We start from the raw sequence: 55,747 nt of genomic DNA on the forward strand, positions 1-55,747 counted from the left end.
GCCGCGCCCCCCCCCCCCCCCAGCCCCCCCTCTCAGACCACCCCCCCGCGCCCCCCCGGCCCCCCCCCCCCCCCCCCCCGCCCCCCCCCCCCCCCCCGCCGAGCCTGGCGGAACTGACCTGAGGGGGAACCCTCAGGCGGTATTTCGTGGAGTTCCCTTACGGGAACTGCCTACTTGGCCTTCTCGAGGATCTCGACGATGCGCCAGCGCTTCGAGGAGGACAGCGGCCGGGTCTCCATGAGGAGGACACGGTCGCCGACACCCGCGGCGTTCTGCTCGTCGTGCGCCTTGAGCTTGTTGGTACGGCGGATGACCTTGCCGTACAGCGCGTGCTTGACGCGGTCCTCGACAGCGACGACGACGGTCTTGTCCATCTTGTCGCTGACGACGAGACCCTCACGGGTCTTGCGGAAGCCGCGGTCGTTCGTCTCAGTCACATTCTTCTCGCTCATCAGGCGCTCTCCACCGTCTCGATGCCCAGCTCACGCTCACGCATCAGGGTGTAGATCCGGGCGATGTCCTTACGGACGGACTTGAGCCGACCGTGGTTCTCAAGCTGTCCGGTCGCCGCCTGGAAGCGGAGGTTGAACAGCTCCTCCTTGGCCTCACGAAGCTTGGCAACGAGGTCCTCGCTGTTCAGCTCGCGCAGCTCGGTCGCCTTGATACCGGCCGCCATCACGACTCACCTGCCTCGCGCCGCACAATGCGGCACTTCATCGGAAGCTTGTGGGCGGCGCGGGTCAGCGCCTCCTTGGCAACCTTTTCGTTCGGGAAGGACAGCTCGAACATCACCCGACCGGGCTTGACGTTCGCGACCCACCACTCCGGAGAACCCTTACCGGAACCCATGCGGGTCTCGGCCGGCTTCTTCGTAAGCGGGCGGTCCGGGTAAATGTTGATCCAGACCTTGCCGCCACGCTTGATGTGACGGGTCATGGCGATACGAGCCGACTCGATCTGACGGTTCGTCACGTACGCCGGGGTGACGGCCTGGATGCCGTACTCACCGAAGGCCAGCTCGGTGCCACCCTTGGCCATGCCACTGCGCTTCGGGTGGTGCTGCTTACGGTGCTTGACCCTGCGAGGGATCAGCATGTCGGTCAGGCCTCCTGTCCGGTGCTCTCAGCCGGAGCAGCGGCTGCGGCCTCGGCCTTGGGGGCCTCGGCAGCGGCGCTCTGCTGCTGCGGCTTGCGGCCGCGGCCGCCACGCTCGCCACCGCGGCGCGGGCGGTCGTTGCCGCCACCACGCGCCGGGCGGTTACCCGCACGGGCGGCAGCGTTGTCCGCACGAACCTCGGCGATGTTCTTGACGTCGCCCTTGTAGATCCAGACCTTCACGCCGATGCGGCCGAAGGTGGTCTTGGCCTCGAAGAAGCCGTAGTCGACGTTGGCCCGGAGGGTGTGCAGGGGCACACGGCCCTCGCGGTAGAACTCCGAGCGGGACATCTCGGCGCCGCCGAGACGGCCACCACACTGGATCTTGATGCCCTTGGCGCCGGCCTTCATCGTCGACTGCATGCTCTTACGCATGGCGCGACGGAAGGAGACGCGGGAGGACAGCTGCTCGGCGACGGCCTGGGCCACGAGCTGAGCATCGGTCTCGGGGTTCTTGACCTCGAGGATGTTCAGCTGGACCTGCTTGCCGGTCAGCTTCTCCAGTTCGCCGCGGATGCGGTCGGCCTCGGCGCCACGGCGGCCGATGACGATGCCCGGACGAGCGGTGTGGATGTCAACGCGGACGCGCTCACGGGTGCGCTCGATCTCCACCTTGGAGATACCGGCGCGCTCCATGCCCTTCGTCATCATGCGACGAATGGCGACGTCTTCCTTGACGTAGTCCTTGTACAGCTTGTCGGCGTACCAACGCGACTTGAAGTCGGTGGTGATGCCGAGCCGGAACCCGTGCGGGTTTACCTTCTGGCCCATTACCGGGTTCCTTCCTTGCTGCTGACGACCACGGTGATGTGGCTGGTCCGCTTGCGGATCCGGTAGGCGCGGCCCTGGGCACGCGGACGGAACCGCTTCAGGGTCGGGCCCTCGTCGACGTACGCCTCAGTGATGACGAGGCTGCCGGCGTCGGTGTGGTCGTAGTTGTGCGCGGCGTTGGCAATGGCGCTGTCCAGCACCTTGCCCACGGGCACGCTCGCGGCCTGCGGGGCGAAACGCAGGACCGCCTGAGCCTCCGTGGCATCCATGCCACGGATAAGGTCCACCACGCGGCGGGCCTTCATGGGCGTGACGCGGATGTACCGCGCCTGGGCCCTGGCTTCCATGGTTGTCCCTTCGGTGTCAGTCATAGTCTTCGCACTCCGCCGATCAACGACGCCGCGACTTGCGGTCGTCCTTCTCGTGGCCGCGGAAGGTGCGGGTCGGCGCAAACTCGCCGAGCTTGTGGCCAACCATCGACTCGGTGACGAACACCGGGATGTGCTTGCGGCCGTCGTGCACCGCGATCGTGTGGCCGAGCATGGCCGGGACGATCATGGAGCGGCGGGACCAGGTCTTGATGACGTTCTTGGTGCCGGCTTCGTTCTGGACATCCACCTTCTTGGAAAGGTGGTCGTCGACGAAGGGCCCCTTCTTGAGACTGCGCGGCATCTAAACCCGCTCCTAGCGCTTCTTGTTCGTCTTGCGGCGGCGGACGATGTACTTGTTCGAAGCCTTCTTCGGCGAACGCGTACGACCCTCCTTCTGACCCCACGGCGAGACCGGGTGGCGACCACCGGAGGTCTTGCCCTCACCACCACCGTGCGGGTGGTCGACGGGGTTCATCACGACACCACGCACGGTCGGGCGGACGCCCTTCCAGCGCATACGGCCGGCCTTGCCCCAGTTGATGTTCGACTGCTCGGCGTTGCCGACCTCGCCAACAGTGGCGCGGCAGCGGACGTCGACCAGGCGGATCTCACCGGACGGCATACGCAGGTGGGCCATGGAGCCCTCCCGCGCCAGCAGCTGCACGGAGGCACCGGCCGAGCGGGCGAACTTCGCACCGCCGCCCGGACGCAGCTCGATCGCGTGGATCGTCGTACCCACGGGGATGTGGCGCAGCGGCAGGTTGTTACCGGGCTTGATGTCGGCGCCGGGGCCGTTCTCAATCCGGTCACCCTGCGACAGGCCACGGGGCGCGATGATGTAGCGCTTCTCGCCGTCTGCGTAGTGCAGCAGCGCGATGCGCGCGGTGCGGTTGGGGTCGTACTCGATGTGCGCGACCTTGGCCGGCACGCCGTCCTTGTCGTGACGACGGAAGTCGATCACTCGGTAGGCGCGCTTGTGGCCACCGCCCTGGTGGCGAACGGTCACACGACCGGCGTTGTTACGGCCGCCCTTGCTGTGCAGCGGGCGGACCAGCGACTTCTCCGGCGTGGACCGCGTGATCTCGACAAAGTCGGCGACGCTGGAGCCACGACGGCCCGGGGTCGTCGGCTTGTACTTGCGGATACCCATTTCTCAGTCCTCGTCCGATTCCGGACGATCCAGACCGCCCTTAGGCGGTCGGACCGCCGAAGATGTCGATACGGTCGCCCTCGGAGAGGGTCACGATGGCGCGCTTGGTGTCAGCGCGCTTGCCGAAACCGGTCTTGGTGCGCTTGCGCTTACCCTGCCGGTTGATCGTGTTGACCCCAGTGACCTTGACCGAGAAGACCGCCTCGACGGCCTGCTTGATCTGGGTCTTGTTGGCGCGCGGGTCGACGATGAACGTGTACTTGTTCTCGTCCAGCAGCGCATAGCTCTTCTCGGAGACGACCGGCTTGACGAGAATGTCACGCGGGTCCGAGAAGGTCTTGCTGGTAACGGCGGCCAGCCCTGCAGTCGCAGTCATCAGGCGTCGCTCCCTTCGGTCTCAGCGTTCCGGCCGGACACGAAGGACTCCAGAGCGGCCGTGGTGAAGACCACGTCGTCGGAGACGAGCACGTCGTACGTGTTCAGCTGGCCCGGCTCCAGGATGTGCACCTGGGGCAGGTTGCGGGCGGACAGCCACGCGGCCTCGTCGGAGCGCTCGACGATCAGGAGCAGGTTCTTCCGCTCGCTGACCTTGCCGAGGAGCCCCTTGGCGGCCTTGGTGGAGATCGCGCCGTCGACCACGCCGGAGACGACGTGGATACGGCTGTTGCGCGCCCGGTCGGAGAGGGCACCGCGCAGGGCGGCGGCCTTCATCTTCTTGGGCGTCCGCTGCGAGTAGTCACGCGGCTGCGGGCCGTGGACGACGCCACCGCCGGCGAACTGCGGCGCACGGGTCGAACCCTGGCGCGCGCGGCCGGTGCCCTTCTGGCGGTACGGCTTCTTGCCACCGCCGCGGACCTCGCCACGGGTCTTGGTCTTGTGCGTGCCCTGACGGGCAGCGGCCAGCTGTGCGACAACGACCTGGTGGATCAGCGGAATGCTGACCTTCGCGTCGAAGATCTCCGCGGGGAGCTCGACGGTCCCGGCCTTGTCACCTGCCGGCGAAAGGATGTCAATGGTGCTCATCGGTTACCTCAGGCCCCCTTGGCCGCGGTACGGACCAGGACGAGGCCGCCGTTCGGACCAGGAACTGCGCCCTTGATGAGCAGCAGACCCTTCTCCGCGTCAACGGCATGGACGGTCAGGTTCTGGGTGGTGACCCGCTCGTTGCCCATACGACCGGCCATCCGCATGCCCTTGAACACGCGGCCCGGGGTGGCGCAGCCACCGATGGAGCCCGGCTTACGGTGCACGCGGTGGGCACCGTGGGAAGCCTTGCCGCCGTGGAAGCCGTGACGCTTCATGACGCCGGCGAAGCCCTTGCCCTTGCTCTTGCCGGTCACGTCCACCCTGACGCCGGACTCGAAGGTCTCAGCGGTCAGCTCCTGGCCGAGGGTGTACTCACCGGCGTCGGTGGTACGGACCTCGACGAGGTGGCGGCGGGGGGTGACGTCGGCCTTCGCGAAGTGGCCCTTGAGGGGCTTGTTCACCTTGCGCGGGTCGATCTCGCCGAAGGCGATCTGGACGGAGTCGTAGCCGTCCTGGTCATTGGTGCGCACCTGGGTAACGACACAGGGGCCGGCCTTCACCACGGTCACCGGAACGACACGGTTGTTGTCGTCCCAGACCTGGGTCATGCCGAGCTTCTCGCCCAGGATGCCCTTGATCTGCTTAGCCATCTCTTCCGCGCCTCTCAGAGCTTGATCTCGATGTCAACGCCGGCCGGAAGGTCCAGGCGCATCAGCGAGTCAACGGTCTTGGGCGTCGGGTCGAGGATGTCGATCAGGCGCTTGTGCGTGCGCATCTCGAAGTGCTCGCGCGAGTCCTTGTACTTGTGCGGCGACTTGATGACGCAGTACACGTTCTTCTCAGTGGGCAGCGGCACCGGGCCCGCGACCGACGCACCAGTGCGGGTCACCGTCTCGACGATCTTCTTCGCCGAGCTGTCGATGACCTCGTGGTCGTAGGCCTTGAGCCGGATGCGGATCTTCTGTCCCGCCATGGCTACTTCGTAGTCCTGTCTCTCGTAACGCTCTGGGACTCGGTGCGTACGCGTCCCGCCTCCGACCCACGCGGTCGGGCGTGTCGCACTCCTACCGGAGAAATTTCCGTACGGAAATCCTTCGAGAAGGAGACGTGGGGGCGGAACACCCACCGAGCGCCTGGCTGAGGCACCCCGCTGACGCTTCCCGGAAGATTCCCGTACTTCCGCCCCTGATAAGAGGCGACGAATACCTAGGACTCGCTTCCGGTCCCCCCGGCGGGAGGCGCGCAACATCGGCACTCAACCGAGCAACCTGGACAGTGTGCCACACGGCTCAGGGCCGAGGCCAATCGAGCCTTAGAGGCTATCCCACCCGACGATCACTTACACCTGCCACCGCGCCGCCGGGCACGCCATCCAGCCCCGGTGGCACCTCCGGAACACGCCGTCCGGCCCGATTCCGGGCAGCGGAAAACGCCCGCACGGCCGAAGCCGTACGGGCGCTTCCGTGAGCCGAGGCTCGAATGCTCGCAGGGAGCTACCGGGTTACCCCGATCAACACTTACTTGTTGATCTTGGTGACCTGGCCGGCGCCGACGGTCCGGCCACCCTCACGGATGGCGAACTTCAGGCCCTCCTCCATGGCGACGGGCTGGATGAGCTCGACGCTCATCTCGGTGTTGTCGCCCGGCATGACCATCTCGGTGCCCTCGGGGAGGGTCACGACGCCGGTCACGTCCGTGGTACGGAAGTAGAACTGCGGGCGGTAGTTGTTGAAGAACGGGGTGTGGCGGCCACCCTCGTCCTTCGACAGGATGTACGCCTGCGCCTCGAAGGAGGTGTGCGGCGTGACCGAGCCCGGCTTGATGATGACCTGGCCGCGCTCGACGTCCTCGCGCTTGATGCCACGGAGGAGCAGACCGACGTTCTCACCGGCCTGGCCCTCGTCGAGGAGCTTCCGGAACATCTCGATGCCGGTGACCGTGGTGGTGGTCTTGTCCTGCTTGATGCCGATGATGTCGACGGTCTCGTTGACCTTGAGGACACCACGCTCGATACGACCGGTGACAACGGTGCCACGGCCGGTGATCGTGAAGACGTCCTCGATCGGCATCAGGAACGGCTTGTCGACGTCGCGCTCGGGCTGCGGGATCGCCTCGTCGACGGCCTTCATCAGGTCCACGACGGACTTGGCCCACTCGGGGTCGCCCTCGAGCGCCTTCAGCGCCGAGACCTTGACGACCGGGACGTCGTCGCCCGGGAACTCGTACTCGGAGAGGAGCTCACGGACCTCGAGCTCGACGAGCTCCAGGATCTCCTCGTCGTCCACCATGTCGGCCTTGTTCAGGGCGACAACGATGTAGGGAACGCCGACCTGGCGGGCCAGGAGCACGTGCTCCTTGGTCTGCGGCATCGGACCATCGGTCGCGGCGACCACGAGGATCGCGCCGTCCATCTGGGCGGCACCGGTGATCATGTTCTTGATGTAGTCCGCGTGACCGGGGCAGTCAACGTGGGCGTAGTGACGGTTCTCCGTCTGGTACTCGACGTGCGCGATGGAGATCGTGATACCGCGCTGACGCTCCTCGGGAGCCTTGTCGATCTGGTCGAAGGCCGAAGCCTCGTTCAGGTCGGGGTACTCGTCGTGCAGCACCTTGGTAATGGCGGCCGTGAGGGTCGTCTTACCGTGGTCAATGTGACCGATGGTGCCGATGTTGACGTGCGGCTTAGTCCGCTCGAACTTCGCCTTCGCCACTGGGTCCTCCTGAAGTGGTTCTGTACGCCTTACTCATCGGCGCCAGGTGATCTTTGCTGGGATGCCGGCCACCGGGGCAATCCTCACGGATTGCGGGGTTTGCCCCGGCGGACGGTGTCAAGCCTAAAGCGTGTTCCGGCTGGCGGAGCTACTCGCCCTTGGCCTTCGCGATGATCTCCTCGGCGACGTTCCGGGGAACCTCGGCGTAGGAGTCGAACTGCATCGAGTAGCTTGCGCGACCCGAGGTCTTGCTGCGGAGGTCGCCGACGTAGCCGAACATCTCCGACAGCGGAACCAGGCCCGTGACGAGCTTGGCGCCGTGGCGGTCCTCCATGGACTGGATCTGACCGCGACGGGAGTTGATGTCGCCGATGACGTCACCCATGTAGTCCTCGGGCGTCGTCACCTCGACCTTCATCATCGGCTCCAGCAGGGCCGGGCTGGCCTTGCGGGCGGCCTCCTTGAAGGCCATCGAACCGGCGATCTTGAAGGCCATCTCGGAGGAGTCGACCTCGTGGTAGGCACCGTCGAGAAGGGTGACCTTGACGCCGGTCAGCGGGTAGCCGGCGAGCACGCCGAACTCCATGGCCTCCTGGCAGCCCGCGTCCACGGACGGGATGTACTCCCGCGGGATACGGCCACCGGTGACCTTGTTCTCGAACTCGTACCCGTCGCCCTCAAGCGGCGCGATGGCGATCTGGACCTTCGCGAACTGACCGGAACCACCGGTCTGCTTCTTGTGCGTGTAGTCCAGACGCTCCACCGGCTTGCGCAGCGTCTCGCGGTACGCGACCTGCGGCTTACCGACGTTGGCCTCGACGCGGAACTCACGCTTCATACGGTCGACCAGCACGTCGAGGTGCAGCTCGCCCATACCCGCGATGATGGTCTGGCCGGTCTCCTCGTCGGTGTGCACCTGGAACGAGGGGTCTTCCTCCGCGAGACGCTGGATGGCGACACCCAGCTTCTCCTGGTCGCCCTTGGACTTGGGCTCAATGGCGACCTGGATGACCGGGGCCGGGAACTCCATCGACTCCAGGATCACGGGGTTGCCCGCGTCGCAGAGGGTCTCACCGGTGGTGGTCTGCTTCAGACCCATGACGGCGACGATGTCACCGGCACCCACCGACTCGATCTCCTCACGCTTGTTCGCGTGCATCCGGTAGATCTTGCCGATGCGTTCCTTCTTGCCCTTCACCGAGTTCTGCACCTGCGAGCCGGCCTCAAGGCGGCCCGAGTACACACGGATGAAGGTGAGCTTGCCCAGGTGCGGGTCGCTGGCGATCTTGAACGCCAGCGCCGCGAGCGGCTCGTCCTCGGAGGGCTTGCGGATGACGACCTGCTCGGGGTCGTTGACCGCGTGGCCCTCGATGGCCTCGACGTCGAGCGGCGACGGCAGGTAACGGACCACGGCGTCGAGCAGGGGCTGCACGCCCTTGTTCTTGAACGCGGTACCGCAGAACACCGGGGTGACGGTGGTGCTCTCGGCCTTGCCGGCGGCGATCGTGATACGACGGACCGCGGCGTACAGCTGCTCCTCGGTGGGCTCCTCGCCCTCCAGGTACAGCTCCATGATCTCTTCGTCGTTCTCGGCGACGGCCTCGATCAGCTTGCCGCGGTACTCCTCGGCGAGCTCGACCTTGTCGGCCGGGATGTCGAGGACGTCGTACATCTCGCCCTTGGCCGCCTCGGCGGAGTAGACCAGGGCCTTCATGCGGACCAGGTCGATGACGCCCTCGAAGTCCGCCTCGGCACCGATCGGCAGCTGCATCACGATCGGCACCGCGCCCAGGCGGTCCACGATCATGTCGACGCAGCGCAGGAAGTCGGCGCCGGTGCGGTCGAGCTTGTTGACGAAGCAGATACGCGGAACGCCGTAGCGGTCCGCCTGACGCCAGACAGTCTCGGACTGGGGCTCGACACCGGCAACGCCGTCGAACACGGTCACGGCACCGTCGAGCACGCGCAGGGAGCGCTCCACCTCAACGGTGAAGTCGACGTGCCCCGGGGTGTCGATGATGTTGATCGTGTGGTCGACGTCCTCCAGCGGCCAGTGGCAGGTCGTCGCGGCGGACGTGATGGTGATGCCGCGCTCCTGCTCCTGCTCCATCCAGTCCATCGTGGCAGCGCCGTCGTGGACTTCACCGATCTTGTACGAGACACCGGTGTAGAACAGGATCCGCTCGGTGGTGGTCGTCTTGCCCGCGTCGATGTGGGCCATGATCCCGATGTTGCGGACCTTGGCCAGGTCAAGCGAAGTGGTAGCCATATCGGCTCAATCTTCTCTCGGTCTCGATGGGGGTTGCGACTACCAGCGGTAGTGCGCGAAGGCCTTGTTGGACTCGGCCATCTTGTGCGTGTCCTCACGCTTCTTGACCGAAGCGCCGAGGCCGTTGGAGGCGTCGAGCAGTTCGTTCATGAGGCGCTCGGTCATGGTCTTCTCGCGACGGGCGCGGGAGTAGCCCACGAGCCAGCGGAGCGAGAGGGTGGCGGCGCGGCCGGGCTTGACCTCGACCGGGACCTGGTAGGTCGCGCCACCGACACGGCGGGACTTGACCTCAAGGGTCGGCTTGATGTTCTCGAGCGCGCGCTTGAGCGTGATGACCGGGTCGTTACCGGTCTTCTCGCGCAGACCCTCCATGGCACCGTAAACGATGCGCTCAGCGGTGGAGCGCTTGCCGTTCAGCAGAACCTTGTTGATGAGGGAGGTCACCAGAGGAGAGCCGTAGACCGGGTCGATGATGACCGGGCGCTTCGGGGCGGGGCCCTTACGAGGCATTCTTACTTCTCCTTCTTGGCGCCGTAGCGGCTGCGAGCCTGCTTGCGGTTCTTGACGCCCTGCGTGTCGAGGGAGCCGCGGATGATCTTGTACCGAACACCCGGCAGGTCCTTCACACGGCCGCCACGCACGAGCACGATCGAGTGCTCCTGCAGGTTGTGGCCCTCACCCGGAATGTAAGCGGTGACCTCGATCCCGCTGGTCAGACGCACACGCGCGACCTTACGCAGGGCCGAGTTCGGCTTCTTCGGGGTGGTCGTGAACACACGCGTGCAGACGCCACGGCGCTGGGGCGAACCCTCAAGTGCGGGCGTCTTGTTCTTCTCGACCTTGTCCTGCCGGCCCTTACGGACCAGCTGCTGGATCGTAGGCACTACTTCTCCGGTTTCTGTGTGCCGATCACGGTAAAGCTAACCTGGAACACACACCGACCCACGAGGTCGGGTGTGTCGAACACTGCAACACTCTCCGCGAGGCGGAAAACGGGCGCAGATTGCGGCGCGGCCGGTAGTGGCTCCCCATACGGTTGAAGACACGCATGGCAGCCAGGGCACACCCCAGGCACAAGGTCTGAGCGTACCTACCTCACCGACTCCGGTCAAAACAAATGCCCCGCGGCCGACACGCCGGGCGCAACCGGACGGAGTGCTCACGGACCGTCACCCGGACGGCCGAACGCATGTCACCCGCCCGTCACCTGGACGGCCCGCCCGGCGCGCACCGCCAGATCAGCCGCGGCTGACCAACGCGACCATCATGAGGAGGATGAACAGCGCCCAGCCGCCGATACCGAGCCAGCCCAGAACAACCCCGGTCAGCGCCTGGCCCTCACCGCGCTCACCGGTGCGGCGCATCTCCGCGCGCGCCTTGTGGCCGAGGATCACCGCGGGGATCGCGGTCATCCCCCACGTCACCGGTGTCAGGAGGCCGCAGACCAGCGCGGCGGTGGCGGAGCTGTTGGTGTGCTGCGGCGCGGGCATCGGCGCGACCGGCATGAACGTCGCCGGGACCGGACGCGGTTCGAACTGCGACTGCGGCACCGGGCCCGACGGCAGATCCGCCACCAGCATCTGCAGCTCCGCATGCGTCTGCGCCTGATAGGCCCGGCCGATCCGCTGCTCGTACTCCCTCTGCTCGAGCCGCCCCTCGGCGAACCCTGCCTTCAGCACGTCGACCGTACGCTCACGGTCGGCGTGCGAGGCACGCATCGCCGGTGCCTGATGCGGCTGAGCGGGTTGCCCACCCTGCCAGGGCTGGAATGCCATGCGCGATCCTCCCCCGCTCGACAGTTGATCCCCATCTTCTCATCACAGACGCAGCAATGGGAGCGCAAGTTCCCCGACCGGCGGCGCCTGCGTCAACAACGCCGCAGGGCGGCCACCCCTTACGGGATGACCGCCCTGTCGACGTCGTACGAACCGGACCCTTACTGGTTGTACGGACCGTAGTCGTAGTCCTCCAGCGGGACCGCCTGGCCGGAGCCGGTGCCGAACGGCGAGTAGTCGATGTCGTCGTAACCGACGGCCGAGTACATCGCGGCCTTGGCCTCCTCGGTGGGCTCCACCCGGATGTTGCGGTAGCGGGACAGACCCGTACCGGCCGGGATGAGCTTACCGATGATGACGTTCTCCTTGAGGCCGATGAGGCTGTCGGACTTGGCGTTGATCGCCGCGTCCGTCAGCACCCGGGTCGTCTCCTGGAAGGAGGCGGCCGACAGCCAGGACTCCGTCGCCAGCGAAGCCTTGGTGATACCCATCAGCTGCGGACGGCCGGAGGCCGGGTGGCCACCCTCCGCCACGACGCGACGGTTCTCGCCCTCGAACTTCGAGCGCTCCACCAGCTCGCCCGGCAGCAGCTCCGCGTCGCCGGACTCGATGATCGTCACGCGGCGCAGCATCTGCCGGATGATGATCTCGATGTGCTTGTCGTGGATCGCCACGCCCTGGCTGTTGTAGACCTTCTGGACCTCGCCGACGAGGTGGACCTGGACGGCACGCTGACCGAGGATCCGCAGCACGTCGTGCGGGTTGATGGCACCCAGGGTGAGCGCCTGGCCGACCTCGACGTGGTCACCCTCGCCCACCAGCAGACGGGCGCGCTTGGAGACGCCGTACGCCGTCTCTTCGCTGCCGTCGTCGGGAGTGACGACAACCTTCTTGGTCTTCTCGGTCTCCTCGATCCGGACACGGCCGGCCGCCTCCGAGATCGGGGCGACACCCTTGGGCGTACGGGCCTCGAAGAGCTCGACGACACGCGGCAGACCCAGGGTGATGTCGTCACCGGCCACACCACCGGTGTGGAAGGTACGCATCGTCAGCTGGGTGCCGGGCTCACCGATGGACTGGGCGGCGATGATGCCGACCGCCTCACCGATGTCGACCAGCTTGCCGGTGGCCAGCGAACGGCCGTAGCAGAAGGCACAGGTGCCGACCGCGGACTCGCAGGTCAGGACCGAGCGGGTCTTGACCTCCTCGACGCCCGCGTTGACCAGGGCGTCGATGAGCACGTCACCGAGGTCGACGTTGGCCGGGGCGACGACCTTGCCGTCGACGACGACGTCCTCGGCCAGCATCCGGGCGTAGACGCTCGACTCGACGTCGTCCGTCTTGCGCAGGCTGCCGTCGGCGCCGCGGGTCGCGATCTTCAGCTTGAGGCCGCGCTCGGTGCCGCAGTCCTCCTCGCGGATGATCACGTCCTGCGAGACGTCCACCAGACGACGGGTCAGGTAACCCGAGTCGGCGGTACGCAGGGCGGTGTCCGCCAGCCCCTTACGGGCACCGTGCGTGGAGATGAAGTACTCCAGCACGGACAGACCCTCGCGGAACGACGCCTTGATCGGACGCGGGATGGTCTCGTTCTTCGCGTTCGACACCAGACCACGCATACCGGCGATCTGCCGCATCTGCATCATGTTTCCTCGGGCACCCGAGTCAACCATCATGAAGATGGGGTTCGTCTTGGGGAAGTTCTCGTTCATCGCCTCGGCGACCTCGTTGGTCGCCTTGGTCCAGATGTTGATCAGTTCCTGAGTGCGCTCGTCCTTGGTGATCAGACCGCGCTCGTACTGCTTCTGGACCTTCTCGTCCTGGGCCTCGTAGCCCGCGACGATGGCCTTCTTGGCCTCCGGGACGACGATGTCCGAGACGGCGACGGTGACGCCGGAACGGGTCGCCCAGTGGAAACCGGCCGCCTTCAGGTTGTCGAGCGTCGCCGCCACGATGACCTTGGGGTAGCGCTCGGCGAGGTCGTTGACGATCGCGGAGAGCTGCTTCTTGCCCACCGAGTAGTCGACGAACGGGTAGTCCTCGGGCAGCAGCTCGTTGAAGAGCGCGCGGCCCAGGGTCGTCCGCAGACGGAACGAGTCACCCTGCTGCCACTCCGGCTCACCCTCCTCGGGCGCCGGCGGGGTCCAGCCGCGGGGCGGAACCGTGCCGATCGGGAAGCGGATGTCGACCTTCGCCTGGAGCGACAGCCCCTTGGCGTCGAACGCCATGATCGCCTCGGCGACCGAACCGAACGCACGGCCCTCGCCGATGACCTTGCGCTCCTCCTCGTCGGTGGTGAGGAAGAACAGGCCCAGCACCATGTCCTGGGTCGGCATGGTGACCGGACGGCCGTCGGCCGGCTTGAGGATGTTGTTCGAGGACAGCATCAGGATGCGGGCCTCGGCCTGCGCCTCCGCGGAGAGCGGCAGGTGGACGGCCATCTGGTCACCGTCGAAGTCCGCGTTGAACGCGGTGCAGACGAGCGGGTGAATCTGAATGGCCTTGCCCTCGACCAGCTGCGGCTCGAATGCCTGGATGCCGAGGCGGTGCAGGGTGGGCGCACGGTTCAGCAGCACCGGGTGCTCGGCGATGACCTCTTCGAGGACGTCGTACACGACCGTGCGGCCGCGCTCGACCATCCGCTTCGCCGACTTGATGTTCTGCGCGTGGTTCAGGTCGACCAGGCGCTTCATCACGAACGGCTTGAAGAGCTCCAGCGCCATGGCCTTCGGCAGACCGCACTGGTGCAGCTTGAGCTGCGGGCCGACGACGATGACGGAACGCGCCGAGTAGTCGACCCGCTTACCGAGCAGGTTCTGACGGAAGCGGCCCTGCTTGCCCTTGAGCATGTCGGACAGCGACTTCAGCGGACGGTTGCCGGGGCCCGTCACCGGGCGGCCACGACGGCCGTTGTCGAAGAGCGCGTCGACGGCCTCCTGGAGCATGCGCTTCTCGTTGTTCACGATGATCTCGGGCGCGCCGAGGTCGAGAAGCCGCTTCAGGCGGTTGTTGCGGTTGATCACGCGGCGGTACAGGTCGTTGAGGTCGGAGGTCGCGAAGCGGCCACCGTCCAGCTGCACCATCGGACGCAGGTCCGGCGGGATGACCGGGATGCAGTCCAGCACCATGCCCTTGGGGCTGTTACGGGTCTGCAGGAACGCGGAGACGACCTTGAGGCGCTTGAGCGCACGGGTCTTCTTCTGGCCCTTGCCGGTACGGATGATCTCGCGGAGGCGCTCGGCCTCCTCATCGAGGTCGAAGGTCTCCAGGCGCTTCTGCAGCGAGGCGGCGCCCATGGAACCGTCGAAGTACGTGCCGAAGCGGTCACGCAGCTCGCGGTAGAGCAGCTCGTCGCCCTCCAGGTCCTGGACCTTGAGGTTCTTGAAGCGGTTCCAGACCTCGTCGAGACGGTCGATCTCGCGCTGCGCGCGGTCGCGCAGCTGCTTCATCTCACGCTCGGCGCCCTCGCGCACCTTGCGGCGCACATCGGCCTTGGCGCCCTCGGCCTCCAGCTCGGCCAGGTCGGTCTCGAGCTTCTTGGCGCGGGCCTCCAGGTCGGAGTCGCGGCGCTGCTCGATCTGCTGACGCTCGACGGAGACGTGCGCCTCCAGCGAGGGCAGGTCGCGCGTACGGCGCTCCTCGTCCACCCAGGTGATCATGTAGGCGGCGAAGTAGATGACCTTCTCAAGGTCCTTCGGCGCGAGGTCCAGCAGGTAGCCCAGCCGGCTCGGAACGCCCTTGAAGTACCAGATGTGGGTCACGGGAGCGGCCAGTTCGATGTGGCCCATCCGCTCACGACGCACCTTGGCGCGAGTGACCTCGACGCCGCAGCGCTCGCAGATGATGCCCTTGAAACGGACGCGCTTGTACTTACCGCAGTAGCACTCCCAGTCCCGCGTCGGACCGAAGATCTTCTCGCAGAAGAGTCCGTCCTTTTCGGGCTTGAGGGTGCGGTAGTTGATGGTCTCCGGCTTCTTGACCTCACCGTGCGACCACTGACGGATGTCGTCAGCGGTGGCGAGGCCGATCCGCAGCTCGTCGAAGAAGTTGACGTCGAGCACTGTCGTCAATCCCACCTTCGGGGGTTGCCCCGACAATTGTTGCTGTCAGGGACGAGTCTCAATCTTGGTCTGACGGGGTCCGGGGTTGGCCGGGGCCTCACTAAAAGGCCCCGGCCAGACCCGTCAGACCTCTTCGACGCTGCTCGGCTCGCGCCGGGACAGGTCGATACCGAGCTCTTCCGCCGCGCGGAAGACGTCCTCGTCGGTGTCGCGCATCTCGATGGACATGCCGTCCGAGGACAGCACCTCCACGTTGAGGCAGAGCGACTGCATTTCCTTGATGAGCACCTTGAAGGACTCGGGAATGCCGGGCTCGGGGATGTTTTCGCCCTTGACGATGGCCTCGTAGACCTTCACGCGGCCGGTGACGTCGTCGGACTTGATGGTGAGCAGCTCCTGGAGGGCGTAAGCGGCGCCGTACGCCTCCAGCGCCCACACCTCCATCTCGCCGAAGCGCTGGCCACCGAACTGGGCCTTACCACCCAGCGGCTGCTGGGTGATCATCGAGTACGGACCGGTCGAGCGGGCGTGCAGCTTGTCGTCGACCAGGTGGTGCAGCTTGAGGATGTACATGTACCCGACCGAGATCGGGTCCGGGAACGGCTCGCCGGAGCGGCCGTCGAACATCTGGGCCTTGCCGGAGCCCTTCACCATGCGCTCGCCGTCGCGGTTCGGGATCGTCGACTCGAAGAGGCCGGAGATCTCGTCCTCGCGCGCACCGTCGAACACCGGGGTGGCGACGTTGGAGCCGGGGGCGACCTCGTCGGCGGAGATCGCGTGCAGACGCTTCTTCCACTCCTCCTCGGCGCCCTCGACCTTCCAGCCCTGGCTGGCGAGCCAGCCGAGGTGGATCTCCAGGACCTGTCCCGGGTTCATTCGGGACGGGACACCCAGCGGGTTGAGGATGATGTCGACCGGGGTGCCGTCCTCCATGAACGGCATGTCCTCGACCGGCAGGATCTTCGAGATGACGCCCTTGTTGCCGTGACGGCCGGCGAGCTTGTCACCGTCGGTGATCTTGCGCTTCTGCGCGACGTAGACGCGGACCAGCTGGTTCACGCCCGGGGGCAGCTCGTCGCCCTCCTCGCGGTCGAAGACGCGGACGCCGATGACCTTGCCGATCTCACCGTGCGGCACCTTCAGCGAGGTGTCACGGACCTCGCGCGCCTTCTCACCGAAGATCGCGCGGAGCAGGCGCTCCTCGGGGGTCAGCTCGGTCTCACCCTTGGGCGTGACCTTGCCGACGAGGATGTCGCCGGCGACGACCTCAGCACCGATGCGGATGATGCCGCGCTCGTCGAGGTCGGAGAGGACCTCTTCGGAGACGTTCGGGATGTCCCGGGTGATCTCCTCCGGGCCGAGCTTGGTGTCACGGGCGTCGACCTCGTGCTCCTCGATGTGGATCGAGGAGAGGACGTCGTCCTGCACGAGGCGCTGCGACAGGATGATCGCGTCCTCGTAGTTGTGGCCCTCCCACGGCATGAACGCCACGAGCAGGTTCTTGCCGAGCGCCATCTCGCCTTCGTCCGTGGACGGACCGTCGGCGAGGACCTGGCCCTCGATGACCCGCGCGCCCTCGTCCACGACGACCTTCTGGTTGAAGGAGGTGCCCTGGTTGGAGCGGGTGAACTTGGCGACGCGGTACGTGTTGTACGTGCCGTCGTCGTTGGCGACGGTGATGTAGTCCGCGGAGACCTCCTGGACCACACCGTCCTTCTCCGCCTTGATGACGTCACCGGCGTCGACCGCGCAGCGGTACTCCATACCGGTGCCGACCAGGGGCGACTCCGCCTTGATCAGCGGAACGGCCTGGCGCATCATGTTCGATCCCATGAGCGCGCGGTTGGCGTCGTCGTGCTCAAGGAACGGGATCATGGCGGTCGCGGCCGACACCATCTGGCGCGGCGAGACGTCCATGAAGTCCACCTCGTCGGCGGGGACGAGGTCGACCTCGCCGCCACGGCGGCGGACCAGCACACGCTGCTCGGCGAAGCGCATGTCGTCGGTCAGCTTGGCGTTGGCCTGCGCGATCAGGAAGCGGTCCTCCTCATCCGCGGTGAGGTAGTCCACCTCCTCCGTGACCTGGCCGTCGACGACCTTGCGGTACGGCGTCTCGATGAAGCCGAAGACGTTGACCCGGCCGTACGACGCGAGCGAACCGATCAGACCGATGTTCGGGCCTTCGGGCGTCTCGATCGGGCACATGCGGCCGTAGTGCGAGGGGTGCACGTCACGGACGTCCAGACCGGCCCGCTCACGGGAGAGACCGCCGGGGCCCAGCGCGGACAGACGGCGCTTGTGAGTCAGGCCCGACAGCGGGTTCGTCTGGTCCATGAACTGCGACAGCTGGCTGGTGCCGAAGAACTCCTTGATGGAGGCGACGACCGGCCGGATGTTGATCAGGGTCTGCGGCGTGATCGCCTCGACGTCCTGGGTGGTCATGCGCTCACGCACGACGCGCTCCATACGGGCGAGACCCGTACGGACCTGGTTCTGGATCAGCTCGCCGACGTTGCGCAGGCGGCGGTTGCCGAAGTGGTCGATGTCGTCGGTCTCGACGACGATCGTCCGGCCCGACTCGCCGAGCGTCTCGGTCTCCCCGGCGTGCAGCTTGACCAGGTACTTGATCGTGGCGATGACGTCGTCGGTGGTCAGCACACCGGCGTCGAGCGGCTCGTCGCCGCCGAGCTTCTTGTTGACCTTGTAGCGGCCGACCTTCGCGAGGTCGTAGCGCTTCGGGTTGAAGTAGAGGTTCTCCAGCAGCGTCTGCGCGGCCTCGCGGGTCGGCGGCTCGCCCGGACGCAGCTTGCGGTAGATGTCGAGCAGCGCGTCGTCCTGGCCCTGGGTGTGGTCCTTCTCCAGGGTGGCGCGCATGGACTCGTACTCGCCGAACTCCTCAAGGATCTGCTCGGTCGTCCAACCGAGCGCCTTGAGCAGGACGGTCACGGACTGCTTGCGCTTACGGTCGATACGCACACCGACCATGTCGCGCTTGTCGATCTCCAGCTCCAGCCAGGCACCGCGGGACGGGATGACCTTGGCGGAGAAGATGTCCTTGTCGGACGTCTTGTCGATGGAGCTGTCGAAGTAGACGCCCGGCGAGCGGACCAGCTGCGAAACGACGACACGCTCGGTGCCGTTGATGCAGAAGGTGCCCTTGTTGGTCATGAGCGGGAAGTCGCCCATGAAGACCGTCTGGGACTTGATCTCGCCGGTCTCGTTGTTGGTGAACTCGGCGGTGACGAAGAGCGGAGCCGCGTACGTGAAGTCGCGCTCCTTGCACTCGTCGATGCTGTTCTTCGGGGGCTCGAAGCGGTGGTCGCGGAACGTCAGCGACATCGACCCGGAGAAGTCCTCGATCGGGGAGATCTCTTCGAAGATCTCTTCCAGACCGGACTTGGTGGGAACTTCCTGCCCACTCTCCAGCGCAGCCTCGACGCGACCCTTCCATGCGGCATTGCCGAGCAGCCAGTCGAAGCTTTCGGTCTGCAGCGCAAGGAGGTTCGGAACCCCAAGGGGCTCCTTGATCTTCGCAAAGGAGATGCGCAGCGGGGCGGTGCTGTCGCCGTTGTTCGTATTGGCAGTCGAGGCGTTGCGCGAGGCGGCCAAGAGGGGGTCCTTCCGAGGGCTCGGACTCACTACGCGCGTACCGGCCCCGAGAGGAACAGACTGAGGGAAAGCCCAGGTCAGGGCCGCTCAATCAGTGATGTTCGACTTCGGGTATGCCCCTGGTGACGGGCAGGGAGCAGCTAACAGGCAGCGCAAAGGGTCAGTGTAGCCACTTGGCCCACTGATGTCCAGAGCGAGTTTCCGGAAGACCGGTTCAACGCCGTGATACCGCTCTTCTCCCTCCGGGAGGTGGTACCTCCGCAGCGGAGGAACCCCTCGTTGTTCTGCTGTGCTTCCAAAGCCCTGCGCCTGCCGAAAGCCCCGCGCCTGAGGCGCACATCGATGCTTCCCTCTTCGTTCGCGATCCATGCCTCGGAGCCCGGATCGCTTCCGCATCGCGTCCAGAGAATTGCGCGCCGCGTGCGGTTCGTCAAGGCCCCCTGCCCCGGCGGTAACGTCACACGGCCGACGTCCGGACGACGAAGATCACCATACTCGCACGTCGGGCGGGGCGCCGCAGCCGTGACGAGCACGCCGAAGGGCGACCACCCGCTTGGGTGATCGCCCTTCGCTGGTCCAGCTACGCCACGAGGGCGCTCAGGACGTGAGTCGGAGACTCAGTGAGGTCACTTGACCTCGACGGAGGCGCCGGCGCCCTTGAGGGCCTCGGCGGCCTTCTCGGCGGCAGCCTTGTCGACCTTCTCCAGGACGGGCTTCGGGGTGCCGTCCACGAGGTCCTTGGCCTCCTTCAGACCCAGGGAGGTCAGCTCACGCACGACCTTGATGACCTGGATCTTCTTGTCGCCGGCACCGGTGAGGACGACGTCGAACTCGTCCTGCTCCTCGACGGCCTCGGCGGCGGCGCCACCAGCGGCACCGGCGACGACGACCGGCGCGGCAGCGGCGGCGGTGACGTCGAACTTCTCCTCGAACGCCTTCACGAACTCGGAGAGCTCGATGAGGGTCATCCCCTCGAACTGCGCGAGCAGGTCTTCCTGGCTGAGCTTCGCCATGGTGGCGGTCCTTCCACTAATTCGGCTGGTGCCGGATGTACATGTGAGGCGGGCGTACGTCGGGCCCGCTGTGGCCACTCCGCCTAGGCACGCCTAGACGGAAGCCGCCAATGTGCGAGCCGAATTACTCGGCACCGCCCTGCTCGGCCTGCTGGGCACGGAGCGCGTCCACGGTGCGGACGAGCTTCGACGGCAGCGCCTGGAAGACGGAGGCAGCCTGCGACTGCTTCGCCTTGAAGGCACCGGCCAGCTTGCTGAGCAGAACCTCGCGGGACTCGAGGTCCGCAAGCTTCTTGATGTCATCGGCGGACAGTGCCTTCCCTTCGAAGACACCACCCTTGATGACGAGGTTCTGGTTCTCCTTGGCGAAGTCACGAAGACCCTTCGCCGCCTCGACCGGGTCACCGGTGACGAAGGCGACGGCCGTCGAGCCCTGAAGGTGCTCGTCCAGCACGGAGATCCCGGCCTCCTGGGCCGCGATCTTGGTCAGCGTGTTCTTCACCACACGGTACTGAGCGTTATCACCGAGCGAACGACGCAGATCCTTGATCTGCGCGACGGTAAGTCCGGTGTACGCGGTGACGACAGCAGCGTTGGAGTTGCGGAACTTGTCCGTGATCTCCTCGACAGCTGCGACCTTGTCGGGACTTGCCATGAGCCTCGGCCTCCTTCCGGGTGATGAGGACCGCGCAGAAGGGGCTGGGCAAAACAAACGCCCCGGCGCAGGTGCACGGGGCGTGACTCGACCGTACGACGGAGCGTCCGGGAGTTCATCCACACATACCTGCGCAGGCCGTCCGCAGCTAGCGGATCCTTCGGCCACCACGCGCCCGGGAAAGGACGCGCAGAGACAACCAGCGGTCTTTGGCTTCCTCGGTACGGTACGCGAACGGCCCACGCTCAGGCAAATCCGCCGCGAGGGGCGCCGCAACGCCCCTCGCCTGCGGTTCCACGCCTCGGTCAGGCGGCGGGAGCGGTCATCGTCTGGCTCGCCGGCGGCGCCTCGACGGAGACCTTGGTGCCGTAGTCGGAGTAGAACGCCGTGGCGTCGGTGGGCATCTTGCCGGCGACGTGCTCCTCCTTCTTCACCAGGAGGTTGTCGCCGTCGATCCAGAGGTCGAGCTTCTCGCTCTTCGCGCCGCCCTGCTCCAGCTGCTTCTGGACGGCGTCGCGGATCTCCTTGCCGAGGTTCTTGCTCAGGTCGGCCATGCTGACGGTGCCGGTGTAGTGCGTCGCCTCGACGCCGTTCACCTTCTCCTTGCCGACGACCTTGGCGGTGCCGGAGGCGATCAGCACATCGATCGGCTGGCTCGGGTTGGCGTTGTCGAGGACGTCCTTGACCGCCGTGCCGGACGCGCCCATCTGCTTCGACAGCGCCTCGTAGGAGTACTTGACCCACGGCTTGCCGCCCGCGCCGGGCATGGCCGAGCCCGCGTTCATGTAGACCGCGTCCTGGGTGTAGAGCGCCTTGATGGGCTTGCCGCCCGTGGGGCTCTTGTCGCCGGTCAGGGTGTTCTCGACGTTCATCTGCATGCCCTGCGACCAGTCGAGACCGCCCTTGGTGGTCTGCTTGAAGCGGCCGCTGGAGGTGGTGGTCTCCGTCGTGCCGTCGAACTTCGCGGAGTTCTTGGCCGCGGTGGCCGCCTTGGCCGCCTTCAGGGCGTCGGCAGGGCCCTGGGCCGCCTTGTCGCCGCCCGCCGCGTCGCTGCCCCCGCCGCCGCTGCCGGACGCCTTGGCACCGTCGTTACAGGCGCTGAGACCGCCCACCAGCAGAACTACCCCCGCCACCGCGGCGGTGATTCGCGTGCTATGCATCTGAGGCTCCCCCTTGAATCGCTGTGCGGAATGCGGTGGTGACTCTAATGCAGCCCACCGACACCGCACGCGACAGACCCCGCCATCCGGAACCGGACGGCGGGGCCTGCGTCATGCTGTGCGCACTAGGGCACGTCGATCACTGGGATCAGACGGCCTCTTCCTCGACGAGGAGGTTGCGGGTGCGGTTGGCGTCCAGCGGGATGCCGGGGCCCATCGTGGTGGTGATGGTCGCCTTCTTGATGTAGCGGCCCTTCGCGGCGGACGGCTTGAGACGGTTGATCTCCTCAAGCGCCGCGGCGTAGTTCTCCACCAGCTTGGTCTCGTCGAAGGAGACCTTGCCGATGATGAAGTGGAGGTTCGCGTGCTTGTCCACGCGGAACTCGATCTTGCCGCCCTTGATCTCGGTGACGGCCTTGGCGACATCCGGGGTGACGGTGCCGGTCTTCGGGTTCGGCATCAGACCACGGGGACCGAGCACGCGGCCGAGGCGGCCGACCTTGCCCATGAGGTCCGGGGTGGCGACGACGGCGTCGAAGTCCAGACGGCCCTTGGAGACCTCGTCGATCAGTTCGTCGGAGCCGACGATGTCGGCGCCCGCGGCTTCCGCGGCCGCAGCACGGTCGCCGGTCGCGAAGACCAGGACCCGGGCGGTCTTACCGGTGCCGTGCGGGAGGTTCACGGTGCCACGGACCATCTGGTCGGCCTTGCGCGGGTCGACACCCAGACGCATGGCGACCTCAACGGTCGAGTCGAACTTGGAGGACGAGGTGTCCTTGGCGAGACGGACGGCCTCGAGCGGGGCGTACAGACGCTCCCGGTCGATCTTCGCGTCCGCGTTGCGAAGAGTCTTGCTGCGCTTCACTGCTGCTCCTGAACAGATGCGACCGTGCGGCTTTCACCGCGCGGAGGATGGAGTCGTGGTGCGGGCCAGCGCCTGGCCCTGCCACGGGTGGCGAGTGCGCCGGTACGAGCGGGTCAGCCCTCGACCGTGACGCCCATGGACCGGGCGGTGCCCGCGATGATCTTCGCGGCGGCGTCCAGGTCGTTGGCGTTGAGGTCGGGCATCTTGGTCGTGGCGATCTCGCGCACCTGGGCGTCGGTGATCTTCGCGACCTTCTTGGTGTGGGGCTCGCCGGAGCCCTTGTCCACACCGGCGGCCTTGAGGATCAGCTTCGCGGCCGGCGGGGTCTTGGTCACGAAGGTGAAAGAACGGTCCTCGTAGACCGTGATCTCCACCGGCACGACCATGCCGCGCTGCGACTCGGTCGCGGCGTTGTAGGCCTTGCAGAACTCCATGATGTTCACGCCGTGCTGGCCCAGCGCGGGGCCGACCGGCGGAGCCGGGTTCGCGGCGCCGGCGCTGATCTGGAGCTTGATGAGCCCCGTGACCTTCTTCTTCTTGGGAGGCATGCTCTCTCCGGGTCCTAGTGAGAGGTTTTTCGCCATGCCATCCGGTCATCCGGATGGAGGCATACCGCACCACGATAACGGGTAGGGTCGTGCGGCCAAAAACCGAGCAGGTCAGACCGGCTGCGACAGCCGGTCTGACCTGTTCGGAAGCGGGGGTCCGGAAGAGCGTCAGTTCTTCTGGATCTGGTCGAAGCTCAGCTCGACCGGGGTCTCGCGGCCGAAGATCTCGACGAGGCCCTTGACCTTCTTCGAGTCGGCGTTGATCTCGTTGATCGTCGCCTGCAGCGTCGCGAACGGACCGTCGGTGACGGTGACGGAGTCGCCCACCTCGAAGTCCAGCACCTGGACCTCGATCTTGCGCTGCGGCGCGGGCTTGCCCTCGGCCGCGGCGGCTTCCTTGGCGGCCTTCTCCTCGGCCTCCGGGGCGAGCATCTTGACGATCTCGTCCAGCGTCAGCGGGTACGGGTCGTAGGCGTTGCCGACGAAGCCGGTGACACCGGGGGTGTTGCGGACGACGCCCCAGGACTCGTTCGTCAGGTCCATGCGCACGAGCACGTAGCCCGGGAGCTTGTTCTGGCGGACGTTCTTGCGCTCGCCGTTCTTGATCTGGACGATCTCTTCCTCGGGGACCTCGGCCTGGTAGATGAAGTCCTCGACGTTGAGCGAGACGGCGCGCTGCTCCAGGTTGGCCTTCACGCGCTTCTCGTAGCCCGCGTAGGTGTGGATGACGTACCACTCACCGGGCAGACCGCGCAGCTCGTCGCGGAGGGCGGTGACCGGGTCGACCGGCTCCTCCTCGACCTCGGCGACGTCCTCGTCCTCGGCGCCGTCCTCGTCCTCGTCCTCGACGTGGACGGCGGCGGATTCGGCGGGCTCACCGGCCTCGGTGTCCTCGGCGTCGATCTCGTCGGCGCCGTCGGCGTTCTCGACGATGTCGACGGCGCCCTCGCCATCGGAGACGGCGGCAGCGTCGCCCTCGACCTCGGCCGGGACGGCCGCGTCGGCCTCCGCGGCCGTGACGGGCTCGGCGGCGTCGTTCAGGTTCGGGTCAGACACGTGGCTGCTTCTTCCTGGCTTCAAGGGGTTGAACATGCGAAAGGGCACCCCGCTGAGGTGCCCTCCGCGGGATCAGCCGAAGACGTACCCGACGACTCGGTTAATTCCCAAGTCAATCACGGTTACGAGACCGATGATGACGACGACGAAGACGATCACCACTGTGGTGTACGTCGACAGCTGGCTGCGGGAAGGCCAGACGACCTTGCGGAGCTCCGCGACGATCTGGCGGTAGAAGAGCGCCATACGTGCGAGCGGGCCCTTCTTGCCGCGCTTACCGCCGCGGCGGGGCTTCCTCGTGGATTCCGCTGTGTCGTCCTCGGAACGGCCACGCTCAGGCATGTCGATGGAGCCTAGGGCGTCCGTCACTCGTCCTCACCTGAATCCGGGTCGTGGCCGTACAGCGTCCGGCCCGGCCGCACGGCGGTGCATTTCAGTACGTACGCGTGCACGCACAGCGGTGAAGAAGTGCGTGTAGCAGGGCCGGAGGGACTTGAACCCCCAACCGCTGGTTTTGGAGACCAGTGCTCTACCAATTGAGCTACGACCCTTTGTGCGTCCCCCAACCTACCTCATGTGTCCGGCGCACCAAGTGCGTGGAACGCGCTGCCCGGTTGGGAGCCAACGGTCAGCGAGTGTACGTGTTCCGAGGCCGGGCGTCGAACAGAAACGTCCCGGGCGGCGCCGGTGGAGCCCCACGCCGGGGCGATCGGAGGTCTGCGACGATGCCGCCATGAGCGCTGTATCCCCCTCAGAACCGACCGGCGCCGCGGGCGGGATCCGCCGCGTGTCCGCCCGTGTCGGGGCCATCTCCGAGTCCGCCACGCTCGCCGTCGACGCCAAGGCCAAGGCCCTGCGGGCCGCCGGCCGCCCAGTGATCGGGTTCGGCGCCGGGGAGCCCGATTTCCCCACGCCCGACTACATCGTGGAGGCGGCCGTCGCCGCCTGCCGCACGCCGAAGTACCACCGCTACAGCCCGGCCGGCGGGCTGCCCGAGCTGAAGTCGGCGATCGTCGCGAAGACGCGCCGCGATTCGGGGTACGTGGTCGAACCGGCCGAGGTCCTGGTCACCAACGGCGGCAAGCAGGCGATCTACGAGGCGTTCGCCGCGCTGCTCGACCCGGGCGACGAGGTGATCGTCCCGGCGCCGTACTGGACGACGTACCCGGAGTCGATCCGGCTGGCCGGGGGCGTCCCCGTACCGGTGGTGGCCGATGAGACGACCGGATACCGGGTGGGCGTCGAGCAGTTGGAGGCGGCCCGTACGGAGCGCACCAAGGTGCTGGTGTTCGTCTCGCCGTCGAACCCGACCGGCGCGGTGTACCCGCGCGAGCAGGTCGAGGCGATCGGCCGCTGGGCGGCACGGCACGGACTGTGGGTGCTGACCGACGAGATCTACGAGCATCTGGTCTACGGCGACGCGGAGTTCTGCTCGCTGCCGGTGGTCGTGCCGGAGCTGCGGGACCGGTGCGTCGTGGTCAACGGCGTGGCCAAGACGTACGCGATGACCGGCTGGCGGGTGGGGTGGATGCTCGGGCCGAAGGACATCGTCAAGGCGGCGACCAACCTCCAGTCGCACGCCACGTCCAACGTCGCCAACGTCCCGCAGGCGGCGGCGGTCGCCGCGCTGACCGGCGATCTGACGGCCGTCGACGCGATGCGGACCGCCTTCGACCGGCGGCGCCGCACCATCGTGCGGATGCTGAACGAGATCGACGGTGTGGTGTGCCCGGAGCCGGCGGGCGCCTTCTACGCGTATCCGTCGGTGAAGGGGCTGCTGGGCAAGGAGATCCGCGGGCGGCGGCCGGACAGCAGTACGGAGTTGGCGGAGCTGATCCTGGAGGAGGCGGAGGTCGCGGTCGTCCCGGGCGAGGCGTTCGGCACCCCCGGCTATCTGCGGCTGTCGTACGCGCTCGGCGACGACGATCTGGCCGAGGGCGTCACGCGGATCCAGGAGCTGCTGGCGGGGGCGCGGTAGCCGCGGGGATGCCGTCCGTACGGGCCATCGGGGCTTCCCGGTGGCCCGTACGCGTTTTCCCGGGTCAGCTCATTCGGGGACCGGGGTACCGGCGTGGCGGGTCCGTGCGGCAAGATCGGCGAATGGAGAGCGTTCGTGACGTGCGTCAGCTGCCGAAGGCCCATCTGCACCTGCACTTCACAGGGTCGATGCGGAGCACGACCCTGCTGGAGCTGGCCGACAAGTACGGCGTCCATCTGCCCGAGGCGCTGCGCGGCGGGGAGCCGCCGCGGCTGCGGGCGACGGACGAACGCGGCTGGTTCCGCTTCCAGCGGCTGTACGACATCGCCCGCTCGTGCCTTCGGACCCCCGAGGACATCCAGCGGCTGGTGCGCGAGGCCGCCCAGGAGGACGTCGCCGACGGGTCGGGCTGGCTGGAGATCCAGGTCGACCCGACGTCGTACGCGCCGCGGCTGGGCGGGCTGATCCCGGCGCTGGAGATCATCCTGGACGCGGTGCGCGCCGCCTCGCAGGAGACCGGCCTGGGGATGCGGGTGGTGATCGCCGCGAACCGCATGAAGCATCCGCTGGACGCCCGGACGCTGGCCCGGCTCGCGGTGCGCTATGCCGATCAGGGCGTCATCGGGTTCGGGCTGTCCAACGACGAACGCCGGGGTTTCGCACGGGACTTCGACCGGGCCTTCGCCATCGCGCGGGAGGGCGGGCTGCTGGCGGCGCCGCACGGCGGGGAGCTGTCGGGCCCGGCGAGCGTGCGGGACTGCCTGGACGATCTGCACGCCGGGCGGGTCGGCCACGGGGTGCGCGCCGCGGAGGACCCGGTGCTGCTGCAGCGGCTGGCGGAGCGCGGGGTGACGTGCGAGGTGTGCCCGGCGTCCAATGTGGCGCTGGGGGTGTACGAGAAGCAGGAGGACGTGCCGCTGCGGACGCTCTTCGCGGCCGGGGTGCCGGTGGCGCTGGGCGCCGACGATCCGCTGCTGTTCGGCTCGCGGCTGGCTGCGCAGTACGACATCGCGCGGCGCGCGCACGGCTTCACGGACACGGAGTTGGCGGAGCTGGCCCGGCAGTCGGTACGCGGTTCGCGGGCGCCGCAGCCGGAGCGGGAGCGGCTGCTGGCGGGGATCGACGGGTGGCTGGCGGGCTGAGGCGGCCGGGGCGCGGCGGCGCCTTGCGGGTACGGGCGGTTCCGGATGTCCGGGACGCCATGGCCGGGCTCCCGGCCTCCGGGCGCGCCCGGTGCGGCCCCGGCTCCCCCGGAGCCGCCGACGGCCCGCCTCAGAGGCTGACGCCCACCGTCACCGGCTCGTTGACGAGGGTGACGCCGAAGGCCGCGTGGACGCCGTCGCGGACCTCGCGGGCGAGGGCCAGCAGGTCCTCGGTGGTGGCCTCACCGCGGTTGGTGAGGGCGAGGGTGTGCTTGGTGGAGATGCGGGCGGGGCCGGTGCCGTAGCCCTTGGGGAAACCGGCCTTGTCGATCAGCCAGGCCGCGGAGGTCTTCACCCGGCCGTCGCCCGCGGGGAAGGCGGGCGGGGCGGTGTCCGGGCCGAGGCGGTCGTGGACGCGGGCGACGAACGCGGCGTGCTCGGCCTCGGTGAGGACGGGGTTGGTGAAGAAGGAACCGGCGGACCAGGTGTCGTGATCGTCCGCGTCCAGGACCATGCCCTTACCGGCGCGCAGCGCGAGAACGGTGGCGCGGGCGGTCGCTGCGGGGACGCGCTGACCGGCCTCGACGCCGAGCACCCGGGCCGTCTCGGGGTACTTCAGCGGCGCGGAGAGCCCGCCCGCGTCCTCCAGGGCGAAGCGGACGCGCAGCACGACGTAGCGGTCCGGCTGCGCCTTGAAGCGGCTGTGCCGGTAGGAGAAGGCGCACTCGGCGTTGGTGAGGGTGACCGTCTCCTCGGCGCGCCGGTCGTAGGCGACGACCTCGGTGATCGTCGCGGCGACCTCCTGGCCGTACGCGCCGACGTTCTGGATCGGGGTGGCACCGGCCGAGCCGGGGATCCCGGCGAGGCATTCGACACCGGCGAGACCGGCCTCGACGGTGCGGGCGACGGCATCGGACCAGTTCTCCCCGGCAGCGAGTTCCAGGCGGGTGCCGTCGAGGGCGAAGCCGCGGGTCGCGATGCGCAGGGCGGTGCCGTCGAAGCCCTTGTCGCCGATGACGAGGTTGGAGCCGCCGCCGATGATCAGCAGCGGGGTCCCGGCGGCGTCGGCCTCCCGGACGGCGGCGATCACCTCGTCGTCCGTGACGGCCGTGATCAGTCGGTTCGCCGGACCGCCGAGCCGGAACGTGGTCAGCGGGGCGAGCGGGGCTTGGTGTTCCTCGTGGCGTTCCTGCACGCGCCCAAGGGTACGGGGGCGGCCCGGCGCCGTCCGCCGGCCGCCCCCGAGGGATGTCCGGTCAGGCCAGGCGGACCACGGCGCGGGACATGCCCAGCACCTTCTGGCCGCCGCTCATCGCGGTGAGGTCGACGCGGACGGTACGGGCCTCGTCGTCGAGCTTGGCCGCGACCTTGCCGCTGACCTCGATGACCGCACCGGCGTCGTCGTTGGGGACGACGACGGGCTTGGTGAAGCGGACGCCGTACTCGACGACGGCCGCCGGGTCACCGGCCCAGTCGGTGACGACGCGGGCCGCCTCGGCCATGGTGAACATGCCGTGCGCGATGACGTCCGGCAGCCCGACCTCCTTGGCGAACTTCTCGTTCCAGTGGATCGGGTTGAAGTCGCCGGAGGCGCCCGCGTAGCGGACGAGGGTGGCGCGGGTCACCGGGAAGGACTGCGCCGGGAGTACGGTGCCGACCTCGACGTCGTCGTAGGAGATCTTCGCGGTCATGTCAGGACGCCTCCTCGACGGCGCGGGCGACGAGCTTGGTGGCCGCGGTCACGACGTGTTCGCCGTTCTCGTCGTGGACGTCGCCGCGGATGTCGATGATGTCGTTTCCGGCCATCGTCTTGATCGCTTCGATGGTGGAGGTGACGGTGAGCCGGTCACCGGCGCGTACGGGGCGGGTGTAGGCGAATTTCTGGTCGCCGTGCACCACGCGGCTGTAGTCCAGGCCGAGCTGCGGGTCTTCGATCACCTGGCCCGCGGCCTGGAAAGTGATCGCGAACACAAAGGTCGGCGGGGCGATCACCTCGGGGTGACCGAGCGCCTTGGCCGCTTCGGTGTCGGTGTACACGGGATTCGGATCACCGATCGCCTCGGCGAATTCCCGGATCTTTTCCCGGCCGACCTCATACGGGTCGGTAGGCGGGTACGTACGACCGATGAATGACGGGTCGAGCGCCATTGGCTCGCAACCTCCCTGACTACTGGGGTGATAACGCCGTAAGGCCGCCCCCATTATCTGGGGACGGCCTCACGTACGAGCCTGTGTTATCGCGTCTCGCGGTGCGCGGTGTGCGAGTTGCAACGAGGGCAGTGCTTCTTCATCTCAAGACGGTCCGGGTCGTTACGCCGGTTCTTCTTGGTGATGTAGTTCCGCTCCTTGCACTCCACGCAGGCCAGCGTGATCTTCGGGCGGACGTCGGTGGCAGCCACGTGAGTGCTCCTTGACGGAAAGATGGACGGATGAACGCATAAAAGAGTAGCCGATCGAAGGACCGACCCCGCAATCGGCTACTGTCAGTAGCGGTGACCGGACTTGAACCGGTGACACAGCGATTATGAGCCGCTTGCTCTACCGACTGAGCTACACCGCTGCGATGCGAAGGAAACCTCGTCCGAAGACGAGGAACCTCACACCAGAGCCCCAATACGGAATCGAACCGTAGACCTTCTCCTTACCATGGAGACGCTCTGCCGACTGAGCTATTGGGGCGAGCGATGAAGACATTACACGGCCCGCCGCCAAACGTGAAATCCGTATCCGGGCGACGCCCGCTCCCCCGGACCGCACCACGCCGGTACGACTATTCCGCGCCTGCGCGGGCCGCCCGGGGCCGCGGCCTAGGCTCGGGGCACGCTGCGTGATCTTGCACGCCCGTGGCTTCGAGGAGCGCGATGTCCGACAGCAGTTCACCGCAGCCGTCCCCGCGGCCGGGCAAGCCGGACGGCGGCTCCGAAGCGGGCTCCCTGGCACTGTGCGGCGCGCGGCTCGCCGACGGCCGCGCGGTGGACGTACGGCTCGGCGGTGGCCGGATCGAGGCGGTCGGGACGGCCGGGGCGCTGGCCCCGCAGGGCGCCCGGGTCGACCTCTCCGGCTATCTGCTGCTTCCGGCGCCCGCCGAACCGCACGCCCACTGCGATACGGCGCTGACCGCGGATGCGGCGGGCCCGGCGTCCGACTCCCCCGAGGACGTTCAGCGGCGTACCACCGAGGCGGCGCTGCTCCAGCTCGGGCACGGTGCGACCGCCTCGCGCACCCATGTGCGGGTCGGCGGGGTGCGGGGGCTGCGGGCGCTGGAGGCGGTGCTCAAGGCGCGGCGGTCGCTGCGGGGGCTGGCGGATCTGTCGGCGGTGGCGGTGCCTCGGGTGCTGACCGGGGTGGCGGGCGCGGACGGGCTGGCGATGCTGCGGGACGCGGTGGCGATGGGCGCGTCGGTGGTCGGCGGCTGTCCCGATCTGGACCCGGATCCCGCCGGGCACGTCGAGGCGGTGCTGGCGGTGGCGGCGGAGCACGGCTGTCCGGTGGACCTGCACACGGACGGGGACGATCCGGCGCGGCTGGCCCGGCTGGCGGCGATGGCGGGCGGGCTGCGGCCCGGGGTGGCGATCGGGCCGTGCGCCGGGATGGCCCGGATGCCGCGGAGCGTGGCGGGCCGGGTCGCCGATCAGCTCGCGGCGGCGGAGGTCACCGTCGTCTGTCTGCCGCAGGGCGACTGCACGGCGCTGGAGCGGTACGGATCCCGGGTGGCCCGGCCCGCGCCGGTGCGGCTGCTGCGGGCGGCGGGGGTGCGGGTGGCTGCGGGCAGCGGCGCGCTGCGGGACGCGGCGAACCCGGTGGGCCGCGGCGATCCGCTGGAGGCGGCGTATCTGCTGGCGTCCCTGGGCGAGGCCACGCCGGAGGCCGCGTACGAGGCGGTGAGCGGCGCGGCGCGGGCGGTGCAGGGGCTGCCGGAGGTCCGCGTCGAGGCGGGCTTCCCGGCGGAGCTGCTGGCGGTGCGGGGCGAGCGGATCGCGGGGGTGCTGTCGCTGGCGTACAGCCGGGTGGTGGTCCATCGGGGGCGGGTGGTGGCGCGGACCAGCGCGGTACGGGAGTACTGCGACGCCGCGGTCGCGGTGGCACTGGAGCTGCCGCGGCAGTCGCAGCGGTGAGGTGGGGGCTTATGGGGGGGCGGGCCGGTAAGGGGCGGGGGCGGACGTTCAGGAAGGCATCCTGATGAATACCGGGCGGGAGCAGACGCTCAGGAAGCCTTCCTGATAGTGACCGGGCGGGAGCAGACGCTCACGCGAGCTTCCTGACAGTTACCGGGCGGGCCTGCGCGACAGCGGTGTCGCCCGTGCGGGCCCGGGACGGGCGCAGGGCCGTCGCGGCGGGCGGGTTTCCGGGCGGGGTCGTCTACGGTCGGCGGCATGCGCATTGTCATCGCAGGTGGACATGGTCGGATCGCGCTGCGGCTGGAGCGGTTGCTCGCCGGGCGCGGGGACGAGGTGGCCGGAATCATCCGCCGGCCGGAGCAGGCGGGTGACCTGCTGGCGGCGGGTGCCGAGCCGGTGGTGTGCGATCTGGAGTCGGCGTCGGTGGCGGATGTGGCGCGGCATCTGGCGGACGCGGACGCCGCGGTGTTCGCCGCGGGCGCGGGGCCGGGCAGCGGCGCGGCCCGTAAGGACACTGTGGACCGCGGTGCGGCAGCACTGTTCGCCGATGCGGCGGAGGCGGCGGGCGTCCAGCGTTTCGTGGTGGTGTCGTCGATGGGCGCGGACCGGGAGCCGCCGGAGGGCACCGGCCCGGTGTTCGCCGCGTATCTGCGGGCCAAGGGCGCCGCGGACGCGGACGTACGGGCGCGGGCCGGTCTCGATTGGACGATCCTGCGCCCGGGGCGGCTGACGGACGACGTGGGGACGGGCCGGGTGACGCTGGCGGAGTCGACGGGCCGGGCGGAGGTGACCCGCGACGACGTTGCGGCGACGCTGCTGGCCCTGCTGGACGCGCCGGGCACGGCGCACCGCACGCTGGAGCTGATCAACGGCGGAACGCCGGTCGCGGAGGCGGTGCGGGCGGTGGCCGGGGGCTGAGCCGGCCGTTTTCGTGCCCGGGCACAACGGCGTCACGCCACCGGACAGGCCCGCCCTGGCCGTCTCCGTCGGCCCTGTCGGAGCGGGCCTTGTCCGAGCGGGCCCTGTCGGAGCGGGCCCTGTCGGAGCGGGCCCGGCCGGGCCGCCGCCCTCGCGCCGTCGGACCGACCCGTCCGCTCCCGTCACGCGCCCACCCGTCCGCTCCCGTCACGCGCCCATCCGGCCCGGCCGCCCACCGTCACACCGCCGCTCAGAGCCCAGGATGGATCTGTATCTTGCGGCCCGTTCCGGCGCGGAAGGTGTCCAGGGCGGTGGCGAAGTCGGCGAGGCCGAAGCGGTGGGTGAGCATGGTGTCGGCGTCGATGACGCCCTTGGCCATGAGGTCGACGGCGCGGCCGAAGCTGTGCAGGACGGCCATCGAGCCGACGATGGTGATCTCGTCGTTGTAGACCTGGAACGGCGAGAACGACGCCTTGGCCGCCGACGGCGCGACCCCGAACTGCTGGAACGTGCCGCCGCGGCGCACCCGGGTGAGGCCGTCCTCGATGGCGGGGACGGCGCCGGTGCAGTCGATGACGGTCTCCCAGCCGCCGGGCCGCTCCAGCGCGGCGGCGTCGGTGGCGGTGGCGTCGGCGCCGAGGCGGACGGCGACGGCGAGCCTGTCCTCGTTGACGTCGACGACCGAAAGGGAGGCGGCACCGGCGGCGCGGGCGAGCTGGAGCATCAGCAGTCCCATCGTCCCGGCGCCGTAGATCAGGTAGTGGTCACCGAGGCGGCGCGGCAGGACGTCGAAGCCGCGGACCGCGCAGGACAGCGGCTCGATGAGGGTCCCCTGGACGGTGTCGACGTTCTCGGGGAGCCGGTAGCAGTTGGCGGCGGGCACCGTGACGTACTCGGCCATCGCGCCGTCGACGGTGTCGCCGATGGCACCCCAGCGCTCACAGAGGTTGCCGCGGCCGATGGCGCAGAAGCGGCAGGCGCCGCAGAACAGCGACGGGTCGACGGCGACCTGAGTGCCGGTAGGAAGCCCCGTCACCCCCTCCCCCAGCGCGACGACCTCGCCGGTGAACTCGTGCCCGGGGATGATCGGGTACGGCGTGGGCGCGAACTCGCCCGCCACGATGTGCACATCAGTCCCGCAGATCCCGACGGCCGCGGGCGCCACAACGACCTCGCCGGGCCCGGGTGTCGGGTCGTCGACGGTGGCGAGGGTGTGAGTACCGGGCGTTTCGACGACGACGGCGCGCAAGGGATCGGCCTCTCTCGTTGCAGATGCGGTGCGGTGGTGCGGCGGCGGGTGCGGCGCGGGCCTTTCAGGTCGGTGGGGCGGTGGGCGTGACGGTGCGGACCTCGGCGCCGAGATCGCGGGCGGCGCGCAGCTCGTCGGTGACCAGCAGGTCGTATCCGCCGACGTCGCCGTAGCCGTAGGTGGCGGTGCGGCCGAACTTGCGGTGGCCCACAGCGAGTACGGCCCGGTCGGCGGCCTGGAGGTAGGCGCGTTTGTTGTCGGCGTACTCGCGGACCGGGTGGTAGAGCCGTCCGGCGCTGATCGAGGTGGCGGTGACGAAGGCGACGGCGGCGCGAAGGCCCCGCAGCTCGCGCCGAGAGCGGGGGCCCGCGCAGGACTCGAAGTCCTCGTGGAACCGGCCGCCCAGCAAGGTGACTTCGGTGGACGAACCGGACAACAGGTAGGCGATGCGCAGGGAGTTGGTGATGACGTGCAGGCCCTCGAAGGCGGCCAGGCGGCGGGCGAACGGGAAGAGTGTGGAGCCGCAGTCGACGAGGACGGTGCTGCCCGGGGCGACCTCCTCGACCAGCGCGTCGGCGAGCGCCGTCTTGGCGTCGAGGTCGGCGTGTTCGCGGAAGCGGACCGCGCTCTCCATGGTGACAACGGGGAAGGCGGTGGCCACCCCACGGCCCTTGTGGAGGAGTTGGCGTTCGGTGAGGTTGTCGAGATCGCGGTGCATCGTCATCACGCTGACGCCGAGGCGTTCGGCGAGATCGGCTATCCGTATCTCGCCCTCGTCGGCGACCTGACGCAGCACCGTTCTGCGGCGCTCTTCCACCTCTGCCTCGGACCCACGGCTCGGCCGCATGGCCGACCTCCCCCCTTCGCTGGCTCGACGCGTTCCCCCGGAATGTCGCTCACGGCTCTCTTCGACGATAAGGCGCGCCCCACGAAAGTCACACACTTTATGTGAAGTTCAGGGAACTCTCAGGGTTCCCCTTGGGGGTTGCTCCCGCCCGTGGGGCTCGTCCGGGGCGGACGGCGGGGCCCGGCCATCGGTGGTGTCATGGAGGGAGAAGACGGCACGAGAGGGGCGGAGGGGAGCCGCCCCGGGAGCGCCACCGGGGGGCGCGGTGCTCCGCCACCCGGAAGGAGACTGTCATGCCCGGCACACCCGGCGCGGCCGGTCAGCTGCGCGCCCAGGACATCATGACCGGCGGGGCGCACTGCGTCGGCGCCCACGAGACGCTGCACGCGGCGGCGCGGATGATGCGCGATATGGACGTCGGCTGCCTGCCCATCTGCGGCGACAACAACCGCCTCATCGGCATGATCACCGACCGCGACATCGTCGTCCGGTGCTGCGCCGACGGCATCGACCCGGCGGAGGTGCAGGCCGGGACGCTGGACGGTCCGGTCCACTGGATCGACGCGGCGGCGAGCGCCAGGGAAGTCCTCAACACGATGGAACAGCACCGGATCAAGCGCCTCCCGGTGATCGACGTCCGCGCGGGTCACCGCCTTGTCGGCATGATCACCGAGGCGGATCTCGCGAAGAACCTCAGCGATGCCCAGGTGGCCGAGTTCGCCGGGCGGGTGTACGCGGACGCGTGAGGAGCGGACGGCGGGCGCGCGGTGAACGCGCCCCGGCGCGGCGCATCGAGCCGGGCCAGCCGCCCCAGGGACGTCAGGTCGACGATGCCGACGGTCGGTGTTCACCCTGCGGGCAAGCGATGTCCTGCTGGGGGCCTGGCCGGTCCGCGGCGGTCCTGCTCCGCATGTACGCCAAGGCCCTCGCCAAAACGCGTGAACGGGCGAACAACCAGATCGAGGACGCCATGAGGGACTGGAACGAACCCGAGTAGCTGGGGAACGCCTGGGGAACACCTACTGGCCATCGCTGAGATCGATGCGCCACACGGTGAGACAGGTCGGAGCGGCCGCCAGTCGTCCCGCAGAAAAGGAAAACCCCCTCTCACTTGCTGTTTCAGCAAGCGAGAGGGGGTCTCCACCACCTGTGGCGGCGCCAGGATTCGAACCTGGGAAGGCGAAGCCGGCAGATTTACAGTCTGCTCCCTTTGGCCGCTCGGGCACACCGCCAGGGTTTGCTGCCGGGAGATCCGCTTGGTGCGGCGTTCCGTGGCAACGACGTAAACCATACCTGATGGCAGGGGGTGCTCCGCCACTCGGTTCGATGGCCGGGGTCATGGGTGACGGGGCCGCCTCCTCTAGGCTGGCGGGGCGGTCCGAGACGGGCCGTTTCCCTGACGGACCTATCCACGAGGAGCCAACTCACCATGGCCGACTCCAGTTTCGACATCGTCTCGAAGGTCGAGCGGCAGGAGGTCGACAACGCCCTCAACCAGACCGCCAAGGAGATCTCGCAGCGCTACGACTTCAAGGGCGTGGACGCGTCGATCGAGTGGTCGGGCGAGAAGATCGAGATGCGCGCCAACGGCGACATGCGGGTCAAGGCCGTGCTCGACATCTTCCAGTCCAAGCTGGTCAAGCGCGGGGTCTCGCTGAAGGCGCTGGACGCGGGCGAGCCGCAGCTCTCCGGCAAGATGTACAAGATCTTCGCCTCCATCCAGGAGGGCATCTCCCAGGAGAACGCCAAGAAGGTCGCCAAGACGATCCGCGACGAGGGCCCTAAGGGCGTCAAGGCGCAGGTGCAGGGCGACGAACTGCGGGTCAGCTCCAAGAACCGCGACGACCTCCAGGCCGTCCAGCAGCTGCTGAAGGGCAAGGACCTGGACTTTGCGATCCAGTTCGTGAACTACCGGTAGTCACCGGCGCACGACGGCACCGGCCCGCGGGCCCGGACGTGCCGTCGGCGGAAATACGCAGCAACCGGGTGGGGCGGCGGGCCGTGGGCGCGCCGCCCCACCGGCGTGCGGGCACGGGGCGGCGGTAGCGGTCAGCGGGTGGCGAACGGCTCGTCCGTGGGGACGATCTCGCGGCCGAGCGGCATCAGGGAGATCGGGATCATCTTGAAGTTGGCGATGCCGAACGGGATGCCGATGATCGTGATGCAGAGGGCGATACCCGTGCAGATGTGGCCCAGCGCCAGCCACCAGCCCGCGAAGATGATCCAGATGACGTTGCCGATCGTGGATCCGGCGCCCGCGTCCCGGCGTTCGACGGTGGTACGGCCGAAGGGCCAGAGCGCGTAGCCCGCGATGCGGAAGGACGCGATGCCGAACGGGATCGTGACGATCAGGACGCAGCAGATGATTCCCGCGAGGACATAGCCGAGCGCCAGCCAGAAGCCGCTGAGGACCAACCAGATGACGTTGAGGATGAGCTTCATGATCGATAGCCTTCCACGGCGGGGCGACAGGTGGGTACGCCCTGGTAGACGCGGCGGCCGGTGGGGAACGTTGCGACGCGGGCACCCCTATATGTGAGGGCCGGCCATCTGCTCCAGGCGGTTGATGCGCTCGCGCATCGGCGGGTGGGTGGCGAAGAAGCGGGACATGCCGTCCCCCGCGCGGAACGGGTTGGCGATCATCATGTGCCCCGCGGTCTCCAGCCGGGGCTCCGGGGGCAGCGGCAGCTGCTGGGTGCCCCTCTCCAGCTTACGGAGCGCGGAGGCCAGGGCGAGCGGATCGCCGGTGAGGCGCGCGCCCGACGCGTCGGCCTGGTACTCGCGGGAGCGGCTGACGGCGAGCTGGATCAGGGAGGCGGCGAGCGGCCCCAGGATCATGATCAGCAGCATGCCGAGCACCCCGGGGCGGTCGTCGTCGTCCGAGCGGCCGACCGGGATCAGCCAGGCGAAATTCACCAGGAACATCACTACGGAGGCCAACGCCCCGGCCACCGAGGAGATGAGGATGTCGCGGTTGTGGACATGGCTCAGCTCATGGCCGATCACCCCGCGCAGCTCCCGTTCGTCCAGCAGCTGGAGGATGCCGTCGGTGCAGCAGACCGCGGCGTTACGGGGGTTGCGCCCCGTGGCGAAGGCGTTCGGGGCCTGGGTCGGGGAGAGGTAGAGGCGCGGCATCGGCTGGCGGGCAGCCGTCGACAGCTCACGGACCATGCGGTACAGGCCCGGGGCCTCGAATTCGCTGACCGGGCGGGCGCGCATGGCACGCAGCGCGAGCTTGTCGCTGTTCCAGTACGCGTAGGCGTTCGTCCCGACCGCGACGAGCACGGCGACGATCAGGCCCGTACGCCCGAAGAGGCTGCCGATGACGATGATGAGGGCGGACAGGCCACCGAGGAGTACGGCGGTTCTGAGCCCGTTGTGCCGGCGGTGCACCGTACGCCCTCCAAGCGATCCGGCAGGGGAACCCGCTGCTGCGATGTCCACTCTCCAGTGGACCCTTACTCACTGGTCAACGTGAGATGAGCAGGGCAGGTTCCCTCGGCCGCCGCACCCGGGGAGGGCCGGTTCCGGTGCATGGGGCGTACGCGGAGGGCGTGTGCGGCGGGGCGGGCGCCTACGGCGGAGCGCCGTGTTCCGGCCAGGGCACGGCCCCGGCCGGAGCTACAGGAGGGTGCCGGCGGCGAAGCGCAGGACGAGCTGCGGGGCGCCGGAGAGGGCCACGCCGAGGACGGTGGCCAGGGTGAGCGCGACGGCGAGCGGTACGGGGATCCGGGCGGCCACGGGGCGGACGGCCGCGGCGCCCCCGGCCGTCACGTCCACGGACGCCACGGCGTCCTCGGGGGCGGCGTGGAAGAGCGCGGCCGTCCAGCGGAGGTAGTAGTAGAGCGCGATCACCACATTGACGGCCATGATCACGGCGAGCCAGCCCAGGCCCGCGTCGACGGCCGCGGCGAAGACCGTGACCTTCGCGAACAGGCCGATGACACCCGGCGGCAGCCCGGCCAGGCAGAGCAGGAAGAAGCCGAGGGCCAGCCCCACCAGGGGGCGGCGGGTGGCGAGGCCGCGGTAGTCGGTGAGGCGGTTGGCCGGGCTGGTGCGCGCCACCAGAGCGGCGACCGCGAACGCGCCGAGGTTCACCGCGGCGTACATCAGGGCGTACGCGACGGTCGACCCGATGGCGCGCCCCGGGGCGTCGGCGTACGCGGCGGCGGCGATCGGCACCAGGAGGTACCCGGCCTGGCCGACGGAGGACCATGCCAGCAGCCGTACGGCGCTGTGGGTGCGGCCGGGGTCCTGGCGCAGCGCCGCGACGTTGCCGACGGTCATGGTCAGCGCGGCCAACACCGCCAGCACCGGGCCCCAGACGTGCGCGTACGTGGGAAAGCCCTTGACCGTGACGAGGATCAGGCCGGAGAAGCCGACGGCCTTCCCGATGACGGAGAGGTACGCGGCGATGGGCAGCGGGGCGCCGACGTAGGTGTCGGGCACCCAGAAGTGGAACGGCGCGGCGGCGGTCTTGAAGGCGAAGCCGACGAGGGTGAGGGCGACACCGGCGCTCGCGAGGGTGGCCAGGCGCGGGTCCGGGAGGTGGGCGAGCCCATGGGCGACGCGGGTCAGATGGAGGCTCCCGGTGGCGGCGTACAGGAAGCTGACGCCCAGGAGCATCACGGCGGTGGCGGCCACCGAGGAGAGGAAGAACTTCAGGGCCGCCTCGGAGGACAGTCGGTCGCCGCGGCGCAGGCCGACCAGTGCGAAGGCGGGCAGCGAGGCCACCTCCAGGGCGAGGACGAGGGTCGCCAGGTCCCGGGAGGCGGGCAGCAGGGCGGCGCCGGAGGCCGAGGAGAGCAGCAGGAACCAGTACTCGCCCGCGGGCAGGCCGCCGTCCTTGACGGTGTCGATGGACAGCAGCGCGGTCAGCAGCGCACCGGCCAGCACCAGGAACTGGATGACCAGGGCGAACGGATCCGCGACATAGCTGCAGACGTCGCCGCCGCCGACGCAGAAGGTACGGCGGTCGCCACCCAGCAGGGGCAGCAGGGAGAGCCCGGCCAGGGCGAGGCCCCCGATGGCGAGCCACCCCAGGAGCGGTTTGCGGGCCACCGGGAGGAACAGGTCGGCGACGAGCACCACCAGGGCGACGACGGCGGTGAGGACCGGGGGCGCCAGGGCGATCCAGTCGACGGACTGCACCAGGGACGCCGCTCCGCTCGCGGCCGTCGGGATCATCGGGCTGGTCACTTGCCGCCTCCGAGGAGCTGCTGGACGGCCGGGTCGGTGAGGCCGAGGAGGGCCGCGGGCCACAGTCCGGCGAGGACGGTGAGGGCGGCGAGGGGGGTCCAGGCCGCGTATTCGTGGCGTGCGATGTCGGGGATCACGGGCCCCGCCCCCGGGCTCCCGGTGGCGGGCCGGTTCGCGTCCGGGGCGGCGCGGTGCGCGGCCTCGTCCGGGGAGGCGGTGCCCTCCTCGACCGCGGCGGCGGGCTCGGCAGCCTCGGGGGTGGCGCCCATACAGACGCGGCGGACGACGAGCAGCAGATACGCGGCGGTCAGCAGGGTGCCGAGCCCCGCCAGCGCCATGAAGGTGAGGAACGCGGGGCGGCTGAGACCGGGGGCCGGGTGGAACGCGCCGAACATGGCGAGCATCTCGCCCCAGAAACCGGCGAGCCCGGGGATGCCCAGGGAGGCGACGGCGGCGAAGGCGAGGAGGGCGCCGAAGCGGGGCGCGCGGCCGTAGAGGGCGGCGCCGGTGGTACCGGCGAGGGTGTCGAGGTCGGTGGTGCCGGTGCGGTCCTTGAGGGCGCCGACCAGGAAGAAGAGCAGGCCGGTGATGAGGCCGTGGGCGATGTTGGCGAAGAGCGCGCCGTTGACGCCGGTGGGCGTCATGGAGGCGATGCCGAGCAGCACGAAGCCCATGTGGCCGACGGAGCTGTACGCGATCAGCCGTTTCAGGTCGCCCTTGGCACCCTTGCGGACCAGCGCGAGGCAGGCGAGCGAGCCGTAGATGATGCCGACGGCGGCGAGGGCGGCGAGGTAGGGCGCGAAGGTGTGCATGCCCTCGGGTGCGATCGGCAGCGCGATCCGCACGAAGCCGTACGTGCCCATCTTCAGCAGGACACCGGCGAGCAGCACCGAGCCGACGGTGGGGGCGGCGGTGTGGGCGTCCGGCAGCCAGCTGTGCAGCGGCCACAGCGGCGACTTGACGGCCAGTCCGATGCCGATCGCGAGCACCGCGACGAGCTGAACGGTGTGGCTGAGCTGGGATTTCGGTCCGTTGTCAGCGGCGAGTGCAACCATATCGAACGTGCCGGTTTTTACTCCGATGAGGAGGAAACCGAGCAGCATGACGACGGAGCCGAGCAGCGTGTAGAGGATGAACTTCCAGGCGGCCGCCTGCCGGCCGCCCGACTCCCGGCCGGACGGAGTGCCGGGCGCCGCGCCTCCGGAATTACCGCCCCAGCGGGCGATGAGGAAGTACATCGGGATGAGCACCATCTCGAACGCGAGGAAGAACAGCACGAGATCGAGGACGGCGAAGGTGGCGAGAGTGCCGGATTCCAGGAGAAGCAGCAGCGCGACGAACGCCTTGGGGGACGGCCCCTTGGGCACCGAGAAGTAGCTGTAGAGCGCGCAGAGGAAGGTCAGCAGCGCGGTCAGGACGACGAGGGGGAGCGAAATGCCGTCAATGCCGAGGTGGACGCGGATGTCCAGCGCAGGGATCCAGCGGATGTCGGTGGTGGCCTGCATCCGGGCCGGGTGGCCGTGGTCGAAGCCGATGGCGAGGGCCACGGCCGCCGCGAGGACGACGCCGGTGACGGTCACGCCGTGGCGCAGTACGGCCTGGTCGGGGCCGCGGCCGCGGAGACCGGGCGGGGCCGGGAGCAGCGCGCCGACGGCGCCCAGGAGCGGGAGCACGACGACGCCCGCGAGGAGCAGCTGCATAGCGGTGTGATTCATGGTCAGGCTCCGGTGCCCGTGGCGACGAGGACGGCGGCGACGGCCAGGACGAGCGCGCCCGCGAGCAGCGCGCCGAGGTAGGTCTGCACGTTGCCGGTCTGGGCGCGGCGGACGGCGGCGCCCAGCCAGCGGGGGCCGGTGCCGGCGGCGCGGACGTAGGTGTCGACGACCTCACGGTCGAGGAAGCGGACGAGGACCGCGGCGGCGCGGACGGGCCGGACGAACAGCGCGCGGTAGACGGCGTCGAGGTGGAAACCGGCGGCCGCCGGGCGGTACAGCGGCCCGAGCAGCACCCGGCCGGGGTCGGTGGCGGCGCCGACCGCCGCGGTGCGGGTGGCCGGGGCGGTGGTGTGGCGCCAGGTCGCGTAGGTGACGAGGCCGCCGACGAGGACGATGCCGGTGCCGAGGACGGAGGTGGTGAGGGTCGGGATGAGCGAGCGTCCGTCGAACCAGTCGGGCAGGAAGGGGGCGGCCAGGCCGAAGGCGGCGGTGGGGACGAAGAGGACCCACAGCACGGCCTTCATGGCGAGGGGCTGCGGGCCGTGGTCGGGGGCCTCGGGTCCGCTGCCGCGGAAGGCGAGCAGCCACAGCCGGGTGGCGTATCCGGCGGTGAGGAGGGCGGCGATCAGCCCGGAGATCAGGACGGTCCACCCGGCTGCACCGGGGATTCCCGCGGCCCCACCGGTGGCGGCGTGCTCGGCGGCACCGAGGACGGCTTCCTTGGAGAAGAAGCCGGAGAACGGCGGGACGGCGGCGAGCGCGAGGAGCGCGACGGTGACGGTCCAGTAGGCGTCGGGGACGCGCCGGTCGAGGCCGCTCATCCGGGACATGGCGGAGAGCGAGTTGGTACCGGCGGCGTGGATGAGCGCCCCGGCGCCCAGGAAGAGGAGGGCCTTGAAGGCTCCGTGGGAGAGGAGGTGGAAGACGGCGGCGCCGCGGTCGCCGACGGCCAGGGCGCCGGTCATGTAGCCGAGCTGGCCGACGGTCGAGTAGGCGAGGACGCGTTTGACGTCGTCCTGGGCGAGCGCGGCCAGACCGGATCCGATCATGGTGATCGCGGCCATGACGGCGAGGACGACCAGCGCCGCGGCGGAGGCGGCGAAGACGGGGAGGAGCCGGGCGACGACATAGACACCGGCGGCGACCATCGTCGCGGCGTGGATGAGCGCCGAGACGGGGGTGGGACCGGCCATGGCGTCGGGCAACCAGGTGTGCAGCGGGAACTGCGCGGACTTGCCCGCGACACCGGCGAGCAGCAGCAGCGCGATCAGCGTCGGGTGGTCGAGACCATCGCGGGCGACGGAGCCGAGGATGCCGGTGATGCGGAAGGTCCCGGTGTCGGCGGCGAGCGCGAAGATGCCGAAGAGGAAGGGGACATCGCCGAGCTTGGTGACGAGGAACGCCTTGAGGGAGGCGGCGCGGGCGGCCTCGGTCTCCCAGTAATGGCCGACGAGGAAGTACGAGCAGATGCCCATGACTTCCCAGCCGACGAGCAGCACCATCAGGTCGCCGGTGTAGACGACGAGCAGCATCGCGGAGGTGAAGAGCGAGACCAGCGCGGCGTACGACGGGTAGCGCGGGTCGTCGCGCAGATAGCCGGTGGAGTAGATCTGCACGCAGGTCGCGACCACACCGACCAGCACGGCGATCAGTACGGCGAAGCCGTCGAGGTGCAGGGCCAGGTCGATGGGGACGGAGCCGGTCGGGGTGAGCCGGGTGGCGACGTCGGTGGCGGGCCCGGTGCCCACTCCGGCGGCGACGACGGCGGCGAGCGCGGCAGCCGCGAGTGTGGGCAGCACCGCGAGCGGCCGGACGAAGCCGGGGGCGCGGCGGCCCAGGAAGAGCCCCGCGACCGCGCCGAGGAACGGCAGGAAGGGGACGAGGACGGCGGTGGTCGTGGGTGTCACGCGGTGGCCTCCGCCTTGGTGTCCGGCTGCGGCTGCTGGTCCGTGGCGTCGGCGTCCGGGGTGCCCGGCGTGTCGGCGAGGTCACGCAGCCGGTCGATGTCGGAGATGCCGCGGTGGCGGTGGACGAGCAGCACGATCGCCAGACCGATGCCGATCTCGGCGGCGGCGACGGCGATGGTGAAGAGGGTCAGTGCCTGACCGGCGTGGAGGGTGTCGCGCAGCCAGGCGTCGAAGGCGACGAGGTTGAGGTTGACGGCGTTGAGCATCAGCTCGACGGACATCAGCACCAGGATCGCGTTGCGTCGGGCGAGCACGCCGTACAGACCGGTACAGAAGAGGAGGGCGGCGAGGACGGCCGGATAGACGAGATGCATCAGCGCTGCTCCTCTCGCGGGGCGGGGCCGGGGGTGGCGACGGGGCCGGTGGCCGTGCGGGCGGCCGGGGCCGTGCGGCCGGGGGCCGGGGGTGTACCCGGGCCCGGGGGCGTACCGCCGTCGCCGGTGCTCGCCGTGTCGGTGTCCTTGCGGGAGAGGACGATTGCGCCGACCAGGGCGGCGAGCAGCAGGACGGAGAGGGCTTCGAAGGGGAGCACCCAGTACTGGAAGAGGCTGCGGCCGGTGGTCTCGGTGGTGCCCTGCGGGGTGCCGAGTTCGATCCAGGTGGCGCGGAACGCGTCGACGACGACCCACACCAGGGCGACGGCGGAGGCCGCGGCCACGGCGACGGCGGCCCAGCGGTTGCCGGAGTCGGCGTCCGGCGACCGGCCGATGGGCGCCTTGGTGAGCATCAGCCCGAAGAGAAGGAGGACGACGACGGAGCCGACGTAGATCAGGACCTGTACCCAGGCGATGAATTCCGCGGTCAGCAGCAGGTATTCGACGGCGGTGCCGCCGAGGGCGACGACCAGCCAGAGCGCAGCGTGGACGAGCTGCCGGGTGGTGACGGTGACGACCGCGGCGCCGAGGGTGACGAGGCCGACGAGGAGGAAGGCGATCTCGACGCCGGACGAGGTGAGGAAGCCGTGGCTTGCGGCGGCGAGCGTCACGCCTCCTCCCCGGGGCTCTCGGCGTCGGCGGCGGCCTGCTGGGCGGCCAGTTTGTCGGCCGTCTTACGGGCGGCGGCGATCTCCTTGGGTTCCTCGGCGGCGGGGTCGAGGGCGGGCGGTTCGGGCACGGTCCACATCCACTCGCGGAGTTTGTCGCGCTCGTGGGTCAGTTCGCGGATGTCGGTCTCGGCGTACTCGAACTCCGGTGACCAGAAGAGGGCGTCGAAGGGGCAGACCTCGATGCAGATACCGCAGTACATGCAGAGGGAGAAGTCGATGGCGAAGCGGTCGAGGACGTTGCGGCTGCGTTCGCGGCCGCCGGGGGCGGCGGGCGGCACCGTCTCCTTGTGGGAGTCGATGTAGATGCACCAGTCGGGGCATTCGCGGGCGCAGAGCATGCAGACAGTGCAGTTCTCCTCGAACAGCCCGATGACGCCGCGGGTGCGCGGCGCCAGGTCGGGCTGGACGTCGGGGTACTGCGCGGTGACGCTGCGCTTCGTCATCGTCCGGAGAGTGACGGCGAGGCCCTTGGCGAGCCCGGAGCCGGGGAAACCGGACGGCTTGGGCTTCTTGTCCACGGCCATCTCAGGAGGTCACCACCTTGACGACGCCGGTGAGGGCGATCTGGACGAGGGCGAGCGGGATCAGGACGGTCCAGGCGAGCTTTTGCAGCTGGTCCTCGCGCAGCCGCGGGTAGGTGACCCGCAGCCAGATGACGCCGAAGGCGAGGACGGCGGTCTTCAGCAGGGTCCACAGCCAGCCGAGGCCGTCGGCGCCGAACGGCCCGTGCCAGCCGCCCAGGAAGAGGACGGAGGTCAGCGCGCAGAGCACGATGATGCCCGCGTACTCGGCGAGCAGGAAGAGCGCGAACCGCAGGCCGGTGTACTCGGTGTACGCGCCGAAGATGATCTCCGAGTCGGCGACCGGCATGTCGAACGGTGGCCGTTGCAGCTCGGCGAGGCCGGCCACGAAGAAGACCACACCGCCGATGAGCTGCCACGGCACCCACCACCAGTGGAAGGATTCGAGGATTCCGGGCAGCGAGAGGGTTCCGGCGGCCATCGCGACGGAGGCGGCGGCGAGCAACATCGGCAGTTCGTAGGCGAGCAGTTGGGCGGCCGTGCGCAAGCCGCCGAGCAGCGAGAACTTGTTGGCCGACGCCCAGCCCGCCATGATCGAGCCGAGGACACCGACGCCCATCACCGCGAGGACGAAGAAGAGGCCCGCGTCGAGGCTCTGGCCGACGGCGTTGTGCGGGCCGATCGGGATGGCGGCGAGGACCAGCAGATACGGCAGCAGTCCGACGGCGGGCGCGAGCTGGAAGATCCGCCGGTCGGCACCGGCCGGGACGATGTCCTCCTTCTGCGCGAACTTCACCCCGTCGGCGACGAGCTGCGCCCAGCCGTGGAACCCGCCCGCGTACATCGGTCCGAGGCGGCCCTGCATATGGGCCATGACCTTGTGTTCGGTCTGCCCGACGACCAGCGGGAGGACGAGGAAGGCGACGAAGACGGCGAGCAGGCGCACCACGATGTCGAGAGCGTCGCTCATGGGGTGTCGCCTCCTGCCGGGTCCTGGGTGGGGGTGCCCTTGTCCGTACCGGCGTCCATACCGGTGCCGGTGTCCTTGTCGGTGCCGGGTTTCTCGTTCTCGTCCGGAACGGTGGCCTTGTCGGTGCCGGACTGCTCGTCCGGGCCGGTTTCCTTGCCGGGGCCGGTTTCCTTTTCGGGGCCGGGTTTGTCGTTCGTACCGGTGCCGTCGGAGGTCGTGTCCGGTTGCGTGGGAGTGGCCTCGTCGGCCGGGGTGGGCTCGGGTTCCTCGAAGGCCGGGCGGGCGTGGTGCCAGGGCGCGTCCGACGCCTCAGGCTTCGCCGACGCCTCAGGCTTCGCCGACGCTTCCGGCCGGGCCGAAGCCGCAGGTCCGGTCGGTGCGGCCGGAGCCGCAGGCCCCGTCGACGTAGCAGGGGCAGTGGCCGGGCCACCGGCCTCGGGCTGGTCCGACGGAGGCTGGTCCGACGCGGGCTGGTCCGACGCAGGCTGCTCCGGCCCGGTGGTGGCCGCACGCTGGCTGGCCGACCCCGCGGTCGCCGAGCGGGTGCGCCTCGCCGGGCGCTCCCCCGCGGCCGGACGCTCCCCCGCGGCCGGACGCTCCCCCGCGGCCGGGCGCTCCCCCGCCGCTCCGGCGCGTCCCGTACCGGCCGTCCGTCCGGCACCGGCGGCGCGGGCGCCACCGGCCGCGCGGGCGCCGCGTGCCGGGCGGGCCGGGGCCGGGGGCAGCTGGCCCTTGAGTGGGCCCCATTCGTTCGGGTCGGGGACTCCGGGCGGCAGCATCTGGCGGCGCTTGGGGCCGCCGTGCTCGGACTCGCCCGGTTCCTTGGCGCCCGGCCATGCCTTGGCGACCCGCGCGGCGAGGACGAAGTCCTTGCGCAGCGGGTGGCCCTCGAAGTTCTCCGGGAGCAGCAGCGGGACGAGGTGCGGGTGGCCGGTGAAGTCCACGCCGAACATCTCGTACGTCTCGCGTTCGTGCCAGGCGGCGCCCGCGTAGACGCCGGTGGCGGTGGGCAGCACCGGCGCGTCGTGCGGCACGGTCGTACGGACGAGGAGTCGGCGGACGGTGCCGGGCCGGGACACATCGGCGAGGTGGGCGCAGATCCGGAAGCCGGTGCCGGGCTCGTCGACGGCGCTCAGCCAGTCGAAGAAGGTGCAGCCCAGGGCGGTGCGGGCGGCGGTCAGGGCCTCGATCCAGCGGTCGGCCGGCACGTCGACGGTCAGCAGGTCGTAGGCGGCTTCCGCGGTGGCGCCCGTGCCGAAGAGGACGCTCGCCGGGCCGGGCAGCCAGCCGACGACGGGCTCGGCCGCCTCGCCCGCACCGTCCACGGCGCCGTCCACGGGCTCGTTCGTCGGCTCGTCCACCGGTCCGTTCGCCGACCCGTTCGTCGATTCGCTCGTCGGCTCGCTCATCGGGGCTCCTCCCCCGGACCGCCGGGTTCCGCCGTGGTGGACAGGCCGGGCTTCGGGGGCGCCACCAGGCCGCTGCGCAGCGCGTTCACCGAGGGCGCGGCGGCCGGGCCGGTCGCGTAGCGCTCACCCAGCGATTCGCGGGCGATCTTCTCCTGGAGCTTCAGGATGCCCTGCAGCAGCGCCTCCGGGCGGGGCGGGCAGCCCGGTACGTACACGTCCACCGGAATGATCTGGTCAACGCCCTTGGTCACCGAGTACGAGTCCCAGTAGGGGCCGCCGCAGTTGGAGCAGGCGCCGAAGGAGATGACGTACTTCGGCTCGGGCATCTGCTCGTAGAGACGCTTGACGGCCGGGGCCATCTTGTCGGTGACCGTGCCCGAGACGATCATCAGGTCGGCCTGGCGCGGGCCGGGCGCGAACGGGATGACGCCGAGCCGGATGAAGTCGTGGCGCGCCATGGAGGCGGCGATGAACTCGATGGCGCAGCAGGCGAGGCCGAAGTTGAAGACCCACAGGCTGTAGCGGCGGCCCCAGTTGAGGACCACCTTCATCGGTTCGGGCGCGAGGCGGGCGAGCGTGCCCAGGCGGCGCGGCATCGGCAGATCGGTGCGGGCAGAGCCCTCGGCCGCTGCCGACGCGCCGCCGGGGGCGGGGGTCACGTCCATTCCAGGACGCCCTTCTTCCATGCATAGAGCAGGCCGACGGTGAGGAAGCCGAGGAAGATGAACATCTCCACGAGCGTGACGCCACCGAAGCCGGGGGCGGCGAAGACCGTCGCCCAGGGGAACAGGAAGATCGAGTCGACGGCGAAGATCACGTAGAGGAACGCGTAGACGTAGTAGCGGACCTGGGTGTGCGCCCAGCCCTCGCCGACCGGGTCCACACCGCACTCGTACGTCAGCAGCTTCTCGGGCGTCGGCACCACGGGCCGCAGCAACCGCCCGGCGCCGAAGGCCACGGCCACGAAGAGGACACCGACGACGGCGACCAGGCCGACGAAGGAATACCCCTGGAAGTACTCCGCGGCGCTGCTGATGGTGCGCACGGTCGTGTCGTCCGGCACGTCCGCCCCTCGCTCCCTGACTGCGCTTGTTCAACGACTTCGACGATCTGTACTCACGGAGTCTAGGCCCTGCGCTCCCCGCGCTGAGCAGCTGCGTCACGTCAGCGGTGGCGTTGGCCCCACTTCGTCCCGGCTCTGCAACCGGCTGCCGGACGGTCCTGCCCACCATGCGGTCAGGCTCCGGCGCTGTCCGGGCGGGGCAGCGGGCCGCCGTCGAAGGGGCTCCGTTCGTCGGGCGGTCCGTCGAAGGGGGACCGGTCCGCGCCCGGGGGCGGTGCCTGGGGGTGCCGGGTGGCGCGCAGGGGTTCCGGTTGACGGGGAGGGGTGGCGGTGGGAGGGGGCTGGTGTGGTGGCTGCCCGTACGGGGTTGCCTGGGGGTGCTGCTGTGCCGGGGGCAGCTGCTGGGCGGCGTACGGCGGGTGGGGCTGCATGTACGGGTGGACCTCTGAGGGCACAGGGGGCTGGAGTGATGCGGGGGATGAAGCGGGTGATTGTGGGGGCGGAGGCTGCTGTGAGACGTGGGGTGGCTGCGCCATCTGTCCTGGCTGCGGGACGTGGGTCGGCTGCGCCACCTGCCCCGACTGTGTCGCCTGGTACTGCTGCGGCGTCTGGTACTGCTGCGGCGTCTGGTACTGCTGCGATGTCCGGCCCTGATGTGCCGTCTGGATCTGCTGCGGGAGCGAGGGCTGCCGGTGGGGTTGGTGTGGGTGGTGGTTCTGGTGCGGGGGCTGGCCCTGGGTTTGCTGCGGCTGCTGCGGGCCGGGCGGCGTGTGGGGCTGCGGCCCGTTACCAGGGAGCGGCCCGGCACCGGGGGCGGCGACTGGCACCACGGGGAGGACCGTGGCCGGACCGGCAGCGGGCGCGACCGGCCCGGCGGCGCCCGGGACGACCGTCGGAGCCGCATCGGGAGCCGGCCGCGGATGAGCGGTCGTGGATCCGGCGGGGCGGACGACGCCGTGGGCGACGTACGGTTCGCCGCCGCGGGCGGTCCGGTCGGACGGGCGGCGGCCTGGTTCGCGGGAGACCGCGCGGTTCATCACCTCGGCGGCGATCCGGGCGGTGGCCGCGAGGGTGCGTGCTCCCAGCAGTTCCGTACGGATCGCGCCGCCCGCGGCCAGGTGGCGGTCGTAGGGCAACGGCAGCACCGCCGCGCCGCCCGCGCCGAGGTGGGTGGCGGCCTTACGGGCGTCGATGCCGGTGTCGGGTGCCAGATGGGTGAGGACCACGACGGTGGTCGGCAGCAGGCCCGGGTGCAGACCGCCCACCCAGTCCAGTACGGAGCGGGTGGCCGCGACGCCCTCGGGGGTGGCCGGGGTGACCAGTACACGTGCCTGCGTGGTGACCAGCGCGGTGCGGGCCACCTCGGCGGGCAGGGTCTCGCAGTCGACGACGGTGGCGGCGAAGTGCCGCCGCAGCGAGGTCATGACGACGCGGTACGTGTCGAGGTCCAGCCGGGTGCCGATCGCGCCCTGGCTGCCGGGCAGCAGCCAGCCGCCGCCCGCGAACGGCAGCAGATAGCCGGTCAGGTCGGTGATCTGCATCGACGGGTCGACGATCTCCGCCAGATCGCTGCCCGACCAGCGCACCTCGCGCGCGCCCAGCCGGTGCGGCAGGGTGCCGAGCGCCGGATCGGCCTCGACGGCGAGGACCGGGTCGGGCCGGTGGTGGGCGTAGGTCAGCGCGAGCAGCGCCGCGACGGTGGACTTGCCCGCGCCGCCACGGATGCTGGAGACCGCGATCTGCCGCCCGGTGACCACCGGCTGCCGGATGGCGTACGCCGCCTTCGTGACCGTCGCCGTCTCGATGGCCGGCGACGAGGCGAACACCTTCCGCAACGCCCGTCCGGCCCGCCGCCCCAACGGGTCACCCCGCCGCGGTGTGGGCTGCCCGTCGGCGAGTTCGGGCGGCAACAGCGGTACGGACACGGGCGTACGCGCGGGAAGCCCGGGTCGCCCGTACCGCCCGGGGACGGGGACGGGGGCGAGGGCGGCGTCCGTGGGGGCGGTAGGGGTGGGTGGGGGCTGGGCCGGGCCTGGAGTGACGGGGGTGGCCGGGGCCTGCGCCGGACCCGGGCGCAGGTCAACGGGGACGGCCGGGGCCTGCGCCCGGGCCGGGGGCCCGGATACGGCCGGGCCCGGGCCCGGTGGCGCGGGCGCGGGCGAAGCCGGGGGCAGCAGGCCCGGGCCCGGTGGCGCGGGCGAAGCCGGGGGCAGCGCCCCGCCTGTCATCGCGCCTGAAGCCCCGCCCGGCGTCGCACCTGAAGCCGCGCCCGGCGTCGGCCCCGGAGGCGCGTCCGACGCGGCACCCGGATGCGGGCCCGTTCCGGCAACCGGCATCGGCCCTGCCGTGCCCCCCGGCCCCGGAGCTGACACGGCATACGGCCCCGGGCCCGGCCCACCCGGCATCACGGCCGGACCGGGCCCCGCCGCCTCTCCCCCGGCGTGCGCCACCTGCCCGGGCGCCCCCGGCACCGCCGCAGGCGCCCCTGAGACACCCCCTCCGGGCACCCCCGAGGCGTCTGCTCCGGGTGCCCCGGACACACCGCCCGTTCCGTTCTGCGTCTGCGCCTCCATGCCCCGCCGCCCCTCTTCCCCCGGTGCTCCCGGTGCCTCCGGGCGGACCGGCCGCTCCGTTGCCTCTGGCCGTTCTCCTGGGCCCACCCGCTCCGACCGTTCGGGTACCGCCTGCGGTTCCAGCCGGCCGGGTGCCGCCAACGGGTCCGCCGCCTCCGTAACCGGCAGTCCCCGGCCCCGGCTCACCCGTTCCGTACCGTTCATCCGCTCGTCCGCTCCTCCGCCGCTGCGCGTCAGAACGCGTCCCGCAGCAGGGCGTACCCGCCGAGGGCGCCCACCGTCACCGGGATCAGGGCCACGACCGCCGCCGACTCGGTGCGGGCGACGGCGCGCCGCAGTGCGGTGCGCGGCGGGTCCATGGTGCGCAGGGCGAGGAGCGTGACCGGGAGGGCGGCCAGAAGACACAGGAGGCGCAGGAGGGCGGCGAGCAGCGGGGCGGCGACGTCGGCGGCAAGGCCGCGCCCGGGGCGGGTGCCGGGCGTGAACGGGGCCTGGACGAGAGGGAGTTCGGCACCGTCCGCGAGACGGGCGGCGGCGGGGGAGCCGTGTAGCGCAAGGGAGTCGTGCGGTGCGAGGACGGCGCCGTCGGCGGTGGCCAGCCGTTGCGCGCCGGGTCCGGCCGGGCGCTCGCCGAGCAGCCGCAGCAGCTCCGGCAGGAGCGCCCCTACGGGCTCCCCGGACGGGGCGACGAGGCCGGCGCGGCGGCCTCGCCCGGTGACGGGCGGGACCCGGCTCAGGGTGGTGCGCCGCTCCTCGGGGGCGCCCACGGCCGCGCTCACGCCGGGGCCCCCGTCCGGTGGAGGCGGCATGCCCAACGGCCGCCATCCGTCGGGTTTTTGGCCCCGTACGGGGGTGTGTGCCGGGTTTGCCGCGGCCGAGTGGTGTCCGCCCCCGGCGACCGGCCGCCGATATCCCGCGCCATCTCCCCTCACCCCTCCCCTGTACGCACGGCGACACCCTACGGTCACCTCCGCGTCCCCTGTCCACCGGAAGCGCCGACGGAACCGGCAAACGGGCAGGTCAGAGCCGGTACCGGGGCGAGTACCCCCGCACAGGGGCAAGTCGGCCCGAGGGGCGGGCGGGTGGCCTCCCCGGGGACGTCCGGGGGCGGCCGCACCCGGGGAGGCCCGGCCGTCCCTGTGGGGGTGGGGACAACCCCACCCCCACCCGACCCGTGCACCCCATGGCAGGCGGCGCGGCGTCCGGGCAGGCTTGCCGTATGACACAGACCGTGACCCCGGACGGCGGACGCGAGGACGAGGGGGCGCCAGCGCCCCGCCCGCGCGCCGCCCTTTCCCCCACGACCTGGCGGGAGATCGGGTACCTGCTGACCAATCTGCCGCTGGGCGTGCTCGCGTTCGTGGTGGTGCTGGTGTGGCTGGCGCTGGGTCTGGGGCTGTCGATCACGGTGGTCGGGTTGCCGCTGCTGGCCGTGGGCCTGGCGGCGTGCCGGTGGTACGGACGGCTGGAGCGGGCGCGGGCCCGTGGGCTGCTGGGCCTGCGGATACCGGAACCGTCCCCGCTGCGCGCCCGCGAGCCGGGGTTCTTCCCCAGGCTGTGGGCGCGGTTGACGGACCCGGTGGGGTGGCGGCACGCGCTGTTCGCGCTCGTCCGGCTGCCGTGGGTGGTGCTGACCTTCAATCTCAGCCTCGTCCTGCTCGTCGCGGGCTGGCCGCTGCTGCCCTGGGCGGCGCGCCTGCTGACCGACGTCGACCGGGCCATGGTGCGCGGACTCCTGTCGCCGTCGGACGAGCTGGAGCGGCGGATCGCCGAGCTGGAGGCGGACCGCGAGAAGGTGACCGACACCGCCTCGGCGGATCTGCGGCGCATCGAGCGGGATCTGCACGACGGCGCGCAGGCCCGTCTGGTGGCGCTCGCGATGGGGCTCGGGCTGGCGAAGGAGAAGCTGACGGAGGATCCGCAGGCGGCCGCCGCGATGGTGGACGAGGCGCACGGCGAGGTGAAGCTGGCCCTCCAGGAGCTGCGGGATCTGGCCCGGGGCATCCATCCGGCGATCCTCACGGACCGCGGCCTCGGCCCGGCCCTGACGTCGCTGGCGGGGCGCTGCACGGCCCCGGTGTCCGTCTCCGTGGAGCTGACGGAGCGCCCGGTACCGGCCATCGAGGGGATCGTGTACTTCACCGTCTCCGAGCTGCTGCAGAACGTCTCCAAGCACTCCGGGGCGCGGTCCGCCGCCGTCGGGGTGCGGCGGACCGGCAGGCGACTGCTGGTGACGGTCACGGACGACGGACACGGCGGCGCCCGGCGGGTACCGGGCGGCGGCATGGCGGGGCTCGCCGACCGGCTGGCGTCGGTGGACGGCGCCTTCACCCTGGACTCGCCGCCGGGCGGCCCCACCCGGATCACCGCCGCCCTCCCCTGGCGCGGCCGCACCACGGGCACCGCCCCGGCCCCCTGACCACACCGCGCCCGCACCACGGCGCCACGGCCGCCGCGCCACGCCGCCACACCGCATCCGGACGCCCGGGCCGCCTCCAGGCCGCGTCCGGCGATCGGCCACGCCCGACATCAGGCACCCCCGACATCAGGCACCCCCGATATCAAGCACCCCCGACTCCAGGTACACCGACAGGACGGACGGCATGACGATGGCCACGGCTTCCGAGCGGCGGGCGGGCGCCCCCCGCGTACTCCTGGCGCTGCGCGCCCCCTTCTCGGGGCGTACCTGGCGCGCGTTCCTCTACCTCCTCACCAATCTCCCGGTGGCCGTGGCGCTGTTCGCGTACGCGACGACGCTGTGCGCCCTGAGCGCGGGACTGCTGGTGACGGTCGCGGGGATCCCGGTGTTCGCGGCGGGGCTCGCGGGGGCGCGGGGGCTGGGCGCCATGGAGCGGGCGCGGGCCCGCGCACTCCTGGGGGTGACCGTGGCGGCACCGCCACCGGTGCGGGCGGCCGGGGGCGGCGTGGTGCGGTGGACCGGCGCGTTGCTGCGGGACGGTTCGTCCTGGCGGCAGTTGCTCTGCTGCTTCCTGCGCTTCCCCTGGGCGGTGGCCGCCTTCGTGTTCACGGTGACGTACTGGGCGCTCGGCTGGTCGCTGCTGCTGTATCCGCTGTGGCGGTGGACGTTCCCGCGCTACCTGAGCCAGCCGGGCATCCAGGTGTGGAACCCGGACACCGCCCCCGGCACCTTCTCCGGATACGTCGAGACCCCGCCCGAGATCGCGCTCGCCGCCGCCGTGGGCCTGCTGCTCGTCCTCGCCCTGCCCCGGGTGACGTACGCGCTGACCGTCCCGGACCGGGCCCTGGTACGCGTCCTGCTCGGCCCCTGGCCGGGGGCCACCCCCGGGCCGGGAACGGGCGCCGGGCCCGGGGCGGCACCCGCCCCGCACGGCGGCGCCCCGGAAACCGTACGGAGCCCGGCGCTCCGGGAAGGCCCGGCGCCCCGGGAGAGCTGACCGCCCCAGGAACCTCATGTTCCCCTTCCGCCCCGCGCCTCGCTCCCCCCGTTTCTCCCCCTCCGCGTCCGGATGCTGGGATGCTGAGGTGCCGCGCCGGGGTGGCGCGGGGTGGCGGCGCATGGGCGCTTCGGGAGAGACGGGCGACGTGGAGGACAGGGTGCGGGTGGTCATCGCCGAGGATTCGGTGCTGCTGCGGGAGGGGCTGACGCGGCTGCTGACCGACCGCGGGCACGACGTCGTGGCCGGTGTCGGAGACGGTGACGCGCTGGTCGCGGCGGTCGGCGAACTGGCCGCCGCCGGTACGCCGCCCGACGTGGTCGTGGCCGACGTACGGATGCCGCCGACCCACACCGACGAGGGGGTGCGGGCCGCTCTCACGCTGCGGCGGGCGCATCCGGAGGTCGGTGTGCTGGTGCTGTCGCAGTACGTCGAGGAGCAGTACGCGACCGAGCTGCTTGCCGGGTCGACCCGCGGCATCGGCTATCTGCTCAAGGACCGCGTCGCCGAGGTGCGGGAGTTCGTCGACGCGGTGGTGCGGGTCGCAGGCGGCGGTACCGCGCTCGACCCCGAGGTGGTGGCCCAACTGCTGGGCCGCAGCCGTCGACAGGAGGCGCTGGACCGGCTGACACCGCGCGAGCGGGAGGTGCTGGCCCTGATGGCGGAGGGCCGGACGAACGCGGCCGTGGCCCGGGAGCTGGTGATCAGCCACGGCGCGGTGGAGAAGCACATCGGCAACATCTTCCTGAAGCTGGGCCTGGCGCCGAGTGACGGGGATCACCGTCGGGTGCTCGCCGTCCTCACCTACCTCCGGCCGTGACGCCTCCGCCGCGCCGCCCTGGACCAGGCATGCGCCGCGCGCCCCCGAGGACGTAGGTCCGGGGTCCTACCACCAATGTCGGACCGTCACCGGAGCCCGGAGCGTCCCCGGCGAGGGCGACGTAACCAGTGTTTTCATGACAATTCGCAACCAGCCGTCATCTCATGGCGACGTCCACCATGCGATCGACCCAGGGAAGGCGACCCTTACCCCCGTACGATGGTGAGGGGACCGTCCGGTCGGCACGACATGTCCCGATCCCGCCCTCCGGCGGGGAGCCGTACCCCTCTAGGGAGGTCCGAAGCAGTGACCAGCCAGGTCAGCAGCACAGCCGAACAGGCCGACGGAGCGCACGTCGGGGAACAGCGCTCCTTTGGTGACGGGGGCACAGACAAGGAGATCCGGCGTCTGGACCGGGTGATCATCCGGTTCGCGGGCGACTCCGGTGACGGCATGCAGCTCACGGGCGACCGGTTCACATCGGAGACCGCGTCCTTCGGCAACGACCTGTCGACGCTGCCGAACTTCCCCGCCGAGATCCGCGCCCCCGCCGGGACCCTCCCCGGCGTCTCCAGCTTCCAGCTGCACTTCGCCGATCACGAC

General features: G+C 70.1%; 56 protein-coding genes and 4 tRNA genes (1 of these 60 running past the window's edge). 11 read left to right on the forward strand and 49 right to left on the reverse strand.

Going from position 1 to position 55,747, the window contains the following annotated elements:
* Window positions 1-170 precede the first annotated feature (170 nt).
* From rpsQ to ACFWWQ_RS13710, 26 genes are all read right to left on the reverse strand, one after another.
* On the reverse strand, window positions 171-452 hold the full coding sequence (gene rpsQ / locus ACFWWQ_RS13585) for a 30S ribosomal protein S17 (protein ID WP_143940038.1): 282 nt from the start codon (window positions 450-452) through the stop codon (window positions 171-173).
* Entirely contained in the window at window positions 452-676 is a 225-nt protein-coding gene (rpmC, locus tag ACFWWQ_RS13590) for a 50S ribosomal protein L29 (RefSeq protein WP_143940037.1), read from the reverse strand. Before rpmC ends, rpsQ begins: the two co-directional genes overlap by 1 nt.
* Window positions 676-1,095, reverse strand: coding sequence for a 50S ribosomal protein L16 (rplP, locus tag ACFWWQ_RS13595; protein WP_006604880.1), 420 nt, complete (start codon window positions 1,093-1,095; stop codon window positions 676-678). Before rplP ends, rpmC begins: the two co-directional genes overlap by 1 nt.
* Before the next feature lie 5 nt (window positions 1,096-1,100).
* Window positions 1,101-1,925, reverse strand: coding sequence for a 30S ribosomal protein S3 (rpsC, locus tag ACFWWQ_RS13600; protein ID WP_384594986.1), 825 nt, complete (start codon window positions 1,923-1,925; stop codon window positions 1,101-1,103).
* On the reverse strand, window positions 1,925-2,272 hold the full coding sequence (rplV, locus tag ACFWWQ_RS13605) for a 50S ribosomal protein L22 (RefSeq protein ID WP_052859704.1): 348 nt from the start codon (window positions 2,270-2,272) through the stop codon (window positions 1,925-1,927). Before rplV ends, rpsC begins: the two co-directional genes overlap by 1 nt.
* A gap of 43 nt (window positions 2,273-2,315) precedes the next feature.
* Window positions 2,316-2,597: a 30S ribosomal protein S19 gene (gene rpsS / locus ACFWWQ_RS13610; protein WP_143940035.1), complete on the reverse strand. Its 282-nt coding sequence runs from the start codon at window positions 2,595-2,597 to the stop codon at window positions 2,316-2,318.
* Between the two features lie 12 nt (window positions 2,598-2,609).
* A complete protein-coding gene (rplB, locus tag ACFWWQ_RS13615; RefSeq protein WP_030283452.1) occupies window positions 2,610-3,446 on the reverse strand; it encodes a 50S ribosomal protein L2 in 837 nt (278 codons plus the stop codon).
* A gap of 40 nt (window positions 3,447-3,486) precedes the next feature.
* Window positions 3,487-3,822: a 50S ribosomal protein L23 gene (gene rplW, locus ACFWWQ_RS13620; protein ID WP_384594990.1), complete on the reverse strand. Its 336-nt coding sequence runs from the start codon at window positions 3,820-3,822 to the stop codon at window positions 3,487-3,489.
* Window positions 3,822-4,469 carry a 50S ribosomal protein L4 gene (rplD, locus tag ACFWWQ_RS13625; RefSeq protein WP_384594993.1) on the reverse strand — a complete coding sequence of 216 codons (648 nt, stop codon included), beginning with the start codon at window positions 4,467-4,469 and terminating at the stop codon, window positions 3,822-3,824. The genes rplW and rplD overlap by 1 nt, the downstream gene beginning before the upstream one ends.
* An 8-nt stretch (window positions 4,470-4,477) precedes the next feature.
* Window positions 4,478-5,122, reverse strand: a complete 645-nt coding sequence (rplC, locus tag ACFWWQ_RS13630) for a 50S ribosomal protein L3 (RefSeq protein WP_384594996.1) — start codon at window positions 5,120-5,122, stop codon at window positions 4,478-4,480.
* A 14-nt stretch (window positions 5,123-5,136) separates the two neighbouring features.
* Window positions 5,137-5,445 carry a 30S ribosomal protein S10 gene (gene rpsJ, locus ACFWWQ_RS13635; protein WP_003948644.1) on the reverse strand — a complete coding sequence of 103 codons (309 nt, stop codon included), beginning with the start codon at window positions 5,443-5,445 and terminating at the stop codon, window positions 5,137-5,139.
* Between the two features lie 544 nt (window positions 5,446-5,989).
* The gene (gene tuf, locus ACFWWQ_RS13640; protein ID WP_384594999.1) at window positions 5,990-7,183 is read right to left on the reverse strand and encodes an elongation factor Tu; all 1,194 of its coding nucleotides are present in this window, start codon (window positions 7,181-7,183) and stop codon (window positions 5,990-5,992) included.
* A 148-nt stretch (window positions 7,184-7,331) separates the two neighbouring features.
* Window positions 7,332-9,452, reverse strand: a complete 2,121-nt coding sequence (gene fusA, locus ACFWWQ_RS13645; RefSeq protein WP_384595001.1) for an elongation factor G — start codon at window positions 9,450-9,452, stop codon at window positions 7,332-7,334.
* Window positions 9,453-9,491: 39 nt separating this feature from the next.
* Window positions 9,492-9,962, reverse strand: a complete 471-nt coding sequence (rpsG, locus tag ACFWWQ_RS13650; RefSeq protein WP_004571813.1) for a 30S ribosomal protein S7 — start codon at window positions 9,960-9,962, stop codon at window positions 9,492-9,494.
* Window positions 9,963-9,964: 2 nt separating this feature from the next.
* Window positions 9,965-10,336 (reverse strand): 30S ribosomal protein S12, encoded by a 372-nt coding sequence (gene rpsL / locus ACFWWQ_RS13655; protein WP_003948652.1) that lies wholly within the window; start codon window positions 10,334-10,336, stop codon window positions 9,965-9,967.
* A gap of 354 nt (window positions 10,337-10,690) precedes the next feature.
* Complete coding sequence (locus tag ACFWWQ_RS13660) at window positions 10,691-11,170, reverse strand: DUF1707 and DUF4190 domain-containing protein (RefSeq protein ID WP_384595176.1); 480 nt, start codon at window positions 11,168-11,170, stop codon at window positions 10,691-10,693.
* A 218-nt stretch (window positions 11,171-11,388) separates the two neighbouring features.
* A complete protein-coding gene (locus tag ACFWWQ_RS13665) occupies window positions 11,389-15,288 on the reverse strand; it encodes a DNA-directed RNA polymerase subunit beta' (protein ID WP_384595179.1) in 3,900 nt (1,299 codons plus the stop codon).
* 123 nt (window positions 15,289-15,411) lie between these two features.
* Complete coding sequence (gene rpoB / locus ACFWWQ_RS13670) at window positions 15,412-18,897, reverse strand: DNA-directed RNA polymerase subunit beta (protein ID WP_384595004.1); 3,486 nt, start codon at window positions 18,895-18,897, stop codon at window positions 15,412-15,414.
* A gap of 626 nt (window positions 18,898-19,523) precedes the next feature.
* A complete protein-coding gene (gene rplL, locus ACFWWQ_RS13675) occupies window positions 19,524-19,910 on the reverse strand; it encodes a 50S ribosomal protein L7/L12 (RefSeq protein ID WP_384595007.1) in 387 nt (128 codons plus the stop codon).
* A gap of 124 nt (window positions 19,911-20,034) precedes the next feature.
* A complete protein-coding gene (rplJ, locus tag ACFWWQ_RS13680) occupies window positions 20,035-20,565 on the reverse strand; it encodes a 50S ribosomal protein L10 (RefSeq protein WP_384595010.1) in 531 nt (176 codons plus the stop codon).
* 305 nt (window positions 20,566-20,870) lie between these two features.
* Window positions 20,871-21,725: a hypothetical protein gene (locus tag ACFWWQ_RS13685; protein ID WP_384595013.1), complete on the reverse strand. Its 855-nt coding sequence runs from the start codon at window positions 21,723-21,725 to the stop codon at window positions 20,871-20,873.
* A gap of 148 nt (window positions 21,726-21,873) precedes the next feature.
* Window positions 21,874-22,590 (reverse strand): 50S ribosomal protein L1, encoded by a 717-nt coding sequence (gene rplA, locus ACFWWQ_RS13690; protein WP_384595016.1) that lies wholly within the window; start codon window positions 22,588-22,590, stop codon window positions 21,874-21,876.
* 113 nt (window positions 22,591-22,703) lie between these two features.
* Complete coding sequence (gene rplK, locus ACFWWQ_RS13695; protein ID WP_143940025.1) at window positions 22,704-23,138, reverse strand: 50S ribosomal protein L11; 435 nt, start codon at window positions 23,136-23,138, stop codon at window positions 22,704-22,706.
* A gap of 168 nt (window positions 23,139-23,306) precedes the next feature.
* Window positions 23,307-24,194, reverse strand: coding sequence for a transcription termination/antitermination protein NusG (nusG, locus tag ACFWWQ_RS13700; protein ID WP_384595019.1), 888 nt, complete (start codon window positions 24,192-24,194; stop codon window positions 23,307-23,309).
* A 72-nt stretch (window positions 24,195-24,266) separates the two neighbouring features.
* Window positions 24,267-24,563, reverse strand: a complete 297-nt coding sequence (gene secE, locus ACFWWQ_RS13705) for a preprotein translocase subunit SecE (protein WP_384595022.1) — start codon at window positions 24,561-24,563, stop codon at window positions 24,267-24,269.
* Between the two features lie 109 nt (window positions 24,564-24,672).
* Window positions 24,673-24,745: transfer RNA gene (locus ACFWWQ_RS13710), tRNA-Trp, on the reverse strand.
* A 182-nt stretch (window positions 24,746-24,927) separates the two neighbouring features.
* On the opposite strand from ACFWWQ_RS13710, the gene ACFWWQ_RS13715 reads away from it, so the two are divergent.
* On the forward strand, window positions 24,928-26,172 hold the full coding sequence (locus ACFWWQ_RS13715; protein ID WP_384595025.1) for a pyridoxal phosphate-dependent aminotransferase: 1,245 nt from the start codon (window positions 24,928-24,930) through the stop codon (window positions 26,170-26,172).
* A 122-nt stretch (window positions 26,173-26,294) separates the two neighbouring features.
* Window positions 26,295-27,314 (forward strand): adenosine deaminase, encoded by a 1,020-nt coding sequence (locus ACFWWQ_RS13720; RefSeq protein ID WP_384595028.1) that lies wholly within the window; start codon window positions 26,295-26,297, stop codon window positions 27,312-27,314.
* A gap of 130 nt (window positions 27,315-27,444) precedes the next feature.
* Here the strand turns inward: ACFWWQ_RS13720 and ACFWWQ_RS13725 are convergent, their stop codons facing one another.
* From ACFWWQ_RS13725 to ACFWWQ_RS13750, 6 genes are all read right to left on the reverse strand, one after another.
* Entirely contained in the window at window positions 27,445-28,509 is a 1,065-nt protein-coding gene (locus ACFWWQ_RS13725; RefSeq protein WP_384595031.1) for a UDP-N-acetylmuramate dehydrogenase, read from the reverse strand.
* Between the two features lie 61 nt (window positions 28,510-28,570).
* Window positions 28,571-29,005: a MaoC family dehydratase gene (locus ACFWWQ_RS13730; RefSeq protein WP_384595034.1), complete on the reverse strand. Its 435-nt coding sequence runs from the start codon at window positions 29,003-29,005 to the stop codon at window positions 28,571-28,573.
* A gap of 1 nt (window position 29,006) precedes the next feature.
* Window positions 29,007-29,462, reverse strand: a complete 456-nt coding sequence (locus tag ACFWWQ_RS13735) for a MaoC family dehydratase N-terminal domain-containing protein (protein WP_384595037.1) — start codon at window positions 29,460-29,462, stop codon at window positions 29,007-29,009.
* An 86-nt stretch (window positions 29,463-29,548) separates the two neighbouring features.
* Entirely contained in the window at window positions 29,549-29,713 is a 165-nt protein-coding gene (gene rpmG / locus ACFWWQ_RS13740; RefSeq protein WP_006604855.1) for a 50S ribosomal protein L33, read from the reverse strand.
* 88 nt (window positions 29,714-29,801) lie between these two features.
* Window positions 29,802-29,874, reverse strand: a tRNA-Met gene (locus ACFWWQ_RS13745).
* 46 nt (window positions 29,875-29,920) lie between these two features.
* A tRNA-Thr gene (locus ACFWWQ_RS13750) sits at window positions 29,921-29,993 on the reverse strand.
* A gap of 182 nt (window positions 29,994-30,175) precedes the next feature.
* On the opposite strand from ACFWWQ_RS13750, the gene ACFWWQ_RS13755 reads away from it, so the two are divergent.
* Together ACFWWQ_RS13755 and ACFWWQ_RS13760 are read left to right on the forward strand one after the other, a co-directional pair.
* Complete coding sequence (locus ACFWWQ_RS13755) at window positions 30,176-31,429, forward strand: amidohydrolase family protein (RefSeq protein ID WP_384595040.1); 1,254 nt, start codon at window positions 30,176-30,178, stop codon at window positions 31,427-31,429.
* Window positions 31,430-31,687: 258 nt separating this feature from the next.
* Entirely contained in the window at window positions 31,688-32,350 is a 663-nt protein-coding gene (locus tag ACFWWQ_RS13760; protein WP_384595043.1) for an NAD(P)H-binding protein, read from the forward strand.
* A 250-nt stretch (window positions 32,351-32,600) separates the two neighbouring features.
* Here the strand turns inward: ACFWWQ_RS13760 and ACFWWQ_RS13765 are convergent, their stop codons facing one another.
* On the reverse strand, window positions 32,601-33,599 hold the full coding sequence (locus ACFWWQ_RS13765; protein WP_384595046.1) for a zinc-dependent alcohol dehydrogenase family protein: 999 nt from the start codon (window positions 33,597-33,599) through the stop codon (window positions 32,601-32,603).
* Between the two features lie 64 nt (window positions 33,600-33,663).
* Window positions 33,664-34,446: a DeoR/GlpR family DNA-binding transcription regulator gene (locus ACFWWQ_RS13770; protein ID WP_384595049.1), complete on the reverse strand. Its 783-nt coding sequence runs from the start codon at window positions 34,444-34,446 to the stop codon at window positions 33,664-33,666.
* Between the two features lie 293 nt (window positions 34,447-34,739).
* Here ACFWWQ_RS13770 and ACFWWQ_RS13775 point away from each other — a divergent pair, with 293 nt between their 5' ends.
* On the forward strand, window positions 34,740-35,192 hold the full coding sequence (locus ACFWWQ_RS13775; RefSeq protein ID WP_384595052.1) for a CBS domain-containing protein: 453 nt from the start codon (window positions 34,740-34,742) through the stop codon (window positions 35,190-35,192).
* A 119-nt stretch (window positions 35,193-35,311) separates the two neighbouring features.
* Window positions 35,312-35,443 (forward strand): hypothetical protein, encoded by a 132-nt coding sequence (locus ACFWWQ_RS13780; RefSeq protein WP_384595055.1) that lies wholly within the window; start codon window positions 35,312-35,314, stop codon window positions 35,441-35,443.
* A 153-nt stretch (window positions 35,444-35,596) separates the two neighbouring features.
* On the opposite strand, the gene ACFWWQ_RS13785 is transcribed toward ACFWWQ_RS13780, so the two are convergent.
* A tRNA-Tyr gene (locus tag ACFWWQ_RS13785) sits at window positions 35,597-35,678 on the reverse strand.
* Between the two features lie 197 nt (window positions 35,679-35,875).
* On the opposite strand from ACFWWQ_RS13785, the gene ACFWWQ_RS13790 reads away from it, so the two are divergent.
* On the forward strand, window positions 35,876-36,364 hold the full coding sequence (locus ACFWWQ_RS13790; protein WP_384595058.1) for a YajQ family cyclic di-GMP-binding protein: 489 nt from the start codon (window positions 35,876-35,878) through the stop codon (window positions 36,362-36,364).
* A gap of 131 nt (window positions 36,365-36,495) precedes the next feature.
* Here the strand turns inward: ACFWWQ_RS13790 and ACFWWQ_RS13795 are convergent, their stop codons facing one another.
* From ACFWWQ_RS13795 to ACFWWQ_RS13860, 14 genes are all read right to left on the reverse strand, one after another.
* On the reverse strand, window positions 36,496-36,888 hold the full coding sequence (locus tag ACFWWQ_RS13795) for a YccF domain-containing protein (RefSeq protein ID WP_143941893.1): 393 nt from the start codon (window positions 36,886-36,888) through the stop codon (window positions 36,496-36,498).
* An 87-nt stretch (window positions 36,889-36,975) separates the two neighbouring features.
* A complete protein-coding gene (gene htpX, locus ACFWWQ_RS13800; protein ID WP_384595061.1) occupies window positions 36,976-37,839 on the reverse strand; it encodes a zinc metalloprotease HtpX in 864 nt (287 codons plus the stop codon).
* A 228-nt stretch (window positions 37,840-38,067) separates the two neighbouring features.
* Window positions 38,068-39,633: an NADH-quinone oxidoreductase subunit N gene (locus ACFWWQ_RS13805; RefSeq protein WP_384595181.1), complete on the reverse strand. Its 1,566-nt coding sequence runs from the start codon at window positions 39,631-39,633 to the stop codon at window positions 38,068-38,070.
* A gap of 8 nt (window positions 39,634-39,641) precedes the next feature.
* Window positions 39,642-41,360, reverse strand: coding sequence for a NuoM family protein (locus ACFWWQ_RS13810; protein ID WP_384595064.1), 1,719 nt, complete (start codon window positions 41,358-41,360; stop codon window positions 39,642-39,644).
* Window positions 41,361-41,362: 2 nt separating this feature from the next.
* Window positions 41,363-43,267 (reverse strand): NADH-quinone oxidoreductase subunit L, encoded by a 1,905-nt coding sequence (locus ACFWWQ_RS13815; RefSeq protein ID WP_384595067.1) that lies wholly within the window; start codon window positions 43,265-43,267, stop codon window positions 41,363-41,365.
* Window positions 43,264-43,641, reverse strand: coding sequence for an NADH-quinone oxidoreductase subunit NuoK (gene nuoK, locus ACFWWQ_RS13820; RefSeq protein ID WP_143941897.1), 378 nt, complete (start codon window positions 43,639-43,641; stop codon window positions 43,264-43,266). Before nuoK ends, ACFWWQ_RS13815 begins: the two co-directional genes overlap by 4 nt.
* On the reverse strand, window positions 43,641-44,312 hold the full coding sequence (locus tag ACFWWQ_RS13825) for an NADH-quinone oxidoreductase subunit J (RefSeq protein ID WP_384595071.1): 672 nt from the start codon (window positions 44,310-44,312) through the stop codon (window positions 43,641-43,643). The genes nuoK and ACFWWQ_RS13825 overlap by 1 nt, the downstream gene beginning before the upstream one ends.
* Window positions 44,309-44,896, reverse strand: a complete 588-nt coding sequence (locus ACFWWQ_RS13830) for a NuoI/complex I 23 kDa subunit family protein (RefSeq protein WP_384595074.1) — start codon at window positions 44,894-44,896, stop codon at window positions 44,309-44,311. Before ACFWWQ_RS13830 ends, ACFWWQ_RS13825 begins: the two co-directional genes overlap by 4 nt.
* A 1-nt stretch (window position 44,897) precedes the next feature.
* Window positions 44,898-45,863: an NADH-quinone oxidoreductase subunit NuoH gene (gene nuoH, locus ACFWWQ_RS13835; RefSeq protein WP_384595077.1), complete on the reverse strand. Its 966-nt coding sequence runs from the start codon at window positions 45,861-45,863 to the stop codon at window positions 44,898-44,900.
* On the reverse strand, window positions 45,860-47,272 hold the full coding sequence (locus tag ACFWWQ_RS13840) for an NADH-quinone oxidoreductase subunit C (protein WP_384595080.1): 1,413 nt from the start codon (window positions 47,270-47,272) through the stop codon (window positions 45,860-45,862). Before ACFWWQ_RS13840 ends, nuoH begins: the two co-directional genes overlap by 4 nt.
* Window positions 47,269-47,937, reverse strand: coding sequence for an NADH-quinone oxidoreductase subunit B (locus ACFWWQ_RS13845; RefSeq protein ID WP_384595083.1), 669 nt, complete (start codon window positions 47,935-47,937; stop codon window positions 47,269-47,271). The genes ACFWWQ_RS13840 and ACFWWQ_RS13845 overlap by 4 nt, the downstream gene beginning before the upstream one ends.
* Window positions 47,928-48,335: an NADH-quinone oxidoreductase subunit A gene (locus ACFWWQ_RS13850; protein ID WP_143941903.1), complete on the reverse strand. Its 408-nt coding sequence runs from the start codon at window positions 48,333-48,335 to the stop codon at window positions 47,928-47,930. The genes ACFWWQ_RS13845 and ACFWWQ_RS13850 overlap by 10 nt, the downstream gene beginning before the upstream one ends.
* A 173-nt stretch (window positions 48,336-48,508) precedes the next feature.
* Window positions 48,509-50,260, reverse strand: a complete 1,752-nt coding sequence (locus tag ACFWWQ_RS13855) for a hypothetical protein (RefSeq protein WP_384595086.1) — start codon at window positions 50,258-50,260, stop codon at window positions 48,509-48,511.
* 881 nt (window positions 50,261-51,141) lie between these two features.
* Window positions 51,142-51,687: an EsaB/YukD family protein gene (locus ACFWWQ_RS13860; protein ID WP_384595089.1), complete on the reverse strand. Its 546-nt coding sequence runs from the start codon at window positions 51,685-51,687 to the stop codon at window positions 51,142-51,144.
* A gap of 440 nt (window positions 51,688-52,127) precedes the next feature.
* Between ACFWWQ_RS13860 and ACFWWQ_RS13865 the strand changes: the two genes are divergently transcribed.
* From ACFWWQ_RS13865 to ACFWWQ_RS13880, 4 genes are all read left to right on the forward strand, one after another.
* Window positions 52,128-53,327 carry a sensor histidine kinase gene (locus ACFWWQ_RS13865; protein ID WP_384595092.1) on the forward strand — a complete coding sequence of 400 codons (1,200 nt, stop codon included), beginning with the start codon at window positions 52,128-52,130 and terminating at the stop codon, window positions 53,325-53,327.
* A gap of 184 nt (window positions 53,328-53,511) precedes the next feature.
* Window positions 53,512-54,324, forward strand: coding sequence for a sensor domain-containing protein (locus ACFWWQ_RS13870; RefSeq protein WP_384595095.1), 813 nt, complete (start codon window positions 53,512-53,514; stop codon window positions 54,322-54,324).
* Window positions 54,325-54,445: 121 nt separating this feature from the next.
* Window positions 54,446-55,144, forward strand: coding sequence for a LuxR C-terminal-related transcriptional regulator (locus ACFWWQ_RS13875; RefSeq protein ID WP_384595098.1), 699 nt, complete (start codon window positions 54,446-54,448; stop codon window positions 55,142-55,144).
* A gap of 306 nt (window positions 55,145-55,450) precedes the next feature.
* Window positions 55,451-55,747: the start of a 2-oxoacid:acceptor oxidoreductase subunit alpha gene (locus tag ACFWWQ_RS13880; protein ID WP_384595101.1), read on the forward strand. The gene runs 1,656 nt beyond the window's last position; only the first 297 of its 1,953 coding nucleotides appear in the window; its start codon is at window positions 55,451-55,453; the stop codon falls past the right edge of the window.

The sequence above is a fragment of the Streptomyces sp. NPDC059080 genome (assembly GCF_042739975.1).
Lineage (GTDB): Bacteria > Actinomycetota > Actinomycetes > Streptomycetales > Streptomycetaceae > Streptomyces > Streptomyces benahoarensis.

Excerpts from the sequence above, each read along its gene's own strand:
- rplC (WP_384594996.1), bottom strand. The coding sequence starts at position 5,122 with ATGGCTAAGCAGATCAAGGGCATCCTGGGCGAGAAGCTCGGCATGACC.
- ACFWWQ_RS13735 (WP_384595037.1), bottom strand. The coding sequence starts at position 29,462 with ATGGCGCTCGACCCGTCATTCATCGGTCGTACGTACCCGCCTACCGAC.
- ACFWWQ_RS13760 (WP_384595043.1), top strand. The coding sequence starts at position 31,688 with ATGCGCATTGTCATCGCAGGTGGACATGGTCGGATCGCGCTGCGGCTG.
- rplV (WP_052859704.1), bottom strand. The coding sequence starts at position 2,272 with ATGGAAGCCAGGGCCCAGGCGCGGTACATCCGCGTCACGCCCATGAAG.
- ACFWWQ_RS13870 (WP_384595095.1), top strand. The coding sequence starts at position 53,512 with ATGACGATGGCCACGGCTTCCGAGCGGCGGGCGGGCGCCCCCCGCGTA.
- ACFWWQ_RS13840 (WP_384595080.1), bottom strand. The coding sequence starts at position 47,272 with ATGAGCGAGCCGACGAGCGAATCGACGAACGGGTCGGCGAACGGACCG.
- rpmC (WP_143940037.1), bottom strand. The coding sequence starts at position 676 with ATGGCGGCCGGTATCAAGGCGACCGAGCTGCGCGAGCTGAACAGCGAG.
- ACFWWQ_RS13830 (WP_384595074.1), bottom strand. The coding sequence starts at position 44,896 with ATGGCCGTGGACAAGAAGCCCAAGCCGTCCGGTTTCCCCGGCTCCGGG.
- ACFWWQ_RS13715 (WP_384595025.1), top strand. The coding sequence starts at position 24,928 with ATGAGCGCTGTATCCCCCTCAGAACCGACCGGCGCCGCGGGCGGGATC.
- ACFWWQ_RS13660 (WP_384595176.1), bottom strand. The coding sequence starts at position 11,170 with ATGCGTGCCTCGCACGCCGACCGTGAGCGTACGGTCGACGTGCTGAAG.
- ACFWWQ_RS13790 (WP_384595058.1), top strand. The coding sequence starts at position 35,876 with ATGGCCGACTCCAGTTTCGACATCGTCTCGAAGGTCGAGCGGCAGGAG.
- ACFWWQ_RS13805 (WP_384595181.1), bottom strand. The coding sequence starts at position 39,633 with ATGATCCCGACGGCCGCGAGCGGAGCGGCGTCCCTGGTGCAGTCCGTC.
- ACFWWQ_RS13780 (WP_384595055.1), top strand. The coding sequence starts at position 35,312 with ATGTCCTGCTGGGGGCCTGGCCGGTCCGCGGCGGTCCTGCTCCGCATG.
- ACFWWQ_RS13770 (WP_384595049.1), bottom strand. The coding sequence starts at position 34,446 with ATGCGGCCGAGCCGTGGGTCCGAGGCAGAGGTGGAAGAGCGCCGCAGA.
- rpsJ (WP_003948644.1), bottom strand. The coding sequence starts at position 5,445 with ATGGCGGGACAGAAGATCCGCATCCGGCTCAAGGCCTACGACCACGAG.
- nuoK (WP_143941897.1), bottom strand. The coding sequence starts at position 43,641 with ATGCATCTCGTCTATCCGGCCGTCCTCGCCGCCCTCCTCTTCTGTACC.
- rplJ (WP_384595010.1), bottom strand. The coding sequence starts at position 20,565 with ATGGCAAGTCCCGACAAGGTCGCAGCTGTCGAGGAGATCACGGACAAG.
- ACFWWQ_RS13875 (WP_384595098.1), top strand. The coding sequence starts at position 54,446 with ATGGGCGCTTCGGGAGAGACGGGCGACGTGGAGGACAGGGTGCGGGTG.
- rpsC (WP_384594986.1), bottom strand. The coding sequence starts at position 1,925 with ATGGGCCAGAAGGTAAACCCGCACGGGTTCCGGCTCGGCATCACCACC.
- rplL (WP_384595007.1), bottom strand. The coding sequence starts at position 19,910 with ATGGCGAAGCTCAGCCAGGAAGACCTGCTCGCGCAGTTCGAGGGGATG.
- ACFWWQ_RS13810 (WP_384595064.1), bottom strand. The coding sequence starts at position 41,360 with ATGAATCACACCGCTATGCAGCTGCTCCTCGCGGGCGTCGTCGTGCTC.
- nuoH (WP_384595077.1), bottom strand. The coding sequence starts at position 45,863 with ATGAGCGACGCTCTCGACATCGTGGTGCGCCTGCTCGCCGTCTTCGTC.
- rplD (WP_384594993.1), bottom strand. The coding sequence starts at position 4,469 with ATGAGCACCATTGACATCCTTTCGCCGGCAGGTGACAAGGCCGGGACC.
- ACFWWQ_RS13845 (WP_384595083.1), bottom strand. The coding sequence starts at position 47,937 with ATGGACGTGACCCCCGCCCCCGGCGGCGCGTCGGCAGCGGCCGAGGGC.
- rpsG (WP_004571813.1), bottom strand. The coding sequence starts at position 9,962 with ATGCCTCGTAAGGGCCCCGCCCCGAAGCGCCCGGTCATCATCGACCCG.
- rpsS (WP_143940035.1), bottom strand. The coding sequence starts at position 2,597 with ATGCCGCGCAGTCTCAAGAAGGGGCCCTTCGTCGACGACCACCTTTCC.
- ACFWWQ_RS13795 (WP_143941893.1), bottom strand. The coding sequence starts at position 36,888 with ATGAAGCTCATCCTCAACGTCATCTGGTTGGTCCTCAGCGGCTTCTGG.
- ACFWWQ_RS13755 (WP_384595040.1), top strand. The coding sequence starts at position 30,176 with ATGTCCGACAGCAGTTCACCGCAGCCGTCCCCGCGGCCGGGCAAGCCG.
- ACFWWQ_RS13730 (WP_384595034.1), bottom strand. The coding sequence starts at position 29,005 with ATGACCGCGAAGATCTCCTACGACGACGTCGAGGTCGGCACCGTACTC.
- ACFWWQ_RS13865 (WP_384595092.1), top strand. The coding sequence starts at position 52,128 with ATGACACAGACCGTGACCCCGGACGGCGGACGCGAGGACGAGGGGGCG.
- ACFWWQ_RS13720 (WP_384595028.1), top strand. The coding sequence starts at position 26,295 with ATGGAGAGCGTTCGTGACGTGCGTCAGCTGCCGAAGGCCCATCTGCAC.
- rplB (WP_030283452.1), bottom strand. The coding sequence starts at position 3,446 with ATGGGTATCCGCAAGTACAAGCCGACGACCCCGGGCCGTCGTGGCTCC.
- ACFWWQ_RS13775 (WP_384595052.1), top strand. The coding sequence starts at position 34,740 with ATGCCCGGCACACCCGGCGCGGCCGGTCAGCTGCGCGCCCAGGACATC.
- rplW (WP_384594990.1), bottom strand. The coding sequence starts at position 3,822 with ATGACTGCGACTGCAGGGCTGGCCGCCGTTACCAGCAAGACCTTCTCG.
- ACFWWQ_RS13685 (WP_384595013.1), bottom strand. The coding sequence starts at position 21,725 with ATGCATAGCACGCGAATCACCGCCGCGGTGGCGGGGGTAGTTCTGCTG.
- fusA (WP_384595001.1), bottom strand. The coding sequence starts at position 9,452 with ATGGCTACCACTTCGCTTGACCTGGCCAAGGTCCGCAACATCGGGATC.
- rplP (WP_006604880.1), bottom strand. The coding sequence starts at position 1,095 with ATGCTGATCCCTCGCAGGGTCAAGCACCGTAAGCAGCACCACCCGAAG.
- rpsQ (WP_143940038.1), bottom strand. The coding sequence starts at position 452 with ATGAGCGAGAAGAATGTGACTGAGACGAACGACCGCGGCTTCCGCAAG.
- rplK (WP_143940025.1), bottom strand. The coding sequence starts at position 23,138 with ATGCCTCCCAAGAAGAAGAAGGTCACGGGGCTCATCAAGCTCCAGATC.